A 54,337-nucleotide genomic window follows, 5' to 3' on the forward strand; every position below is an offset into this window, starting at 1 on the left:
CGGCTGCCACCGCCCCGCTGCCCGCAGCCAAGCTCGACCTCAGCCTGCCGAAGGATCTGGTGGATCAGTTGCAGCCGACCGAGGCAGCGGCCGACCTGCCTGACCAGCAGCTATTGCCGCAGATGTTCGTGGAAAAACCCGTCCCGGAAAGCCCGTTCCAGCTCAATGGCAAGCTGATCACCAATGAGCGGGAAGACGATTACTGGCGTTCGGTGGAAGGCGCCGAGCTGCAGTTCGAGTTCAAGCGCTGATCCGGTTGCGTGAGTAGGAGCGAGCTTGCTCGCGAAGAGGCCGGGCCCAAAGCATTCGCGAGCAAGCTCGCTCCTACATAGTCAGGAAGTCTGCGTCAGAAACGATATTCCCCGCGCTGGATGGCCTGATACAGGGCCCCATCCAGCGGGCGGAAGGCCGGGTCGCCGGGCAGTCGCGCGAAAAGCGGTTCACTCACTGCTGACGGGTCATAGGCCTGTTGCTTCAGGTCGGTCTTCTTGTACTTGAAGGTGCCTGTGGTCTCCACCTCACCCAGCAGGCGCACGAACAGCGGTGAGGCGTAGGCCGGCAGTTCGCGATCGAGGTGAACGGCCAGGGCCTCGCCGTCCAGATGCGCGCCACTGCCCAGACGCAGGGCGGCCATGCCGCAACGACCGTTGGTGCCAGGAATCTCCACGCCGTAGACCACCGCATCTTCCACGCCGGGGAAGGCGCCGAGGGCGTTCTCGACTTCCGTGGTGGAGACGTTTTCGCCTTTCCAGCGGAAGGTGTCGCCGAGGCGGTCGACGAACTGCGCGTGCTTGCAGCCGATGCCGCGCATCAGGTCGCCGGTGTTGAACCAGGCGTCACCCTTCTTGAACACATCCCGCAGGATCACCGCTTCGCTCTTGGCCGGGTCGGTGTAGCCGTCGAAGGGCCACTTGTCGCTGATTTCGCTGATCAGCAGGCCCGTTTCGCCCTTGCCGACTTCTTCCATCAGGCCCCGGTGGTCCCGTAGCGGGCGGTCGTTTTCCAGGTCATAGCGGACGATGGCGAAGGTGGCCGGCGAGAAGCCCACCGTATTGTCGAAGTTGAACACGTTGGTGAAGCCGATGTTGCCCTCGCTGGAGGCGTAGAACTCCATTACCCGTTCGATGCCGAAGCGCGTCTTGAACTCGGCCCAGATCGACGGGCGCAGGCCATTGCCGATCATGCAGGTCAGGCTGTTGCCCTGTTCCTCGGGGCAGGGCGGCTGGTTCAGCAGGTAGCGGCAGAGCTCGCCGATGTAGCCGAAGCAGGTGGCCTGATAGCGGGCCACGTCCTTCCAGAAGTTGCTGGCGGAGAACTTGCGGCGCAAGGCGATGGCGGCGCCGCCGGCCAGCACCGAGGCCCAGCTCACGGTGACCGCATTGTTGTGGTAGCAGGGCAGGGTCAGATAGAAGACGTCGTTCTCGCCGAGGCCCAGGCCCGAGTGGCCGAAACCACCGAAGGCCTTGATCCACTTGCCATGGCTGAGGATGGACGCCTTGGGCAGGCCGGTGGTGCCCGAGGTGTAGATGTAGAAGCAGGCGTCCTTGAGGCGGACCTGGCCGGTTTCCACCGGATTGTCGCTGGACTGACCCAAGGCCAGGCGCATCAGGTTCTGCCAGCCGGGTGGGGCGTCGCCGGGGGCGGTCAGGCAGTCACCATCGGCCACCCAGTAGCAGCGGCGGGCATCCTCCAGTTCAGCGCGGACTTCGTCGAAAGCGCCGCGCAGTTCCTCCCCCACCACAAAGTGCCGGGCCTTGACCAGGTTGAGGCTGTGGCTTAGCACCTTGCCGCGCTGGGTGGTGTTCACCAGGGCGGCGATGGCACCCAGCTTGGCCAGGGCACCAAGAACCGCCAGCACTTCGATGCGGTTCTCCAGCATCACTGCCACGACGCTGCCGTGTGCCACGCCTTCGGCTTTCAGGGCGTGCGCCAGGCGATTGCTCCAGGCGTTGAAGTCGGCATAGCTGATCCGGCGTTGTTCATCGATCACGGCCGGGCGCTCGGGGTACAGCCGCGCAGCGCGCTCCAGCGCCCAACCCAGGGACAACGCCTTTTCGCGGTTGCGGATGCCGGTGTAGTAGAGGCCCAGCACCATGCGCGGCAAGCGCGGAAGGTTGGCCGGCAGGCGGGCGATGAAGCTCATCGGAGAGATCAGATCGACTTGGCTCATGGTTCTCGCGTGTTGTCGTTGTTGTACGCAGATATGCCCCTGACTCTAGAGCGGTCGACCGGGCCCCGCCATGACCCTGGCGCGGCGGGGGAAGGGCAGATGGGCAAATGGTGGTGGTGAGGCTGTGGTGGCTCCTTGTGGGGGCGAATTCATTCGCGATGCAGGACGCAGTCCTGCCCTTCGGCCTCAAGGGGCTGCTACGCAGCCCATAGCGAATGAATTCGCCCCCACAAACGGACTCAGTCCAGGAACAGATCCGGCACCAGCGAGCCACCCTGCGGGTCGTAGCGGTACTGCTCAAATTCGGTCTGGCCCTGTTCGCGCAGGATTTCTTCGTCGATCAGCAGGCGGCCAGTGATGCTGCGGCCCTGGCTGGTGAGGATGGCGTAAGCAGCATCGGCCATGATGGCCGGGGTACGGGCGCGCTTGAAGGCGTCGCGGCTGCCCAGCTCGAACTCGATGGCGGCGGTGGCGATCATGGTTTGCGGCCAGAGCGAGTTGACGCTGATACCGTACTTCTTGAACTCCTCGCTCATGCCCAGCGTGAGCATGCTCATGCCGTACTTGGTGACGGTGTAGGGGCCGTGCTGGGCGAACCATTTGGGCGCGAGGTTGAGTGGTGGTGAAAGGTTGATGATGTGGCTGTTGGCGCTTTGCTTCAGAAAGGGCAATGCGGCCTGGCTGCAGACCATCACCGCGCGGGTGTTGATCTGATACATCAGGTCGAAGCGCTTGGGGTCCAGGCGTTCTACGCCCACCAGCTTGATGGCGCCGGCATTGTTGACCAGGGCATCGATGCCGCCGAAGTGTTCGGCGGCCTTGGCCATGGCATCGCGCACGGCGTTTTCGTCACGCACGTCCAGTTGCAGGGGCAGGGCCTTGCCGCCGGCGGCTTGCACTTCCTCGGCGACGCTGAAGATAGTGCCGGGGAGTTTCGGATGGGGCTCGGCGCTCTTGGCGGCGACGACGATATTGGCGCCATCGGCGGCGGCGCGCAGAGCGATCTCGCGGCCGATGCCACGGCTGGCGCCGGTGATGAACAGGGTTTTGCCGGAAAGGGACATCTGGTTCTCCTGGTTCTTGTTGTTGTCCGGGGCCGCGCGGCGGCCCTTGGCGAATGAATTCGCCCCCACAGAAAATCCTTCGTTAAGAGGCTTCTTCCACCTCGACCAGCAGTTGGCGGCTCTTCACCTGGTCGCCGCGGCTGACCTGGACGCGGCGGATCACGCCGTCCACGCCGGCCTTCAGCGGGTGCTCCATCTTCATGGCTTCCAGCACCACCAGCAGTTGGCCCTTGCCGACCCGATCACCCTCACTCACCAGCACGTCGACGATGGCGCCATCCATGGGCGCCTTCACCGTGCCGGAGGCGGCGCCGGCTTGTCCGCCGGCGGGCTCGTGGGTGATGTCCTGCAGTTCCAGGTTGCCGTTCTGGCCGAACAGCCAGAGCTGCGTGGACTGTTGGTGGTAGGCGACGCGGCGACGGATGCCGTCCAGTTCCATCACTGCCCAGCGGCCATCGGCGCTCACCAGGCGGACTGCAACTTCGGTGTCATTCACCCTTGCCAGCAGGCGCGGTTGTTGGCCGGTGTCTTGCACCGCCAGTTCCACGCCGTGCTTCTGCTCGCCCTGACGCAGAACCAGGCGCCAGGGCGCGCTGCCGGCGCTGCGCCAGCCGGCCAGGCCGCCCTGGTGGGCGCTGGCGGCGGCAGAGGCCTGGTAGAGCAGGGTGGCGGCCATCGCCAGCTCGGCCGGAGATGCCGCCTGTGGTGTCAGGCTCGGGTCGGCGCCGAAGGTTTCGCCGATGAAGGCGGTGGTGGCTTCCCCGGCGGCGAACTGCGGGTGGCGCAACAGATTGGCGAGGAAGCGCTGGTTGCCCTTCACGCCGAGGAGCACACAATCCTCCACGGCGCGAGCCAGCTTGCGCCGGGCTTCCTCGCGGGTAGCGCCCCAGGCGATGACCTTCGCCAGCATGGGGTCGTAGAAGGGCGTCACGGCCTGGCCCTCCACCAGGCCGTGGTCGATGCGGATTCCTTCCAGCTCGGCCGGCTCCCAGCGCAACACGTCGCCGGTCTGGGGCAGGAAGCCGGCGGACGGGTCTTCGGCGTAGAGGCGCACTTCCATGGCATGGCCGTTGAGGCGGATCTCGTCCTGCTTCAATGGCAGCGGTTGGCCCTCGGCCACGCGAATCTGCCAGGCGACCAGGTCCTGGCCGGTGATCAGCTCGGTCACCGGGTGCTCGACCTGCAGACGGGTGTTCATTTCCAGGAAGTAGAAGGCGCCGCTGGCATCCAGCAGGAATTCCACCGTGCCGGCGCCCACGTAGCGCACTGTGCGCGCGGCCTTCACCGCCGCTTCGCCCATGGCTTGGCGCAGTTCGGGCGTCATGACCGGGCAGGGGGCTTCTTCGATGACTTTCTGGTGGCGACGCTGCACGGAGCAGTCCCGCTCGCCCAGGTAGACGAGGTTGCCGTGCTGGTCGCCGAACACCTGGATTTCCACATGGCGCGGCCGGATCACGGCCTTTTCCAGGATCAGCTCGGCGCTGCCGAAGGCATTCAGCGCTTCCGAGCGGGCCGTGCGCAGTTGCGTCGTCAGCTCATCCGCGCCGTTCACCAGGCGCATGCCGCGTCCGCCGCCGCCGGCGCTGGCCTTGATCATCAGCGGGTAGCCGATGCGTGCGGCTTCGCGGGCCAGCGTGGCGTCGTCCTGCTCGGCCCCTTCGTAGCCGGGAATGCACGGCACACCAGCTTCGAGCATGGCCAGCTTGGACAGGCGCTTGCTGCCCATCAGGTGGATGGCATCCACAGTGGGGCCGATGAAGATGATGCCGGCCGCCTCGCAGGCGCGGGCGAATTCGGCGTTCTCGGAGAGGAAGCCATAGCCGGGGTGAACGGCGTCGGCGCCGGTCTTCCGGGCCGCTTCGAGGATGGCTGCGACCGACAGGTAGGATTGCCCCACGGGCGCCGGGCCAATGCACACCGCCTCGTCCGCCAGTTGTACATGGCGAGCGTCGGCGTCGGCTTCGCTGTAGACGGCAACGGTGCGATAGCCGAGCGCCTGGGCGGTGCGCATTACCCGGCAGGCGATCTCGCCACGGTTGGCAATCAGGATCTTGTTGAAGCTGGGCATATTCTCTGGCTCCTCGGATTCTATTCCCCGCTCCTCTTGGGAGAGGGGCCAGGGGTGAGGGAACCACCTGCGCGCGGCGGGATTCCCCTCACCCCAACCCTCTCCCGGAGGGAGAGGGCGTAAAGGCTCACTGCGCCCAGGTGGGCTTGCGCTTCTGCACGAAGGCCAGGGTGCCTTCGGTGCCTTCAGGGCCGGTGACGGCAGCGGCGAACTGCTCGGCGGCATGGTCCAGCAGGGCAGCCAGCGGCTCGTCTTCGGTGGCCAGCAGCAGGGCCTTGGTCCGGGCATTGGCACCAGGCGCGCAGCGCCGGATCTGTTCCAGGCTCTCGGCCAGGCGCTGCTCCACGCCGGCCGTATCGGCCTCGGCGAAGTGCACCAGGCCCAGGCGCAGGGCCTCGGCGCCATCGAAACGCGCCGCGGTGAGCGCCAGTTGGCGCGCCTGGGTCAGGCCGATGCGCTTGACCACGAAGGGTGCAATCTGCGCCGGCAGCACACCGAGACTGGTTTCCGGCAGGCCGAACTGGGCGCCGGCGTGGGCAATGGCGATGTCGGAGACGCAGGCCAGGCCGAATCCGCCGCCCAGCACTGCGCCTTCGAGCACCGCCACCAGCACCTGGGGTTGCGCCTGGGCTTCTTCCAGCAGGCTGCCGAAGGCACGGTTCAGGCTGCGGTAGGCATCGCTGCCGGTGGCTCGGGCGCTGGCCATGTCCTTGATGTCGCCACCGGCGCAGAAGTGCCCGCCGGCACCGCGCAGCACCAGGGCGCGCACGCTTGAGTCAGTGCGCACCGCGGCCAGGACCGCACGCAGTTCCTCGACCATCGTCAGGCTCATGGCGTTGCGACTGTCCGGCCGGTTCAGGGTGATGTGCAGCACGCCAGCGGCCTGTTCCAGCAGCAGGGTTTCGCAGTTCGGCAATTCATTCATGCCGGCATCCTCGTCAGGGTGTTGTAGGAGCCAGCTTGCTGGCGAAGCTTTCGCCAGCAAGCTGGCTCCTACGGTTCACGATCAACCTTTCTTCTTCCCAGGCAGGGTGCCCATCAGCTTGCAGATGATGCCCAGCATGATTTCGTCGGCGCCGCCGCCGATGGACACCAGGCGGGTATCGCGATAGGCGCGGGAGACGTGGTTGTCCCACATGAAGCCCATGCCCCCCCAGTACTGCAGGCAGGCGTCGGTGACTTCGCGGCCGAGGCGGCCGGCCTTGAGCTTGGCCATGGAGGCGAGGCGGGTGACGTCCTTGCCGGTGACGTACAACTCCACCGCCTGGTAGACCAGCGCGCGCAGGGCTTCGATCTCGGTCATCAGCTCGGCCAGGCGGAAGTGGATCACCTGGTTGTCGATCAGCGGGTTGCCGAAGGTCTTGCGTTCCTTGCAGTAGTCGATGGTGACGTCCACGCAGTGCTCCAGGCCCTTGATCATGTTGGCGGCGCCGAACATGCGTTCTTCCTGGAACTGCAGCATCTGCATCATGAAGCCCGCGCCTTCGTGGCCGATGCGGTAGCGCTGCGGCACCCGGACGTTGTCGAAGAACACCTGGGCGGTCTCGGAACTGCGCATGCCGAGTTTGTCGAGGTGGGCGCTGAGGGTGATGCCGGGGGTGTTCATCGGCACCATGATCAGCGACTTGTTGATGTGCGGCTTGTCGTCCGAGGTGTTGGCCAGCAGGCAGATGAAGTCGGCGCTGGGGGAGTTGGTGATCCACATCTTGCTGCCGTTGATCACGTAGTCGCTGCCGTCCTTGCGGGCGGTGGTCTTCATCCCGGCGACGTCCGAGCCGGCGCCCACTTCGGAGACGCCGATGCAGCCGACCATCTCGCCGGCGATGGCCGGGCGCAGAAACTCCTCGCGCAGCTCATCGGAACCGAAGCGCGCCAGGGCCGGGGTGCACATGTCGGTCTGTACGCCAATGGACATGGGAATGCCGCCGCAGTGGATGGTGCCGAACTCTTCGGCAGCGACGATCGAGTAGCTGTAGTCCAGGCCCATGCCGCCGAACTTCTCCGGCTTGGAAATGCCCAGCAGGCCGAGCTCACCGGCCTTCTTGAACACGTCGTGGATCGGGAAGCGGCCGGCTTTCTCCCATTCGTCGACGTAGGGGTTGATCTCCTTCTCGACGAAATTGCGCACCGTGCGGCGAAGTTCTTCGTGTTCCTGGGTGAAGATCATCTTTGTTGTTCTCCTTGTAGAGTGCGCCGTGCGCACCGTGATCTGGTGTGGTGCGCGCGGCGCACCCAGCGGTCAGAAACGTGCCACGCCGAAACTGTTGCCCTTCAGCGGTCGCACGTCCGCCTCCGCGCAGATATCCAGCAGATAGCCGAGCAAGCGGCGGCTGTCACGGGGGTCGATCAGGCCGTCGTCCCAGAGGTTGGCGGTGCCGTAGAGGGCAGTGGACTGGCTCTCGAGCTTCTGCGCGGTCACCTGCTCCAGCATGTCGAGCATCTTCGGGTCGGCCTCCTTGCCCTCTTTGGCGTGTTTTTCCTCGGTGACGATGCGCAGCACCTTGCCGGCCTGGGCGCCGCCCATCACCGCAGTGCGGCTGTTGGGCCAGGCGAAGATGAAGCGCGGGTCCAGGCCACGGCCGCACATGGCGTAGTTACCGGCACCGTAGGAGCCGCCCACCACCAGGGTGAGCTTGGGTACGCGGGCGTTGGCCACGGCCTGGATCATCTTCGAACCATGCTTGATCACGCCCAGTTGCTCGGACTCGGTGCCGACCATGAAGCCGGTGGTGTTGTGCAGGAACAGCAGCGGCACATTGGTCTGCTCGCAGAGCTGGATGAATTGCGCCGCCTTGGCTGCGCCCTGGGGCGTGATGGGGCCGTTGTTGCCAATCAGGCCGCACGGGCGCCCTTCGATGCGCAGGTGCCCGCAGACGGTCTGGCTGTCGAACTCGTTCTTGAAGTCGAGGAACTCCGAGCCATCGGCGATGCGGGCGATGATCTCGCGTACGTCGTAGGGCTTCTTCGGATCGGCCGGAACCACCCCCAGCAGCTCTTCGGCGCTGTACAGCGGCTCGCGCCATTCGGCGTGGGCTCGGACCGGCAATTGCGCGTTCCAGGGCAGCATCGCGAGGATCTCGCGGGCCAGGCGCAGGCCGTCGGCATCGTTCTCCGCCAGGTACTCGGCTGTGCCGGCCACTTGGGCGTGCATTTCGGCGCCGCCCAGCTCTTCGTCGCTCGCCACTTCACCGGTGGCGGCCTTCAGCAGAGGCGGGCCAGCGAGGAACATCTTGGCCTTGCCGCGAACCACGATCACGTAGTCCGACAGGCCCGGCTGATAGGCGCCGCCGGCGGTGCTCGAACCGTGCACCACAGTGACCTGGGGGATGCCCATGGCGGAAATCCGTGCCTGGTTGGCGAAGCCGCGCGCGCCCTCGACGAAGATTTCCGCCGCGTAGTTGAGGTTGGCGCCACCGCTTTCGGTGAGGGCCACCAGCGGCAGCTTGTTCTCCATGGCGATCTGCTGCAGGCGCAGGGTCTTCTTCAGCCCGGTGGGGGAGATGGTGCCGCCCTTGATCGCACTGTTGCTGGCGCTGATCAGGCAACGAATCCCGGAGATGTAGCCGATGCCGGCGATGATGCCGCCGCCGGCCTGGGTACCGTCCTTGTCGTCATGCAGCTTGTAGCCGGCCAGGGAGCAGAGTTCGAGGAAGGGGCTGCCCGGGTCCAGCAGCAGGTTCAGACGTTCGCGGGGCAGCAGCTGGCCGCGCTTTTCGAACTTCGGCCGGGCTTCGGCGGCCTTGTCCAGCACCTTCTGCTCTACCTCGCGGAAACTCGCGATGGCGCTGAGCATGGCTTCGCGGTTCTTCGCGAAGTCGTCGCCCTGGGCATCGAGTTGGGATTGGATCGCGGTCATTACTCTTGATCCTTCAGCACGTCGGGCAGGAATGCCCGGTGGAACCCGTTGTAGGCCTTGCTCTGGCCGGGCTTGGCCTTGGCCAGGGGGAAGGCACGGCTGCCCTGGCTGGCGGCGCCGTCGATGCGGATGGTGTTGCCGCTGATGAAGGCGGCGCCAGGGGAAAGGAGGAATACGATGGCGGCGGCCACTTCGGATTCGCTGCCGATGCGCTTGAGCGGCACGTGCTCGCGCAGGGTGGGGATGATGGCCTTGAAGGCGCCTTCGTAGGTGTCCATGCCGCTGGAGGCGATCCAGCCGGGTGCCACCGCGTTGACCCGTACTCCCGCGTAGCCCCACTCGATGGCTGCGGTCTTGGTGAAGTTCTCCATGCCGGCGCGGGCGGCGCCGGAGTGGCCCATGCCGGGCATGCCGCCCCACATGTCGGCGAGCATGTTGACGATGCTGCCGCCCGTCTTGCTCATCGACTGGTTGAATACTTCGCGGGCCACCAGGAAGCCGCCCACCAGGTTGGTGCGAACCACGGTCTCGAAGCCTTTCTGGCTGATCGAGGCCAGTGGCGCGGGGTACTGGCCGCCGGCGTTGTTGACGAGGTGATGGATCGGCCCGCGCTCGGCCAGCAGGGTGGCGACCATGGCTTTCACCGCCTCTTCGTCGCGGATATCGCAGGCCTGCCAGCTGGCGCTGCCGCCGTCCTCGCTGATTTCGCCGGCGGTCTTCTCCAGTTTTTCCGCCTTGCGGCCAACCAGCACCACATGGGCGCCCAGGGCTGCCAGCTCATGGGCGGTGCAACGGCCGATGCCGCTGCCGCCACCGGTGACCATGATTGTCTGGCCGCTGAACAGGCCGGGCTTGAATACCGAGTCGTATGCCATGGGTTGCGTCCTCAGAGGCTGTCGGCCAGGGCCTGGGGCACCGGCACCGGGAATTCCAGGAGCTGCTGGGCGAAGGCCTTGCCTTGCGGGTCGATGCGCAGGCTGGCCACGCCGCCGCCGCCCAGGGCGTTTTCCAGCAGGAAGTTCAGGCTGTGGCTGCCCGGCAGGTACCAGCGCGCCACACGACCGATCTGCGGGTCGAGTACGTGGCCCATCCAGTCGACCACGGCTTCCCGGGTCAGGGCTTCGGCGATCCAGGGCAGATACTCCGGTTTGCGCGCCATGACGCCGATATTGCTGTGGTTGCCCTTGTCGCCGGAGCGCGCAACCGCCAGTTTCACCAGGGGGACGCTGGCGCTGGCCTGGCCCTCGGCGGCTGGAGGCGCCAGGTCGTCGGCCAGGGCTGTGACGTCGAAGCCGTGCAATTGCGGCAGATCGCAGGGGCTGCGCTGGCCATCCATTTCCACTTCGAGGTGGCAGGCGGATTTGTCCGCCAGGAAGGAAAACAGCCGGATCACCGGGTAGACAGTGGGTCGGCCGCCGACGATGCCGGTCAGGCCCGGCGCCATACCGGTCGCTGCCTGGGCGATTTCGCGGGAGAACAGCACCAGGGCGTCCTTGCGGCTGTGGCTGACGGCGATCTTGATGACCACCTCGCGGCTGTCCTGGCGCTGGCCGTGGGGACCGTAGGTCGCTTCGCTGCCCAGCAGTTCGACGTTCACCTCGCGATAGCGGCCCCAGCCGCGTTCGGCGAAGAGTTCTTCAGTCTTGGCGATGATGGCGCGGCTGACCCGCTCGGCCTTCTTCACGGCGTCGATGCCGGCCAGCAGGCAACTGGCGGTGCAACGGAAACCGTCGGGGTAGGTGGCGCTGACCTTGTATTGCGGCGTCGGCGGCAGGCCACGGGCGCCGAGTACGCGCACCCGGTTGGTCCCGGCCTGTTCCAGGCGGACCTGGGTGAAGTCGCAGACCACGTCGGGGAGCAGGTAGGCGCGCGGGTCGCCGATCTCGTAGAGCATCTGCTCGCCGACTGAGAAAGGCGTAACCAGGCCGCCGGAACCATCCGGCTTGGTCACGCAGAAACTGCCGTCGGCTTCCGCCTCGATGATGGGGAATCCGATGTGTTCGTAGTCAGGCACCGATTCCCAGTCGGTGAAGTTGCCGCCGGTGCACTGGGCGCCGCATTCGATCAGGTGGCCGGCGAGGGCGGCCTGGGCGAGCTTGTCGTAGTCGCTCCAGGACCAGCCGAACTCGTGGACCAGGGCGGCGCTGACCACGGCGCTGTCCACTACCCGGCCGGTGATGACGATGTCCGCGCCCTGTTCCAGCGCGGCCACTATGCCCGGTGCGCCCAGGTAGGCGTTGATCGAGACGCACATGGGCGGCAGCGGGGCGTCGCTGAACATTTCGCGGATGCCGGCCTTGGCCAGTTCGCCCAGCCGGGGTTGCAGGTTGTCGCCGTGCAATACGGCGATCTTCAGCGTTACGCCGGCCTTTTCGCAGGCGGCGGCCAGGGCGCTGGCGCAGGCGACCGGGTTCACTCCGCCGGCATTGCTGATCACGCGGATCTTCTTCTGCGCGATGGTCGGCAGCAGGGGAGCCAGGACTTCGACGAAGTCGGTGGCGAAGCCGACATTCGGATCCTTCAGGCGAGCGCCGGCCATGATCGACATGGTGATCTCGGCCAGGTAATCGAAGACCAGGTAGTCCAGTGTGGCGCCATGCACCAACTGGGCAGCAGCGGTGGAGGTGTCGCCCCAGAAAGCGGAGGCGCAGCCGATGCGTACGGTTTTTGTCATTGGAGTATTCCGCAGCACTGTTGGGTGATGGATGGAACACTACCAAGCAAGCGCTTGGTTGAAAAGTGGGAGCTCAGTTCTTTTCACCCGAGCGCTTGCTTGGGCGGATCACCCGGCATAAATTTCGTTAATCAAGACAGAGACTTGCGGACCATTCTTAAGTTGGAGTGGCCGACTGCAGTGGGGATTCCAATGAGCCTTGACGACGAAAAAGCCCAAGCGGTGATGCAGGAACTGGTTGCCAGCGGCCAGATCACCGACCCTGAAAGCGCCCGCGGCAAGCTGCTGCAGACCGCCGCCCACCTGTTCCGCAGCAAGGGCTACGAGCGCACCACGGTGCGCGATCTCGCCAGCGCCGTCGGTATCCAGTCCGGCAGCATCTTCCATCACTTCAAGAGCAAGGATGAGATCCTCCGCTCGGTGATGGAGGAAACCGTCCTCTACAACACCGCGCTGATGCGTGCCTCCATGACGGACGCCGGCGACCTGCGCGAGCGGGTGCTGGCGCTGATCCGCTGCGAGCTGCAATCCATCATGGGCGGTACCGGCGAAGCCATGGCGGTGCTGGTGTACGAGTGGCGCTCGCTGTCCGAGGAAGGCCAGCACCATATCCTCCAGCTGCGTGAAGCCTATGAGCAACTCTGGCTGGATGTGCTGGGTGAAGCGCGTGCCGAAGGGTATTTCACTGCCGACCCGTTCATCCTGCGGCGTTTCCTCACCGGCGCGCTGAGCTGGACCACCACCTGGTTCCGCCCGGAGGGTCCGATGACGCTTGACCAACTCGCCGAGCAAGCGCTGTCGCTGGTGATCAAGGACGCCTGACGGCAAATGTGATGTCCGTCACGTCCCGTTCTGGAGAACGTGGGTAGTTGCAACGTTAATCACGTACTCTGCGGCGCAGTGCCGTAACTGCAGGGAGCAGCTGTAGAGATGGAAGTTTGCAGGGGGTTGTCCCTGAAGGCGTTGTGGGTTGCCGTAGTCCTGCTGATTTCAGCGCCTGTGGTGGCGTCGCAGACCGTCCAGGTCGCCGGCGCGCATTTCCCTCCCTATGTGGTCAAGCCTGAGTCGGCCGAGGCCAGCGGCTTGCTCCTGGACATGCTCGCGGCGCTCAACGCATTGCAGACGGACTACCGCTTCGTCGTGCGTCCTACCGCCATTCCCCGGCGCTTCCGGGATTTCCAGGAAGGGCGGATCGATCTGGCGGTGTTCGAGAATCCGGACTGGGGTTGGCAAGGCATCCCCGGTGCGCGCATCGACATGGGGCTGGCCGATGCGGAAATCTTCGTCGCCAAGGCCCAGCCCGGGCGCAGCCAGCATTACTTCGGCAAGCTGGCCGGCAAGCGCCTGGCACTTTACAACGGCTATCACTACGGCTTTGCCGGCTTCAATCCCGACCCCGAATTTCTCCAGCGCGAGTTCGACGCGAAGCTCACCTATTCCCACGACAGCAACTTGCGGATGCTGCTGCGCGAGCGTGCGGATATCGCCCTGGTGACCCGTTCCTATTTCAATGCCTACCTGGAGCGAAACCCGGAGCAGGCGGACAGTTTCCTCGCCAGCGACCGGATCGATCAGAGCTACCACCACTACGCCTTGCTGAGACCGGGAGCCCCCATCAGTGCCGAGCAGTTTTCCGCACTGCTGGAGCGGCTGCGCGCCGGAGGCCAGTTACAGCAGATCTTCGGGCGCTATGGCGTGGTGGTCAGGCCAGCCGCAGCGGGTAGCTCAGCAGCAACAGATGGCAGGAATTGACCGCCAGGTGCAGGGCCACCGCCATCGATAGCCGGCCGCTGTAGTGGAAAACCAGCCCGTAGCCCAGGCCGGCCAGCCCCGCGACTAAGGCGAACAGTGGGCTGAACGGCAGGTGGACGGCTCCGAAGATCGCCGCCGTGAGCAGCACGCCATTGCGTGCACCGAGCCGGGAGACCAGCGCCGGTTGCAGCAATCCGCGAAATACCAGTTCTTCCGCCAGCACGGTGACCAGCAGGTTTACCGCCAGCCACTCCCAGACCATCTCCGGCCATTTCGGCTGCCAGCCCACCAGCCCGATCGCAAGCGCCAGCAGTGGCACCAGCAGCAAGGTGGCGAGGGCGGCGAGCCAGGCGTTGCGCGGCGCAGGCGCAAACGCTCGCAGTGTCGGGCGGCCCAGCCACCAGGCGAGCAGGGTCATGCCCACCAGCAGCTTGTCCCAGGAAACACGCAATCCGTAGGGCGGCGCGTCGGGGCTCAGGCGCTGCGGTTCGCCCAGGGGAAATGGGCTGAAGCCCGGCACCAGGTGGGCGGCGAGGGCGACGGAAGAGAGCAGGGTGACCGGCAGCCAGAGCCGCGCCGGCAACTGCCGATCGGCGAAAACCCAGCCGGCATAGGAGACGCCTGCCAGCAGGGCGATCACCTGTACGCCGCCCAGCCCTTGGCCAAGGGCAAGGACGATCAGCGGGAACAGCAGTTGCAGGTGGAGCGGCATGACGCTTCTCAGCGACGCTGCCGCGCTTTGTTGCTCGGGGGAAGGCACGGGGTCAGCGGTCCTTGGCTTCCTTGGCATCCATTTCGGCATTGCGCTCGCGGATGCGTTTGAGCTGCTCTTCGGTCAGCGGCAGTTTCTTCGCCGTGTCGCGCAACAGCATCAGGCTACCGACTATGGAGCCGATGGCCAGGACCAGTATCAGCCAGGCATACCAGGGCATGATGTTCTCCTGCGAAAAGGGGCCACTACTCTATTCGATTGTGCGCGCCTTTCCACGTTCCCGGGAGCCTGCGATTCCCGTGCGGCTCAACGGGCGCTGCAATCGGCAGCGCGCTCGGCCCGGCCTTCCACCAGGCGGGCACGCAGGGTGTCGTAGGTCCAGTTGAACACCAGGGTGTAGGGCAGGAAGAACAGCAGCAGCCCGATATCCAGCACAAAGGCTTCCACCAGCACGATCGACAGCCACCAGGCCGCCAGCGGAACCAGCACCACGATCAGCCCCAGCTCGAACAGGACGGCGTGGGTGATGCGCACCGACAAGGTGCGCTGGAAGCCGAAGCGCTGCTGGGCGCGGTCGAACAGGCTGTTGAATGCCATGTTCCAGAGCATTGCCACGGTGGAGAACATCAGCGTGAGCGCGCCCATGTGCGCCAGCGACTTGCCCAGTACCAGCGACAGCACGGGCGCGGTCAGCAGCACGGCCAGGCCCTCGAAGGCCAGGGCATGAAAAACCCGCTCCTTGATGGATTTGTTCAGGGCGGCAGTGGTGGTCAGGGTCATGGTGCTCTCCTGGCTCCTGATGAAGACATGCCCTGTATTCTCATCGGTCGATGGGATAGGGTTAAGTGAGATGCCATCGGGAAAGCCGATATGAACTACTCCCCTGAATCCCTTGAAGCCTTCGCCCAGGCAGTCGCCCTCGGCTCCTTCAGTGCCGCCGCGCGCAAGCTGGGCAAGAGCCAGTCCACCGTCAGCGAAGCCATCGCCCGGCTGGAAATCGACCTTGGGCTGGAACTCTTCGACCGCAGCAGCCGACAGCCGCAGCTGACCGACGCCGGTCGGGCCCTGCTGGGGCGGGTCGATGAGATCCTCGCGGCATCCGACCGCTTGCAGCACGCTGCCGCGCAATTGGCTGGCGGGTTGGAGCCACGGGTCAGCCTGGCGCTGTCGGACGCCTACCAGTCGGCGCAGTACGAAGAGCGCCTGACGGAACTGGATCAGCGCTACCCCGACCTCGAGTTCGAATGCCTGATCGCCGAGCATCACGACGTGATCGAACTGGTCGTACAAGGGCGCGCCACCCTGGGCCTGCTGGCGGCACAGGGCAGCTACCCGCCGGAGGTGGGCTCGGCGACCGTGGCCGAGCGTGCGGACTTCGGCTTGTTCGCGGCCCGGGAGCACCCGCTCGCGCAGTTGGCCGATGTACGGGAGAGCGACCTCGCTGGCTGGCGGTTGCTGCGCCTGAATACCGTGGGCGACGCCATGGCCCTGGATGACGGGCTGCCGTTCAGTGGCGGCCGCTGCTGGTCGGCGCCGAGCTACCTGATGCTGCTGGATATGGCCAGCAACGGTTTCGGCTGGGCAGAGCTGCCGCGCTGGCTGGTCAGCGGCTACGCCAACGGACGCCTGAAGGAATTGCAGGTGCCCGGCTGGCCGCGCAGTCAGGCTGTGGATGTGGTCTGGTCCCGCCAGCGTCCGCTGGGGCCGGCGGCGAGTTGGTTGCTGGAGCGCCTGCTGGACCGTCCGGCGGCGCGCTGAGACCGTTCTGGTAGCCTTGGCCCCGGTAATTCAAGGAGGAAGGACATGCAGATTCCCGTCACCATCCAGGCCGGCCTCTGGGGCTGGCTGGCCGCCAGCAGCCTGCTGATCGGCGCCGCCATCGGCTTTTTGGTGAAGCTGCCGCAGAAGGTGGTGGCCTCGATCATGGCCTATGGCAGCGGCGTGCTGGTCGCCGCCCTCTGCTTCGGCCAGATTCCGGAAGCCGAACGCATCGGCGGTCTCTGGCCAACCCTGGCGGGCATGCTGGCCGGCGGTGCCGTGTTCGTCCTGGCCAGCCAGTACATCGATCGCCTGGAACGGCACCATCGCGGCAAGAGCAGCAACGGCGGCAGCGGCATGGTCGCGTTGCTGATCGCCGTCGGCGCCTTTCTCGACGGCATTCCCGAATCCCTCGGCCTGGGGTTGGGGCTGCTGGACGGTGGCGAGGTCAGCCTGCTGATGCTGGTGGCGATCTTCCTGGCCAACCTGCCCGAGGGCCTGGCCAGCGCGGCCGGGTTGCGCGAGGAGAAGCGCAGCGGCTGGGTGGTGTTCGCGCTCTGGGGTGTGATCGCGTTGCTGTCCGGACTAGCGGCCATGGCAGGTCCCGGGCTGTTCGCCGACCTTCAGCCCCATTGGCTGGCCTTCGCCCTGGGTTTCTCGGCGGGGGCGGTGCTCTGCATGCTGGTCGATACCCTGATTCCCGAAGCCTTCGAAAGCACTCACGCCTGGACCGGGCTGATCACACTGGCGGGGTTCATGACGGCGTTTGCCCTCGATCATCTCGTCTGAGAGCCTGCCTACACGCTGCTGCGCGTCTGAAATACTGCGTTGAAAACGGCTTCGAAATGCTCATTTACAGCTCGTAGACTCCGCTTTCTCAGCCGTTTTCGCCTTGTCTTTCCATAGCTCGCGAGCGCGTAAACAGGCTCCATGAGGCAGCGGCGCGCGCCGGCTTCCGCTACAATGCGCGCCGTTTCCGATTCGTATGAGATTTCCTCCATGTCCGCCTGTCAGACGCCGATCATTGTCGCCCTCGACTTTCCCACCCGCGAAGCTGCCCTGCGGCTGGCTGACCAGCTGGATCCCAAGCTGTGCCGGGTCAAGGTGGGCAAGGAGCTGTTCACCAGCTGCGCCGCCGAAATCGTCTCGACCCTGCGTGACCGGGGCTTCGAGGTCTTCCTCGACCTGAAATTCCACGACATCCCCAACACCACGGCGATGGCGGTGAAGGCTGCTGCCGAGATGGGTGTGTGGATGGTCAATGTGCACTGCTCCGGCGGTCTGCGCATGATGGCGGCCTGCCGCGAGACCCTGGACAAGTTCAACGGTCCCAAGCCGCTGCTGATCGGCGTGACCGTGCTGACCAGCATGGAGCGCGAAGACCTGGCCGGCATTGGCCTCGACATCGAGCCCAAGGAGCAGGTGCTGCGCTTGGCCGGTCTGGCCGACAAGGCCGGCATGGATGGCCTGGTGTGCTCGGCCCAGGAAGCCACCGACCTCAAGTCCGCCTATCCGCGCCTGCAACTGGTGACGCCGGGTATTCGCCCGGCCGGCAGCGCCCAGGACGACCAGCGCCGTATCCTCACCCCGCGCCAGGCCCTGGATGCCGGTTCCGACTACCTGGTGATCGGCCGCCCGATCAGCCAGGCCGCCGACCCGGCCAAGGCGCTGGCCGCAGTCGTCGCCGAACTGGCCTGACGCCGCTGGCGCGCTGCCCTGGGCAGCGCGCCGTTCGCGCCGATCAGCGCACCTTCAACACCAGCTTTCCGAAGTTCTCTCCGCTGAACAGCTTGCCCAGGGTTTCCGGGAAGCTTTCCAGCCCCGTTACCACATCTTCCTTGCTCTTCAATTCGCCACTGGCCAGCCAGCCGGCGATGTCCTTGACCGCCTCGCCGAAGCGCGGCGCGTAATCGAACACCACCATGCCTTCCATGCGCGCGCGGTTGACCAGCAGCGCCAGGTAATTGGCCGGACCTTTTACCGCTTCCTTGTTGTTGTACTGGCTGATGGCGCCGCAGATGACGATGCGCGCCTTGCGATTGATGCGGGTGAGCACGGCATCGAGGATGTCGCCGCCAACGTTGTCGAAGTAGACGTCCACGCCCTTCGGGCATTCGCGCTTGAGGGCGGCGTGGAGGTTCTCGGCCTTGTAGTCGATGGCGCCATCGAAGCCCAGTTCCTCCACCAGGTAGCGGCACTTGTCGGCACCGCCGGCGATGCCCACTACGCGGCAACCCTTGATCCGTGCGATCTGCCCGGCAACGCTGCCCACCGCGCCGGCGGCCCCGGAAATGACCACGGTTTCCCCGGCCTTTGGCTGGCCCACGTCGAGCAGGGCGAAGTAGGCGGTCATGCCGGTCATGCCCAGGGCAGAAAGATAGAGGGGCAGGGGAGCCTGGTTCGGGTTGACCTTGTGGAAGTCGCGCGGCTCGCCCAGGAAGTAGTCCTGCACGCCCAGCACGCCGCTGATGTGATCGCCCACCTTGAAGTCCGGATGCACGGAGGCCACTACCTTGCCGATGCCCAGCGCGCGCATCACTTCACCGATGGCCACCGGGGGGATGTAGGAGCGTGCGTCGTTCATCCAGCCGCGCATGGCCGGGTCCAGGGACAGATAGAGGTTCTCCACCAGCACCTGACCGGAGGCGGGCTCGCCGACCGGGGTTTCCACGTAGGAGAAGGTCTCCCGGGTGGCCGGGCCTACCGGACGCTGGGCAAGGAGGAACTGGCGATTGAGCGTGGACATGGCAGGAACTCCAGAAGGGAAAGTTCTGGTGATAGTCGGCCAGCGGGGGCGGGGCAAGTTCGGTGATCGGGCGGAATGTCCCGTCATGGATGGCAATGATCTGGTGGCGAGTGTTTCATCAGCGTTCTGGATGGTGTGTTCACCAGAGCCCTGATGATGCTGACGTTGCACACAGGCGACTGAATAGACTTCGCCCCAGTTTCCACTCCCGTCGAGGATGCACAGATGAGCATGAAGTTCTCCGGCCAGGTCGCCCTGGTAACCGGCGCCGCCAACGGTATCGGCCGCGCAACCGCCCAGGCGTTCGCTGCCGAGGGCCTGAAGGTGGTGGTATCCGATGTGGACGCTGCCGGGGGCGAAGGCACCGTGGAGCTGATCCGCGCCGCTGGCGGCGATGCCGTGTTCATCCGCTGCAACGTGACCCGTGACGCCGAGGTCAAGGCGCTGATGGAAGGCACCCTGGCCGCCTATGGCCGCCTCGACTATGCCTTCAACAACGCCGGCATCGAGATTGAAAAGGGCAAGCTGGCCGATGGCGACGAGGCGGAGTTCGACGCCATCATGGGCGTCAACGTGAAGGGCGTATGGCTGTGCATGAAGCACCAGATCCCGCTGATGCTGGCCCAGGGCGCTGGTGCCATCGTCAACACCGCTTCGGTGGCCGGCCTGGGCGCGGCGCCGAAGATGAGCATCTATGCCGCGTCCAAGCATGCGGTGATCGGACTGACCAAGTCCGCAGCCGTCGAGTACGCGAAGAAGAAGGTCCGGGTAAATGCCGTATGCCCGGCGGTGATCGACACCGATATGTTCCGCCGTGCTTATGAAGCCGACCCGAAGAAGGCCGAGTTCGTCGCCACCATGCACCCGGTGGGGCGCATCGGCAAGGTCGAGGAAATCGCTGCGGCGGTGCTCTACCTCTGCTGCGATGCGGCTGGCTTCACTACCGGTCATGCCCTGGCGGTGGACGGCGGAGCCACTGCTATCTGAAGAACGGTAGGAGCGAGCTTGCTCGCGAACGGTTCCGCCTTCGCGAGCAAGCTCGCTCCTACGAAGTCATGTGCTGTTGCGAATTCAAGGCGCCTTCCGGCGCCTTTTTCATTTGTCCTTGCCAGTGTCGACGTTGAGGATCAGCAGGGTCAGTACCCCGGCGATCAGGCCCCAGAAGGCCGAACCGATGGACAGCAGGGTCATGCCCGAAGCGGTAACCATGAAGGTGATCAGCGCCGCTTCACGCTCCTTGGGCTCCTGCATGGCGGCGGTCAGGCCGTTGCTGATGGAGCCGAACAACGCCAGGGCAGCGATGGACAGCACCAACTCCTTGGGCAGGGCGGCGAAGAGCGCCGCCAGGGTTGCGCCGAAAGTGCCGGCGATGCCGTAGAAAATCCCGCACCAGACGGCGGCGGTGTAGCGCTTGTTGCGGTCCTCGTGGGCATGGGGCCCGGTGCAGATGGCCGCGCTGATGGCCGCCAGGTTGATGCCGTGGGAGCCGAAGGGCGCCAGCAGCAGCGAGGCGATGCCGGTCACCGAGATCAGCGGCGAGGCGGGTACCTGATAGCCGTCGGCGCGCAGCACCGCGATACCGGGAATGTTCTGCGAGGCCATGGCCACCACGAACAGGGGGATGCCGATGCTGATTACCGCCGTGACGGAGAATTCAGGTGTGGTCCACACAGGTTCGGCCAGGGCGAACTCGAAGCCGTTGAAATCCAGCAGGCCCAGCGCCGCCGCCATCACGCAGCCCACTACGAGCGCCACCAGCACGGCGTAGCGTGGCTGCAGGCGCTTGAACAGTAAGTAGCTGAAGAACATCGCCAGGACCAGGGTGGTGCGATGCTGGGCGGCGATGAAGATTTCACTGCCGATCTTGAACAGGATGCCCGCCAGCAGGGCCGCCGCCAAGGACGCTGGAAGGCGGCGCATCAGGCGCTCGAAGCCCCCGGTCAGACCCACCAGCGCGAGCAGGGCGGCGCAGACGACGAAAGCGCCGATGGCCTCGCCGTAGCTCACACCCGGCAGGCTGGTGATCAGCAGGGCCGCGCCCGGCGTGGACCAGGCAACGACTATGGGCGTGCGGTAGCGCAGGGAGAGGCCGACGGTGGTCAGGGCCATGCCGATGGACAGCGCCCAGATCCAGGAGGAGATCTGCGCGCTGCTGAGCCCCGCGGCCTGGCCGGCCTGGAACATCAGCACCAGGGAACTGGTGTAGCCGGTGAGCATGGCGATGAACCCCGCCACCACGGCAGAAGGCGAAGAGTCGGCCAGGGGGCGCAGCCGTGCGGGGTTGGCCGGGGATTCGGACACTTGGGTCATCAGATCTTTCCGTTGACGTCGACCAGGATGGGGTAGAGCGAAGCCACCAGCAGCAGGGCCATGCCGATGTTGAACAGGCGCAGTATGCGCGGTTCGGACAGCCAGCGACGCATCAGGCTGCCAGCCACCGTCCAGAGGCCGACGCTGGGGCAGTTGACCAGGGCGAACAGCGCGGCGATCAGGACCACATTGACCACGAAGTTTTCCTGCGGCGTGTAGGTGGTGATGGCGCCGATGGCCATGACCCAGGCCTTGGGGTTGACCCACTGGAAGGCCGCGGCCTGGAGGAAGGTGAAGGGCTTCGGCCGTTTCTCGGAGTTGTTGGCGTCCGGTGCGCCTGAGCCGGCGATCTTCCAGGCGAGGTAGAGCAGGTAGGCGGCGCCGATGTAGCGCAGCGCGATGTAGAGTTCGGGGATCTGCCGGAACACCTGGGAAAGTCCCAGGCCCACGGCCATCACCAGCACCATGAAGCCGAGGCTGATGCCGAGCATGTGCGGCACGCTGCGGCGCACACCGAAGTTCACGCCGGAGGCGAGCAGCATCATGTTGTTGGGGCCGGGGGTCACCGAGGTGACGAAGGCGAAGAGGATGAAGGCGAAGATCAGTTCCAGGCTCATGGCGGTCACCTTGTCGTTGTGTCCGCAGACTAAAGCTTGGGAACTTGCAACGTCCCCGTACAGCAACACGCGCGTTGAGCGATACAGTCGATTGGCACCTGGGGGATCTGCGGCTACTGTGTTGGTTTTCCGCCTGGAGAGACGCACATGGACGAGAATCCCTACGCCGCGCCGCGGGTGGATCTGGTCGAGGATGCCGGTCCACGGCAGATGAACGGCTGGACCCCGGGAAACCTCAAGCTGCTGGGCTGGCTGAGCCTGGTCAGCGCGGTGGGCACCCTGGTCATTACCGGTTTCGCGGTGGCCGCCGGTGTCACCGAGGACCCACGGCTGGTCAGCGTTTCCGACTGGATTGGCGTGGCCCTGACCTTCCTCGGCTGCTACCTGCTGATCCGCTTCAAGCTGTTCGCCGAGGCGCGGTTCTCCGCCGAAGGGCTGGCGCCGCCAATCTGGGCGGTGATCGTCGTCAGCCTGGGAATCGAAGTACTGGACCTGCTGATGGGCGATGCCAGTACCGAACCCGGTTGGCCGATGCTGCTCTACTTCGGGGTGATTGCCTTGCTGGGAGCCCTGACCGCGTGGTTCGGGATACGTCTGCTGAAGGTGCAGAACGTCTATCCGGTGTTTCGTGTGATGGCCTGGCTGGACCTGGTCGGCGGGATCATGATGGCCACCATCGTGCTGATGATGCTGGGCCTGTTGCCGCTGATCGCCAGCAGCGTGGCGATGATGCTGGTGTTCTTCCGTGGCGCGCGGGAGCTGGAGCCTTCGCTCTAGCCTTCCGAGGCTTCTCCCTGGCGTGCGGTGCACAGCGCCTGGTTGACCTCCAGCCAGCCGCGCACCGCTTCCTCCCCGGCTTCGCCAAAGGCGCGTTGCAACAGGCGCGCCTGTTCCCGGCGCAGGGCCTGTTCCAGCTTCGCCCCTTCACTGGTGAAGCCGAGCATGCGCTTACGCTTGTCGTCGATCGCGGCCACGCTTTCCACCAGCTTCAACTCGACCAGTTGCCGTAGCGGCGTGTTCAGCGCCTGCTTGGTCACGCCCAGGTAGCCCAGCAACTCCTTGACGCTCAGCCCCGGGTACTTGGCGATGAAGAACAGGATGCGGTGATGCACCCGCGACAGGCCTCGGCGGGCGAGGATTTCGTCCGGCTTGCTGGTGAAGGCCTGGTAGCCGAAGAAGAAGGCTTCCATGGCGGCTTGCTGAATGGTGGGATTTTTCAGGTCAAGCATATTGACGTATCTGTCGCGGTCGTCGTAGTTTCGGTCAAGCAGTTTGACTTAATTTCCTCGCTTCCGCACCCGGTGACAATCCATGGCCTTCTCCGAACGCATCGCCCGCCTGAAAAGCTCCCTGATCCGCGAAATCCTTGCAGCCGCCCAGCGTCCGGAAGTGATGTCCTTCGCTGGAGGCCTGCCGGCCGAGCCGATGCTGCCGAAGGTGGATTGGGACGAGATGCCGGCCAGCATGGGCCAGTACGGCATGAGCGAAGGCGAGCCGGCGCTGCGTGAAGCCATTGCCGCCGAAGCGCGAGCCCTCGGCGTGCCCTGCGAAGCGAGCCAGGTGCTGATCGTCAGCGGCTCCCAGCAGACCCTGGACCTGGCCTCCAAGCTGTTCATCGATCCGGGCACCGAAGTACTGCTGGAGGCCCCGACCTACCTGGCGGCCCTGCAGGCGTTCCAGCTGTTCGGCGCCGATTGCATCGCCGTCCCCCAGGAAGCCGACGGCCCCGAGATCGCGGCTCTGCGCCAGCGCCTGCAGCAGCACAAGCCGTCCTTTGCCTACCTGATCCCGACTTTCCAGAATCCGTCCGGCACCCGCTACAGCGAGGCCAAGCGCGATGCGGTCGCCGCGTTGCTGGACGAGTTCGGCGTCACCCTGATTGAAGACGAGCCCTATCGCGAGCTGGTGTTCGATGAAGGCGCCGCCACTCCCATCGTCAGCCGTCTGAAGAAGGCCAGCTGGATCTACACCGGTACCGTGTCCAAGACCCTGCTGCCGGGCCTGCGCGTGGGCTTCCTGATCGCCACACCGGATCTCTTCCCGCACCTGCTGCGCCTGAAGCAGTCCGCCGACCTGCACACCAACCGCATCGGCCAGTGGCAGGCGCTGCAGTGGTTCGGTACCGAGCAGTACCGTCAGCACCTGGCCGAGCTGCGTGACTTTTACCGCGTGCGCCGTGATTCCATGCAGGCGGCGCTGGAAGAGCACTTCGGCGAGCTGGCCACCTGGGAAATCCCCCAGGGCGGGCTGTTCTTCTGGCTGACCCTGAAGCAGCCGCTGGACACCCGCACGCTGCTCAAGCCGGCGCTGGAGCAGAATGTCGCCTTCATGCCGGGCGAACCTTTCTTCATCGATCCGGACCAGCACCCGGGCCACCTGCGCCTGAACTTCAGCCACGTAGCACCCGAGCGGCTGGGCGAAGGCCTGAAGCGGCTCGCGGGTGTCATCCGTCAAGCCCAGGCAGCGGAAGCTGCCTGACCACCGGGGAGGGAGTAGCGATGTACAAGGTTTATGGCGACTACAAATCCGGCAACTGCTACAAGGTCAAGCTGATCCTCAACCTGCTCGGCCAGCCGTATCAGTGGATTCCGGTGGACATTCTCAAGGGTGAGACCCAGAGCGCCGAATTCCTGGAGAAGAACCCCAACGGCAAGATCCCGGTACTGGAGCTGGAAGATGGCACGACCCTGTGGGAGTCCAACGCCATCCTGAATTTCCTCGCCGAAGGCACCGACCTGCTGCCCGCCGAGCCGCGCCTGCGTACCCAGGTACTGCAGTGGCAGTTCTTCGAGCAGTACAGCCACGAGCCCTATGTCGCAGTGGCGCGATTCATCCAGCTGTACCAGGGCATGCCGGAAGATCGCCTGGAGGAGTACAAGGTCTGCCAGGTGCGTGGGAACAAGGCACTGAAGGTGATGGAGAAGCAGCTGCAGCGCACGCCGTACCTGGTGGGCGACCAGTACTCCATCGCTGATATCGCCCTCTACGCCTACACCCATGTGGCCCACGAAGGCGGATTCGACCTCTCCGGCTACCCGGCGATCCTCGCCTGGCTGGACCGAGTGGCCAGCCACCCGCGCCATGTGGGCATGTTCGGCTGAGGTTCTCTGATTCACGAAAAAAGCCGGCGCAAGCCGGCTTTTTCGTCTCTGGCAGACAGCGAGCGCCAGGCGGAAATCAGTTGCTCCGGGCTGTCCGGTGTTCAAGGTCCGGGAACCGCTCGCGGTGAGCCGCAATACTGTTCACGACCTGGCTGCAGGTTGTTCTCATCTTATTGATTGGAATCAAGATTTTCCCCGCTGTCAGCCACTAGCCTACCGGCCGTTTCGAAATTTCAGACAATGCCGGGCGGCGCGGTGAGGAGAGCAAGTGGCGTATCTCGAGTGGGAAAGTGATCTGGACACCGGCATCGAGGTCATCGATGGCCAGCACAAGCGCATCGTCGAGATGATCAACGACTTGCATGCCGCCCAGTTGCAGATGGACAAGGCGGCTGTCGCCCGGGTGATCGAGGAAGTAGTCGACTACACGTTGTCGCACTTCGCCTTCGAAGAAACCCTGCTGGAAGATGCCGGTTACCAGTTCAGCCGGGCCCACAAGAAGGTCCACGAACTGTTCATCCGGCGAGTGAACGTGTTCCGCACACGTCATCAGGCTGGTGATGATGTGGCCGACGAACTCAAGGATCTGCTCGGTCGCTGGCTGTTCAATCACATCCGCAACGACGACGCCAACTACGTCGAAGCGGTCAAGGCCAACATGCAGCAGTTGACTCGGGATGACAGCAGCGGCGGCTGGCTATCGCGCTCGATGAGACGCTTCTTCGCTTGAGTGCTTGTTGCGGCCTCTTTTCGGCATTCATGGCGGACCTACCGGCCCTGTACTAAGTTGGACGCTCCAGCCTGCCAACAGGCGTTTCCGGGAGTGTCGACCATGAAATATCGAGGCAGCTGCCACTGCGGGAAGATCGCCTTCGAAGTGGAAGGCACCCTGGAGCAGGTCATGGAGTGCAACTGCTCGTTGTGCAGCCGGCGCGGTTACCTGCTCTGGTTCGTCCCGCGCGAGCAGCTCAAGCTCGCCACGCCCGAGTCCGATCTTTCCACCTATCGCTTCAATCGCATGCATATCGCCCACCACTTCTGCGCCAATTGCGGCTGCGCGCCCTTCGGCGAGGCCACCGATCCGAAGGGAAAGGCCGTGGCCGCGGTGAACGTGCGCTGCCTGGAGGACGTGCCCCTGGACGGTCTCAAGGTGGTGAAGGTGGACGGGCGGAGTTTCTAGTCGGCGAAGCTCAGGCCGCTGACCAGGCCGCTGTCGAACAGCCTGCCGAGCGCCTCGCCGGCTTCGGCTTCGTGCCCTTGCCAGGGGCAGGCAGCCAGCACCCAAAGGCCGGCATCGGGCTGTTCCAGCTGGCCACCGAAGCGCGCGACCAGGAGGTGCAGATGCTGTTGCAGCTTTCTCGCGCTCCGGTGCTGTGCGTGGATCAGGATTGTGCAGGGCGTTGTGGTCGACATGGTCCATCTCCTTCCGAGAGGCGTGAGCCGGGGAATGTTTGGAGATGCCAGCTTGCGCGCGCCATCGTGACAATCCGATAGCCAATCGCCCGGAATACACCGGGGCCAATCCCGGATTGGCCTCTGCGCCGAGCGGAAACAAAAAAGCCGGCTTGCGCCGGCTTTTTCGGGGGTAGCGAAACTCAGTTGTTGATCAGGCTGAGGAATTCGCTACGGGTGGCGGCGTTTTCGCGGAATTCGCCGAGCATCACCGAAGTGACCATGGAGGAATTCTGCTTCTCCACGCCGCGCATCATCATGCACATGTGCTGGGCTTCGATGACCACTGCGACGCCCAGGGCGCCAGTGACCTGCTGGATGGCTTCAGCGATCTGGCGGCTGAGGTTTTCCTGAATCTGCAGGCGGCGGGCGTACATGTCGACGATGCGCGCCACCTTGGACAGGCCCAGCACCTTGCCGTTGGGGATGTAGGCCACGTGGGCCTTGCCGATGAACGGCAGCAGGTGGTGCTCGCAGAGCGAGTACAGCTCGATGTTCTTCACCAGCACCATTTCGCTGTTGTCGGAGCTGAACAGGGCGCCGTTGGTGACTTCTTCCAGCGTCTGCTGATAGCCGCGGCAGAGGTACTGCATCGCCTTGGCGGCACGCTTCGGAGTATCGAGCAGGCCTTCGCGGGAGACATCCTCGCCGAGCTGGCCGAGGATCGCGGTGTAATTCTGTTCCAGGGACATGGAAATTCCTGTGGGGGTTTACGCAAAGGCGCAGGGTAGGGCGCGAAGGGGCGGCTGGCAAGGGCGCCATGCGCCAGCGTGAGTCATTTTTCGGGCGCGGGCAGACGGCTGGCCCAATGCTCGGCCCATTCCGCCAGCGGCAGGCAGTGCAGCGCCAGTTCTTTGCCGTCCGCCGTCAGCTCATAGCCCGCCTCGCCGTTTTCCACCAGCAGCGCCTGACGTAATTCTCCCAGGCGGGTGTTGAGAACCGAGGGTGACAGGCCTTCGCAGCGCGCCTGCAAGTCGCGAAAGGTCGCCGGTCCCTGGTGCAGTTCCCAGAGGATACGCAGGCTCCAGCGTCGGCCGAGGAGGTCGAGCAGCGCCATGATCGGCCGCCCGCTGGTGGAACCGCGAACCGGTTGGCCGGGAAGGGGTGTGGTCATGGTCGTTCCTGTTGCTTCTAATTTAGTAGCAAGTCTTGATTCTGAGTGCTACGTTTTCGGTAGCGTATCAGTCCAACAGGAGTACCGCCATGAACGAACCTCGCATCCAGCCCGTCGAGGCCCCCTACGATCCGGACATCCAGGCCGCCTTCGACCGGGTGATGTCAGGCGCACCGCCCCTGCTGCTGTTCCGCTGCGTCGCGCGCAATCCGCGCGTGCTGCAGCGGATGATGGCCGGCGGGCTGCTGGATCGCGGAAGCATCAGCCTGCGTGAACGAGAACTGCTGATCCTGCGCAGCACCGCCCGTTGCGGCGCCGAGTACGAATGGGGCGTGCATGTGGCGGCGTTCAACGCCAAAGCGGGGTTCAGCCCGGCCCAACTGGCCGACACCTGCCGGGTGCCGGTGGATGCTGGGATTTGGGATGAGTCGGAGTTGGTATTGCTGGCCATGGCCGATGCCCTGCATGAGCAGGCGGATATCGACGACGACCTGTGGCAGCGCCTGCGCGGGTACTTCAGTGAGGAGCAACTGGTGGAGTGCGTGATGCTGGCGGGCTTCTATCACGCAGTGTCTTTCCTGGTGAAAGGCCTGCGGGTGGCACTGGAGAATTTTGCGCCGAGGTTCCCGCTAGTGGACCAGTGAGGATCGAGGATCTCGCGAGCTAGAGCGAGGCAAGGCAAAAACTGCCGAGGAAGCGGACTGGGCTCGCACACGAGTTTACGACTGTAAATGAGCATTCCGAGGCTGTTTTTAACGCAGCATCGCCGACGCGCAGCAGATCCTTGGTTACTCGTCGCGACCTTCGAGCATGGTCCGGCGCAGCATCACATAGACGGCGCCGGTGCCGCCGTGCTTCGGCATGCAGGAGGTGAAGCCGAGTACCTGCGGATGCTGGCGCAGCCAGGTGTTGACGTGGCTCTTGATCAGCGGACGCTTGCCGTCCAGGCGTGCCGCCTTACCGTGGGTGACACGCACGCAGCGCACTTCGAAGCGGGTGGCTTCGGCGATGAAGTCCCAAAGGGTTTCGCGGGCTTTTTCCACCGTCATGCCGTGCAGGTCGAGGCTGCCCTCGAAGCCGATCTGGCCCTGCTTGAGTTTGCGCATCTGGCCTTCCTGCACACCGTCGCGAGCCCAGTAGAGTTCGTCCTCCGCACCCACGTCGATGACGAACTGGTCGGACAGGCCATCCACCTTGATGTTCGTTTGCGTGACCGTGGCGTTCTGCCGACGGTTGGCGAGCTGGCGGTTGTCGATCCTGGGCTTGCCGGTGTCTGCGCGATCGTCATGGATACGCTTCACACCGCGCATCTGCTCGGTGAACAGGGAAAAATTTTCGTCGTTGTGGGCGTCGTCTTGCATACAGGCCTCCGCGAAGGGCGGCTAGTGTACCCAAATGCCCGGCGCCAGGCTCAGTCGCGTTTCTTCATCAGGTGCGGGGACATGCTGAGGCCGTTGCGGCGCCTGGAACGTCGTCGGCAGAGGCGCCAGCCGAGTACGCCGATCCAGAGAAAGAGCAGGCCGAAGAGCAGCAGCACGATGGCAGCGCCGGTGCTGTCGTTGAGGGGGCCGAGGGCAGGTGGGCGGCCCAGGAGGGTGGCGGCGCCGGCCATTGCCAGCAGCACGCCGAAGCCGGCGAGCAGTGCGGCCAGTGCCGCTGCGAAACGCCAGCGCCAGCTGCCCGGGCCTCGGGGGCGCAGGCGGCGGGCATCGAAACCATCGGATAACTTCATCCGCACGTCCTCTTGCTTGATCGGGGTATGACCGGCGCCTTCTGGCGGTGGTTCCGGCCAACCCCGTCGCGGATGTCGCGGGATGTACGGCGCGTCTTTAGATGAGCGCCTTGGCCTGCGGCACCACGCTGGCGAAGTTATCGGCCAGGGCGATCACCTCGACTCGGTGCATTTCTTCCGCGCTGATGACGCCGCCATCGACGGTCGGCAGGTCGCGGGTCGCGCAGGCAGCGCTCACCAGCGTGCAGCGATAACCATAGTCCTTGGCGGCGCGGACCGTGGTGCTGATGCTGGAATGGGTCATGAAGCCGCAGACGATCAGGTCCAGGTGGCCAATGGCTTGCAGGCGGTCATGCAGGTCTGTGCCGGCGAAGGCGTTGGGCAGGCGCTTCTCCACCACGATCTCGCCCGGCAGGGGCGCGGCTTCGGGCAGGTGCTCGCCGCGTTCGCCGCGGGGGTCGAAGATGCCGCCGGGGACGCCGAGGTGTTTCACGTGGACGATCGCGCTGCCCATGGCGCGGGCGGCAGCAAGGAGGCTGGCGATTTCGCCAAGGGCGGCATCGAGGCCGGGCAGGGCGAGAACACCGCTGCGGTACTCTTCCTGGGCGTCGACGATCACCAGGGTGGCATTGTTCAGATTGGCCGGCGGATAGCCGCGGCCACTGAGCTGGAACATGGATTTGGGAGCGGACATGCGAATCTCCAGGTACGACATGGCCACCATTGTCCGCCCTGCGACGGAATAAGTGAACCATGGACCAAGGTCCAGTTGCCTCGCGATTGTCGGTCTTCAGTTGTCATGCGGCTTGCTGGAGGGGATCGGGTGCAGCGTCGGGGAGGCCGTTCGTCGGCCGCTGCGGGCTGCCCCTGAGCGACAGGGGTGGTAGAATCTGCGGCCCGTTTTCTGAGGTAGCTGCCGTGTCCGAATCCCGCCTGCGCACCCTGCGTGACCACATCCGCTGGGCTGTCAGCCGTTTCCATGCCGAAAACCTGTTCTTCGGTCACGGCACCGATAACGCCTGGGATGAGGCCCGTCAGTTGGTGCTGGGCGCGCTGCACCTGCCCTATGAGATTGCCGACAGCTACCTGGATTGCCGTCTGGAAGAGGAAGAGTGCGCGCACCTGCGTGAACTGCTGCGCCGCCGCATCGAAGAACGTGTGCCGGTGGCCTACTTGCTGGGCGAGGCCTGGTTCTGTGGCATGCCCTTCGTGGTGGATGAGCGGGTGCTGGTGCCGCGTTCACCCATTTCCGAACTGATCCAGCAGCAGTTCTCCCCCTGGTTGCCCCAGGACCCGGCGCGGGTGCTCGACCTCTGCACCGGCTCGGGCTGCATCGGTATCGCCTGTGCCCACGTGTTCCCCGAAGCCGAGGTGGTGCTTGGCGACCTCTCCTTCGACGCCCTGGAAGTGGCCAACCTGAACATCGAGCGCCACGGCCTGGAAGACCGCGTCTACACGGTGCAGGGCGACGGCTTCGACGGCCTGCCGGGACAGCGCTTCGACCTCATCGTGTCCAACCCGCCCTACGTGGATGAGGAAGACTTCGCCGACATGCCGGTGGAGTACCACCACGAACCCGAACTGGGTCTGGCCTGCGGCAATGACGGCCTCGACCTGGTGCGGCGAATGCTGGCCGAAGCGGCGGACCATCTCACTGAGAAGGGCCTGCTGATCGTGGAAGTGGGGAACAGCCAGGTTCACGTGGAAGCGCTTTATCCGGAGGTGGATTTCCTCTGGCTGGACTTCGAGCATGGCGGCCACGGCGTGTTCATGCTCAGCGCCAACCAGTGCCGCCAGCACCAGGCGCTGTTCCGCTCGCGGCTGATTCCCTGACCCGTCGGATCAGCGGGTAGTAATCCAGATCAGTAGGCCGGCCTGGAATACCGCAAAGGCCACCAGGCAGGCGATGGTGAAGCGCAGGCCGCCGTCTTCGCGTTTGTAGATGGCGATGCGCTCTTCCAGTTTGCGAATCTCCACGTCCTGCCTCTGCAGGTTCTGGTCGGCCTGTTCGAGCATGGCGGCGACTTCCTGCAACCCGAGGATCTGCACCTTCTCGCGGTGCCAGTCACCGTGCAGTTCGCTGACCCGGCCGGCGCCGTAGGTGGCTTTCAGCTGAACGTTGTCCAGGTAGGTCACTTCGAAACCCTGTGCTTTGAGCACGTGGTCGCGGCGCAGGCGGGTTTCGTTGTCCAGGGCGTCCTTGGCGGGCAGGGCGCCACCTTCTACCCGATAGTGCGCCCAGCGTTGCCTGGCCCAGGCAATGCCCTGGGCCAGCAGGAAGCGACCCAGGCCGCGGTTCTGTGGTTCCAGGTTAAGACCGCTGTCCGGACCGAAGCGGACTTCCTTGTTGCGATGGTCGGCCCAGACCTCCAGCAGATTCTGTTCCTTGCGCACCTTTTGCCCGGGCAAACCGATGCTCAGGCGCAGCATGCTCTGCTCGCTGTTGTGGCGCTCCACGCGACCCAGTTCGACGAAACGCAGTGGCCGTGCCCCGGTATGGCGGTCAATGGGCAGGGGCGCGAGGCGCAGGAGGTCGAAGTGCTCGGCGACCAGCTCCGCCCATGGATGGGGCTGGGGCACGGCCTCTTCGGCGCTCTGCTGTTCGGCTGGGCTTTCGGTCATGGGGAAGTACCTTGTAGGAGCCTGTGACGACGTATCTGGTACGTCAGTCCAGATTCTGTACGCAATTGCCTACGCCAGGCCAGATTTCCTACAGAACCGTTCGTCTTATCGGCCGATTCCCGCATTTCTGGAGTCGGGCAGCCCCTTGATAAACGCCAGGATGTGCGTGCCCAGTTCCTGCGCCAGGGGCAGCTGCGGATTGCGATAGGACGCCAGCTGCTGCTCCATGTCCATGGGCACGATGCGCAGCATGTGGTTCATGCCTTCGACGATCACCAGTTCGGCGTCGGGGCGGGCGACCTTGAGCTGCTCGGCATCGCTCACACTGACCTGGATATCGCTGCTGCCCTGCAGGATCAGCGCCGGAATCCGCAGCCGGCCGAATGCCTGCGCCGGGTCCTGGCGGAACAGGGAGATCAGGTAGGGCTGCACGCTGGGGCGGAATAGCGCCTCTAGCGGCTGGGGCACTTCGGCCACCTGCTGGCCGGCACGCAGGCTGGCCAGCAGTGCTTCGCTCTGGGTCAGCAGGGGCGGTGTCAGACGGCTCTGCAACTGGTCGCGCAACAGTTGGTCGATGGGGCGGGCACTGCCGGAAATGCTGATCAACGCATCGGCGCCAGCCGCATCCGCCGCCAGGCTGGCGATCAGTGCACCCTCGCTGTGGCCAATCAGGATGAGCTTCGAGAAGCGCGGATCCTGCTTGAGGGACTGCCCCCAGGCCGCTGCGTCGCGGGTGTAAAGCTCGATGCTCAGCTGGCGTTCGTCGGTTCCGGCATCGCGACTGGCAGCAATGCCGCGCTTGTCGTAGCGCACGCTGGCAATGCCATTGCGTGCCAGCAGTTGGGCGAGTTTCTTCAGGCTGTCGTTGCGCCCGCCGATGGGGTTATTGCCGTCGCGGTCGGTGGGGCCGGAGCCGGCGATGATCAGCGCCACCGGCACGGGCTGGTCGGTCTTCGGCCGCAGCAGGGTGCCGCGCAGGATGCCGTTGCCGGTGTCCAGTTCGACCGGGCGTTGCAGCACGCTCTGGGGGGCAGCCTGGGCCAGGCCGGCGAGGAGGGGGAGTAGGAGGAGAAATAGTCGCAGCATCGGGACGGGGTCGGTGTCTGGAGTGGCGGGTTGGACGCGGGTGCTGGCACAAGGTTCGAGGGGTGAACTGGCCAGGCGCCGCGGGTATACTGCTCGACCTTCGAATCGAGGCCAATTTCTGCGGAGCACTGTGCATGTCCGGCAACACCTACGGCAAGCTGTTCACCGTCACCACCGCTGGCGAAAGCCATGGTCCGGCGCTGGTCGCCATAGTCGACGGCTGCCCGCCGGGGCTGGAACTGTCCCTTGAGGACCTGCAGCGTGACCTCGACCGCCGCAAACCGGGCACCAGCCGCCATACCACCCAGCGCCAGGAAGCCGACGAGGTGGAAATCCTCTCCGGCGTCTTCGAAGGCAAGACCACTGGTTGCGCCATCGGCCTGCTGATCCGCAACACCGACCAGAAGTCCAAGGACTACTCGGCGATCAAGGACCTGTTCCGCCCGGCCCACGCCGACTACACCTACCACCACAAGTACGGCATCCGCGACTACCGTGGCGGCGGCCGTTCTTCGGCGCGGGAAACCGCCATGCGCGTGGCCGCCGGCGCCATCGCCAAGAAATTCCTGGCCACCCAGGGCATCACCGTGCGTGGCTACATGAGCCAGCTCGGTCCCATCGAGATTCCCTTCAAGACCTGGGATTCGGTGGAGCAGAACGCTTTCTTCAGTCCTGATCCGGACAAGGTGCCCGAGCTGGAGGCCTACATGGACCAGCTGCGTCGCGACCAGGATTCGGTGGGCGCCAAGATCACCGTGGTTGCCGAAGGCGTGCCGCCGGGCCTGGGTGAGCCGATCTTCGACCGCCTGGACGCCGAACTGGCCCATGCGCTGATGAGCATCAACGCGGTGAAGGGCGTGGAAATCGGCGCCGGCTTCGACAGCGTCTCCCAGCGTGGCACCGAGCACCGCGACGAGCTGACGCCGGAAGGCTTCCTCAGCAACAACGCCGGCGGCATCCTCGGTGGCATCTCCTCGGGCCAGCCGATCGTCGCCAACCTGGCGCTCAAACCCACCTCCAGCATCACCACCCCCGGCCGTTCCATCGACATCAACGGCAACCCGGTGGAGGTGATCACCAAAGGCCGCCATGACCCTTGCGTGGGCATCCGCGCCACGCCGATTGCCGAAGCCATGATGGCCATCGTGCTGATGGACCACCTGCTGCGCCACCGCGCGCAGAATGCCGACGTGCGGGTGGAAACCCCGGTGCTCGGCCAGCTGTGACGGGCGGCGCGAACGCGCTGCCCTATTGGCGGCTGTCCAGTTTCTATCTCTTCTACTTTTCCCTGCTGGGCGCCACGGCGCCCTTCCTGGGCCTGTACTTCGCGAACCTGGGCTTCTCCAGTGCGCGCATCGGCGAACTGCTGGCCATCCCCATGCTGATGCGTTGCGTTGCACCCAATCTCTGGGGCTGGCTGGGCGATCGCAGTGGCCGGCGGCTGGACATCGTGCGCTTCGGCGCTTTCTGCACCCTGCTGACCTTCTCGTTGATTTTCGTCAGCCACAGCTATGCCTGGCTGGCGCTGATCATGGCGCTGCACGCCTTCTTCTGGCATGCGGTGCTGCCGCAGTTCGAGGTGATTACCCTGGCGCACCTGCGGGAGCAGGCGGCGCGCTATAGCCAGGTGCGGCTGTGGGGTTCCATCGGCTTCATCCTCACGGTGATCGGCCTGGGCAAGCTGTTCGAGCTGTTCAGCCTGGACCTCTATCCCTGGGCGCTGGTGTTCATCATGGGCGGCATCGTCCTCAGCAGCTTCTGGGTGCCCAACGCGACGCCCCAGGCCCGACCGGATGCGGCGGGGCAGGGTGGTTTCCTGGCCCAGTTGCGCCAGCCGGGCGTGCGGGCCTTCTATATATGTGTAGGGCTGATGCAGCTGTCCCATGGGCCCTACTACAGCTTCCAGACCATCTACCTGGAATCGCTCGGCTATTCGCGCAGCCTGATCGGCCAGCTCTGGGCCCTGGGCGTGGTGGCCGAGGTACTGCTGTTCATCGTGATGGCGCGCATCCTCGCGCGCTATTCGGTGCGAGTGGTGCTGCTGGCCAGCTTCCTGATCGCGGCACTGCGCTGGCTGCTGCTGGGTAATTTCGCCGACCAGCTGCCGGTCCTGCTGTTCGCCCAGGTGCTGCACGCCGCCACATTCGGCAGCTTTCACGCAGCCGCCATCCATTTCGTGCAACGTCGGTTCGGAGCACGCCAGCAAGGTCAGGGCCAGGCGCTCTACGCAGCCCTGGCCGGTACCGGCGGCGCTCTCGGCGCCCTTTACTCGGGCTACAGCTGGAGCAGCCTTGGGCCGCTCTGGACCTACGTCATCGCCAGTCTCGCGGCACTTGCCGCAGCCGTTATCATTGCCACCCGATTGCAGGAGGAGCGGGCATGAATCGCCAACAACTCGCCCAGGAAATCATCGACGCAGGCCGCTTCCTGTACGGCCGCGGCTGGTCGCCGGCCACCAGCAGCAACTATTCGACGCGGCTCTCCGCCAGTGAGGCGCTGCTGACCGTATCCGGCAAGCACAAGGGCCAACTCGGCCCGGACGACGTGCTGGCCACCGACATGGACGGCAACAGCCTGGAGCCGGGCAAGAAGCCTTCGGCGGAAACCCTGCTGCACACCCAGCTCTACCGCTGGAAGCCGGAGATCGGCGCGGTGCTGCATACGCACTCGGTGAACGCCACGGTGCTGTCGCGGCTGACCCTGGCCGACTCCCTGGTGTTCGCCGACTACGAACTGCAGAAGGCCTTCAGCGGCATCACTACCCATGAATCGCAGGTGCTGGTGCCGATCTTCGACAACGACCAGGACATCGCCCGTCTGGCCACCAAGGTGCAACCCTGGCTGGACGAGCATCCGGACTGCGTCGGATACCTGATCCGTGGTCACGGCCTCTATACTTGGGGGCCGCGCATGAGCGACGTCCTGCGCCAGGTCGAGGCCTTCGAATTCCTTTTCGAGTGCGAGCTGAAGACCCTCTCGATCACCCGACGCTGATGCTTCCTTCCCACGAAGGTGCCTGACTGACAACGGCGCCGTCCGACCCGCCCAAAGAGCCGGGAGGAGGCCCGCAAGGAGTACCCAGATGAGCAGCCTGACCGTCTACCACGAATCCAGCCCGGACCTGCCGAACAAGGTCCTGACCCACCTGGACGACATTGCCTCCACCCTGGCGTCCGTTGGTGTGCGCTTCGAGCGTTGGGAGGCTTCGGCCCCCATCGCCCCGGGTGCCAGCCAGGATGAGGTGATCACTGCCTACCGCCCACAGATCGACCGGCTGATGCGCGAGCAAGGCTATGTGACTGTCGACGTGGTCAGTCTGAACAGCGACCACCCGCAGAAGGCCGAACTGCGCGCCAAGTTCCTCGACGAGCACCGCCATGGCGAGGACGAAGTGCGCTTCTTCGTCGCCGGCCGTGGCCTGTTCACCCTGCATATCGACGACTACGTCTATGCGGTGCTCTGCGAGAAGAACGACTTGATCTCCGTGCCGGCTGGCACCCGTCACTGGTTCGACATGGGTGAGCACCCGCATTTCGTGGCCATTCGCCTGTTCAACAACCCGGAAGGCTGGGTCGCTAATTTCACCGGCGACGAGATCGCCAAGCGCTTCCCGCAACTGGAAGACTGATCCCGGCCTCGGTAGGAGCGAGCTTGCTCGCGAAACGTTGTGATTTCGCCAGCAAGCCGGCTCCTGCGACGGCAACATTCGATTCACCTGGAGTTTCCCAATGCCCATCAAGGCCATCCTCACCGACATCGAAGGCACCACCAGCGCGGTGAGCTTCGTCTTCGACGTCCTCTTCCCCTTCGCTGCGCGTCACCTGCCCGAGTTTGTCCTGACCCACGCCGATGAGCCGGCAGTGGTGCAGCAGATCGACGCGGTGCGCGCGGAAAGCGGCGAAGCCGGGGCCAGCCCTGAGCGGGTGGTGGAGATTCTCCTGGGCTGGATCGCCGAAGACCGCAAGGCTACGCCGCTGAAAGCACTCCAGGGGATGGTCTGGGAGCAGGGCTACCGCGCCGGCCAGCTCAAGGGCCATGTCTACCCGGATGCGGTGGAGGCGCTGCGCCGTTGGAAACAGGACGGCTACGACCTCTATGTCTACTCCTCCGGTTCGATCCAGGCACAGAAGCTGATTTTCGGCTGCTCCGAAGCGGGTGACCTGACTCCGCTGTTCTCCGGCTACTTCGATACCACTACCGGGCCCAAGCGCGAGGCGGCATCGTACCGGCAGATCGCCGCGGCCATTGGTCTGCCCGGCGAGCAGATCCTCTTCCTGTCCGATGTGGTCCAGGAGCTGGACGCTGCGCTCGAGGCGGGCATGCAGACCATCGGCCTGGCGCGCGAGGGCGGTGTGCTGGAAGGCCACGAGACTGTGGCCAGCTTCGCGGTGATCGATCTGGCGCGATTCTGACGCTGCCTGAAATCGTCTGACGGGACGCGAGGAAGGCCGCCGTCGGTCGATCTATCCTTGGGGTGACTGCATCCATCCGGGAGCGTCCCCCATGGGTTCCTGCCTCTGCGTCGCCGCGGCTTGTCCTGATCCGGACCTGTTCGGGATCGCCTGTGGCCGGGTTCCGCCATTGGCGACCTGGCCATGACCCGTTTCGTCATCCTGACGCTCATCGCGCTGCTGGCATTGCCGGTGGCCGCCGACCAGAAGTCGGCATGGCAGGCCCTGCGCGACGGCAAGGCCTTCCTCCTGCTGCGCCATACCACTGCCCCGGGCACCGGTGATCCGGAAGGATTCCGCCTGGGAGATTGCAGCACCCAGCGCAATCTCAGCGACCGGGGCCGTCAGGAAGCGCGGCGCTGGGGCAAGCTGCTGGTGCGACGCAAGGTGGATCAGCCACGCCTCTATACCAGCAACTGGTGCCGCGCCCAGGACACCGCTCAGGAGATGGGGTTGGGGGCCGTGGAAACCCTGTCGGCGCTGGATTCTTTCTTCCGCGATCCGGAAAGTCAGGCGGCGCAGATCGTGGAGCTGCGCAAGGCCATCGACAAGGTGCCCAAGGACCGGCCCGTGGTGATGGTCAGCCACCAGGTGAACATCAAGGCGCTGACCGGGGTGGAGCCTAAGAACGGGGAAGGGTTGATCATCGAGTTGCCGCTGGCGGAGCCGCCGAAGGTGCTGGCGCGCATCCGTCAGCCCTGAGTCAGATCAGCAGCAACTGATCCTGCTCCGGCTGCAGCTTCACGCCTTCCAGTTTCAGCAGTAGCGCCTTTCGCGCCAGGCCGCCGGCATAGCCCGTCAGGCTGCCGTCGCGGCCGATCACCCGATGGCAGGGAATGATGATGGAAATGGGGTTGGCGCCATTGGCCGTGCCCACCGCCCGCACCGACTTCGGATTGCCAATGCGTTCGGCCAGTTCGCTGTAGCTGGTGGTGTGCCCGTAGGGAATCTCCAGCAGGGCCTGCCAGACCTGCTGCTGGAAGGGCGTGCCGCGGGGCGCGAGAGACAGGTCGAAGCGCTTCAGGCGGCCTTCGAAGTAGCGGTCCAGTTGCCGGCAGGCTTCGTCGAACTGGCGGTCGGCCGGCTGCCAGTCGGCATTAGGGTATCCGCGTCGCTCGGTGTCCATGTAGAGCATCTGCAGGCCCGCATCGTCGCCCGCAAGCAGCAGGGAACCGGTGGGGCTGTCGTGAAAGCGGAAATACATGTCAGTTGTCCTCGGCATAGCTCTGCCAGAGATAGACGGCGGCATAGGCGCGCCACGGTCGCCACTGTTCGGCGCGGCTGGTCAGTTCCCGGGCGCTGATGCCCTCCGGTCCCCAGAGCGGCGACTTGAGCAGGCCGAGGTCAGCGGCGGGGAAGGCGTCCGGCTGGCCGAAGGCGCGCAGGGCGATGTATTCGGCGGTCCAGCGGCCGATGCCGCGCTGGGCGCAGAGACGTTCGATCAGGGCTTCGACGCCTGCCGTCAGGCTCAGTTCCAGGCTTCCGTCCGCGACCGCCTGGGCAAAGCGGCGCAAAGTGTCGACACGTTTGCCGGGCATGCCGATGCCGGGCAGCGGATCGTCGGCGATGGCCCGGGGTGTGGGGAATAGTCGTTGTGGACCGTCGCCTTCGGCATCTTCCAGCGGGTCGCCCAGTCGTTCCACCAGGCGTCCGGCAATGGTCACCGCGGCCTTTACCGTCACCTGCTGGCCGATGATGGTGCGCACCCCTTGTTCGAACGGGTCGAAGGCCACCGGCAGGCGCAGGCCCGGATAGCGCGCCAGCAGGCCCTGCAGCAACGGATCGCGTCCGAGGTGTCGCGCGATGGTGGCGGGGTCGCTGTCCAGGTCGAACATTTGCCGGATGCGTGGCGCCAGACGTGGGGCGAGATCTCTGGCTGCCGGGCTCAGTTCGAGTTCCAGGGCGCCTTGTGAAGGCCGCAGGCGAAACCAGCCAGTACGCTCGCCGAGGCGGAAGCTGCGGCAGTAGCTGTCGTCGGTCAGCTGCTCGACACCGGGCAGGCGGCGCAGGGCGAAATGTTGCTGGAACTGCTTCCAGCTCCAGGGCTCGAAGTATTCAAGGCGCATGGGCTCGATGGGCTCGCGGGAATCAGTCGAGGGAGCGTTTGTGGTCATGGTGCGACGATATTCTCCTGGCGCCGTGTCGTCTCTGCAAAACTGACTTTCAAATTCGCCCGCTGCGGTTCGACCTGTCATCGAAGCCATCGTAGAATGCGCGCCTTTTCATGGGGCGGTGCACCGTCCGCGAATACAGCCAGCAGGGGAGACAACCCATGAGCGATTACCAGGAAACTCTCTACGACGGATACGGCCAGCGCTTCCGCATGGACAAGCTGCTGCACGAAGTGCGCACCGAGCACCAGCACCTGGTGATCTTCGAGAACGCGCGTATGGGGCGTGTGATGGCGCTGGACGGCGTGATCCAGACCACCGAGGCGGACGAGTTCATCTATCACGAGATGCTGACCCACGTTCCGATCCTCGCCCACGGCGCGGTGAAGAGCGTGCTAATCATCGGCGGTGGCGATGGCGGCATGCTGCGTGAAGTGCGCAAGCATCGTGATATCGAGCGCATCACCATGGTCGAAATCGATGGCACTGTCGTCGAGATGTGCAAGGAATTCCTGCCGAACCACTCCAAGGGTGCTTACGAAGACCCGCGCCTGAACCTGGTGATCGACGACGGCATGCGCTTCGTCGCCACCACCGAGGAGAAGTTCGACGTGATCATCTCCGACTCCACCGACCCGATCGGTCCGGGCGAGGTGCTGTTCTCCGAGAACTTCTACCAGGCCTGCCGCCGCTGCCTGAATGATGGCGGCGTGCTGGTGACCCAGAACGGCACGCCCTTCATGCAGCTCGGTGAAGTGCAGACCACGGCCGGTCGCATGGACAGCCTGTTCGCCGACTGGCACTTCTACCAGGCAGCCGTGCCGACCTACATCGGCGGCTCCATGACCTTCGCCTGGGGCGCCACCGATCCGGAAATGCGCAAGCTGCCGCTGGAAACCCTGCGCCAGCGCTACGCCGGTACCGGCATCGTGACTCGTTACTACAACCCGGAAATCCACGTTGGCGCCTTCGCTCTGCCGCAGTACGTGCTGCACGCCATCAACAAGCCCAGCAACGATTGAGATTGCACGGGTAAATGAAGAAGGGGCCGAAAGGCCCCTTTTTTTGCACTTGTAGGAGCGAGCTTGCTCGCGAACAGCCCGTGCACGATCCTTTCGCGAGCAAGCTCGCTCCTACAGGAAGGTCGGTTTCATAGGCGGAGCCGGTGGCCCAGGCTCAAACGAAAAAGCCCGGCAATTAGCCGGGCTTTTCTTTTGGAGCGGTGGATCAGATCTCCGTCGGCCGCACATGGCCGAAGAGCTCCTGGGAGAAGCGCACGCGTTCTTCCGGGGTTTCCTGGATACCCTTGGCCTTCAGCTCTTCGAGGCGGGCCTCGACGGCGTGGGCGCGGTGGGTCAGGCCGCAGTCGTTGGCGATCTGGATGTTCAGGCCGGGTCGGGCGTTGAGCTCGAGGATCAACGGGCCCTTGTCCTGGTCCAGCACCATGTCGACACCGATGTAGCCCAGGCCGCACAGCTCGTAGCAACCGGCCGCCAGCTTCATGAAGCCGTCCCAGTTCGGCAGCTGCACGCCGTCCACCGCGTTGGTGGTGTCCGGGTGCTTGGCGATCTTGTTGTTCAGCCAGGTACCGCGCAGGGTGACGCCGGTGGCCAGGTCCACGCCGACGCCGATAGCGCCCTGGTGGAGGTTGGCCTTGCCGTTGGACTGCCGGGTCGGCAGGCGCAGCATGGCCATCACCGGGTAGCCCATCAGCACGATGATGCGGATGTCCGGCACGCCTTCGTAGCTGATGCTCTTGAAGATCTGGTCCGGGGTCACGCGGTACTCGATCAGCGCGCGGTCGCGGTGCCCGCCGAGGGAGTAGAGGCCGGTGAGGATCGAGGAAATCTGGTGCTCGATTTCGTCGTGGCTGATGATCTTGCCGGATACCGTCTTGTAGCGGCCTTCGAAGCGGTCGGCGATCACGAGGATGCCGTCGCCACCGGCGCCCTGCGCCGGCTTGATCACGAAGTCGTTACGCTCGCCGATGATGTCGTTGAGCTTCTCGATTTCCTTCTCGGTGGAAATGATCCCGTACATCTCGGGTACGTGGATTCCCGCCTCGATGGCGCGCTGCTTGGTGATGATCTTGTCGTCGACGATCGGGTACAGGTGCCGTTTGTTGTACTTCAGCACGTAGTCCGCGTTTCGCCGATTGATGCCCATGATGCCTTTGGCTTCGAGGGCTTTCCACGTCTTGAGCAGGCCGAACATGGCTCAGTCCTTCAGGAAGGCTTTGAAGCGGAAGAGCTCGGTCAGGCGGTAGCCGCGGTAGCGACCCATCGCCAGCATGAAGCCCACCATGATCAGCAGTACTGCCGGGAAGGTGAAGATGAAGTAGGTCAGCTCCGGCACGGTCATCAGCAGGTGCGCCAGGGTGGCCGCGACCAGGGTGCCAATGGCTACCTTGAAGGCATGGCCACCGCCGCGCTCTTCCCAGGTGATGGACAGGCGTTCGATGGTCATGGTCAGGATCACCATCGGGAACAGGGCCACGGACAGGCCGCGCTCCAGGCCGAGCTTGTGGCTCAGCAGGCTGATGACCGCAATCAGCACCACCACGAAGGTCAGCACCACCGAGAGCCTTGGCAACATCTGTAGCTTCAAGTGCTCAAGGTACGACCGTAGCGACAGGCCGAGCGCCGTGATGATGGTGAACAGCACGATGCCGAAGCCCAGCTGGGTTTCGCGGAAGGCGAGGGCGATCAGCACTGGGGTGAAGGTACCCAGGGTCTGCAGGCCGCCGAGGTTACGCAGGATCAGAATCACCAGCACACCGATCGGGATCATGATCATAATCTGGTAGGTCTGTTGGGTCTGCAGCGGCAGGCCGTAGAGCGAGTACTCGAGGAAGTCGGCGTCGGTGTTCTCGTCGGTCAGCTTGGCCAGGCGAATGGCGTTCATTTCGCTGTTGTTCATGCTGAAGGTCACCTGGACCTTCTTGCCGCCGTCGACATTGATCAGGTTGTCGTCACCGGTCCACCAGATCAGACGGTCGCTGGGCAGGCCCTGCTCGCCGTTGTCCGGGTTGAAGTACAGCCAGTTTTCGCCGTTGAAGCTGCGCAGCCAGAGCTCGGGGTTCTGGGCCTGCTCGCTCATCAGGCGAATGGTGTGCACGCGTTCCATCGGCACGTGGGCGATGGACAGCAGCAGCTCGATGGCCTTGGCCTTGTTCGGGGTGCTGGTGTCGCCGGCCAGCAGCAGCTTGACGTTGTCATCGTTCAGGTTGTTGACCCGTTTGATGGTCTCGCTGATGAAGGTCTCGACGTCGGCCGAGTGCTGGCGGATGGGGGCCAGCAGGGCTTCGGCGGCGATCTTCTCGGGGCCTTCCACCGGGATGCTGTCGCGGAAGATCGGACCCTTGTCCTTGGGCTTCTCGCCGCTATAGCGCTTGGTCAGCACCAGGCGGTAATAGAGGGTCTGGTTGCCACTGGCGCGACGCGCGGACCAGGTCACCTTGCGGTTGCCATCCACGCGATTGATGCTCACGCCGTAGTTGTTGGAGATGAAGCTCTCGTTGAGGCTGACGTAGTCCCGGTTCAGCGGCGGAACGAACATCTGGACCTTGACCGGGTCGCGTGGATTCGCCTGGAACTCGACTTTGGCGTCGATGTTCCAGAGGTCGTCGGTCGCATCCTCGGTGATCGGGATGCCCTGGATGAAGATCTGGTAGGCCGTTATCAGAACGCCCAGGCTCACCAACAGGGTGATCAGGACTTTCAGATGCAGGGTAAGAGAGCGCATGTGGGTTACTCGTCAGAGTTTGCGTCGGTGGCACAGCCGGGTTTGCCGGCAGCGTATTTAAGGCTCGGGTCGACCAGTGCATCGAAGCGCTTGAGCGCCTCGGAACCGATCAGAAGCGGGTATTGGAAAGCACTGCGGTCGGTGAGGTTCACTTCGATCTGCCGCAGGGCCTTGCCCATGCACACCTCCAGTTCGATGACCGGGCGTGCGGTGTAGGTCTTGCCTTCATCGGGGTTGTAGTCCCCGGCGCGGCGTTTGATCTTGCTGATCCGCGCCAGCGGGCGCTCGATCGGATGTTCGTGAGCATCGTCGATGGCGAGATAGAAACGCACCCAGGCTTCGCCATCCTTCTTGAAGCGCTTGATGTCGCGGGCACTGAGGGAAGCGGTCTTGGCGCCGGTGTCGAGTTTGGCTGCGACTTCCAGGTCGAGGCCTTTCAGCTTGGCGTATTCGTTAAGGCCGTAGACGGTCTTCTCGGTAGCGAAGCCAAGGCCGGGGAGGGCGAGCAGGCAGGCAATCGGGGCGAAGGGCTTGAGTGTCATAAGTCCTTTGAGCGTAACGCGGTCATCGGTCCAGGAGCCCGGCCCACGGCCATCTTGGCTGCGGCGCCTGGTCTGGGAGTCTAGCAGGCAAGTCATTGGCGCCCAGACTGGCGCTGGCGGCGCGCATTCTAACACGCGGATTTTCCGGCGCGACAGACGCTTATGACGCAGGTGACCGGAGCGTGACGCTGTAGATGAATTTTTTGGAATTAGACGGATTGTCGACAATTAGTCGAATGGTGTTTGACAGGCTTGCTTGTATGGCAGTAGTTTTGCGCCACCAAACAAGAATGTGTCGACAATCATGCTGGACACCCCCGAAAGCACCGTCACCGAACAGCTGGACTCGGAAACCCTGGCCGAAAGCGTCTTCCGCCGCATCCAGACGGCCATCGTGCGTGGCGACATCGCCCCCGGCAGCAAGATTTCCGAGCCCGAGCTGGCGCGCACCTACGGCATCAGCCGTGGCCCGCTGCGCGAGGCTATCCATCGCCTGGAAGGGCAGCGGCTGCTGGTGCGCGTCCCCCACGTCGGCGCGCGGGTCGTATCCCTCAACCATGCCGAGCTGATCGAGCTCTACGAAATTCGCGAATCCCTCGAGGGCATGGCCTGCCGCCTGGCCGCCGAGCGCATGAGCCAGGCCGAGATCGACGAATTGCGCCTGGTGCTGGATACCCACGAGCGCGACGAGGCCTTCCAGGCCGGTCGTGGCTACTACCAGCAGGAAGGCGACTTCGACTTTCACTACCGGATCATCCAGGGCAGCGGCAACCAGACCCTGACCAAGATGCTCTGCGGCGAGCTGTACCAGCTGGTGCGCATGTACCGCCTGCAGTTCTCCACCGTTCCGAATCGGCCGCGCCAGGCCTTCAACGAACACCACCGGATTCTCGATGCCATCGCCGACCGAGACGGCGAACTGGCCGAGTTGCTGATGCGCCGTCACATCGGTGCCTCCAAGCGCAATATCGAGCGCCACTACCAGGAAGCGCTCGCCAACCCGTCCAAAACACGAGGTGAGTCATGACTCAGAAAACTGCCGGCCAGCGCTTCCGCGACGCCATTGCCGAGGAAAGTCCGCTGCAGGTCATCGGCGCGATCAACGCCAACCACGCGCTGCTGGCCAAGCGTGCCGGTTTCAAGGCCATCTACCTGTCCGGTGGCGGTGTCGCCGCCGGCTCGCTGGGCCTGCCGGACCTGGGCATCAACACTCTGGACGACGTGCTCACCGACGTACGCCGTATCACCGACGTGTGCGACCTGCCGCTGCTGGTGGACATCGACACCGGTTTCGGTCCGAGCGCCTTCAACATCGAGCGCACCGTCAAGAACCTGATCAAGGCCGGCGCCGCTGCCGCCCACATCGAAGACCAGGTCGGCGCCAAGCGCTGCGGCCATCGTCCGGGCAAGGAAATCGTCTCCACCGAAGAGATGGCTGACCGCGTCAAGGCCGCTGCCGATGCCAAGACCGATCCGAACTTCTTCCTGATCGCCCGTACCGACGCCATCCAGGCTGAAGGTGTGGACGCTGCCATCGAGCGCTGCCAGCGCTACGTCGAAGCCGGCGCCGACGCCATCTTCGCCGAAGCTGCCTACGACCTGCCGACCTACAAGCGCTTCGTCGACGCGCTGAACGTGCCGATCCTGGCCAACATCACCGAATTCGGCGCCACCCCGCTGTTCTCCCGCGACGAGCTGGCTTCGGTCGGCGTAGCCATCCAGCTGTACCCGCTGTCGGCCTTCCGCGCCGCCAACAAGGCTGCTGAGGCTGTCTACACCGCCGTTCGCCGCGATGGCCACCAGAAAGAAGTCATCGATCTGATGCAGACCCGCGCGGAACTGTACGACCGCATCGGCTACCACGCCTTCGAACAGAAGCTCGACGCCCTGTTCGCCGCCAAGAAATGACCGGACGCAGGCCGCTCTGCAGAAGGGCGGCCTGCGTAAAAACAAGACCGAAGCAACCGGATTGAAATGAGGAGAATCACGCGATGAGCGCTACCGAAAACACCACCGCCTTCAAACCGAAGAAGTCCGTGGCCCTGAGTGGCACCGCCGCCGGCAACACCGCCCTGTGCACCGTTGGCCGCACCGGTAACGACCTGCACTACCGCGGCTATGACATTCTCGACTTCGCCACCTCCTGCGAATTCGAGGAAATCGCCCACCTGCTGGTGCATGGCAAGCTGCCGAACGTCGCCGAACTGGCCGGCTACAAGGCCAAGCTGAAGGCCCTGCGTGGCCTGCCGGCCGGCGTCAAGGCTGCCCTGGAACAACTGCCGCCGTCCGCCCACCCGATGGACGTGATGCGTACCGCCGTTTCCGTGCTGGGCTGCCTGTCCCCGGAGAAGGATGACCACAACCATCCGGGCGCCCGCGACATCGCTGACAAGCTGATGGCTTCCCTCGGCTCCGCGCTGCTCTACTGGTACCACTTCAGCCACAACGGCAAGCGCATCGACGTCGAGACCGACGACGATTCCATTGGCGGTCACTTCCTGCACCTGCTGCACGGCGAGAAGCCGCGTGACTCCTGGGTCCGCGCCATGCACACCTCGCTGATCCTCTACGCCGAGCACGAATTCAACGCGTCGACCTTCACCTCCCGCGTGATCGCCGGCACCGGTTCCGACATGTACTCCTGCATCACCGGCGCCATCGGCGCGCTGCGTGGGCCGAAGCATGGCGGCGCCAACGAAGTCGCCTTCGAGATCCAGAAGCGCTACGACAATCCGAACGAGGCGGAAGCGGACATCCGCGCCCGCGTCGAGAAGAAGGAAGTGGTGATCGGCTTCGGCCACCCGGTCTACACCGTGTCCGACCCGCGTAACAAGGTGATCAAGGAAGTGGCTCGCGAGCTCTCCGACGAGCAGAAGAACACCAAGATGTTCGACATCGCCGAGCGCCTTGAATCGACCATGTGGGAAATCAAGAAGATGTTCCCCAACCTCGATTGGTTCAGCGCCGTGAGCTACCACATGATGGGCGTGCCCACCGCCATGTTCACCCCGCTGTTCGTGATCGCCCGTACCTCCGGCTGGTCCTCCCACGTCATCGAGCAGCGCATCGACGGCAAGATCATTCGCCCGAGCGCCAACTACGTCGGCCCGGAAGACCTCAAGTTCGTGCCCCTGAAGGATCGCGCCTAATCATGAACAGCCAATACCGCAAGAGCCTGCCGGGCACGGTGCTCGACTACTTCGATACCCGCGAGGCGGTGGATGCCATCGCCCCCGGCGCCTACGCCAAGCTGCCGTACACCTCCCGCGTGCTGGCCGAGCAGCTGGTGCGCCGTTGCGATCCGGCCATGCTGACCGATTCGCTCAAGCAGCTGATCGAGCGCAAGCGTGACCTGGACTTCCCCTGGTACCCGGCCCGCGTGGTCTGCCACGACATCCTCGGCCAGACCGCGCTGGTGGACCTGGCCGGTCTGCGCGACGCCATTGCCGATCAGGGCGGTGACCCGTCCAAGGTCAACCCGGTGGTGCCGACCCAACTGATCGTCGACCACTCCCTGGCCGTCGAATTTGGTGGTTTCGACCCGGACGCGTTCGAGAAGAACCGTGCTGTCGAAGAGCGCCGCAACGAGGACCGCTTCCACTTCATCGAGTGGACCAAGACTGCGTTCAAGAACGTCGACGTGATCCCGGCCGGCAACGGCATCATGCACCAGATCAACCTGGAGAAAATGAGCCCGGTGATCCAGGCGCGTGGGGGCGTGGCCTTCCCCGACACCTGCGTCGGCACTGACAGCCACACTCCGCACGTGGACGCCCTGGGCGTGATCGCCATCGGTGTTGGCGGTCTGGAAGCTGAAACCGTAATGCTCGGCCGCGCTTCGATGATGCGCCTGCCCGACATCGTCGGCGTCAAGCTGACCGGTAAGCGTCAGCCCGGCATCACCGCGACCGATATCGTCCTGGCGCTGACCGAGTTCCTGCGCAAGGAGAAGGTGGTGGGTGCCTATGTCGAGTTCTTCGGCGAAGGTGCTGACAGCCTGTCCATCGGCGACCGCGCCACTATCTCCAACATGTGCCCGGAATACGGCGCGACTGCGGCGATGTTCTACATCGACCAGCAGACGATCGAGTACCTCACGCTCACCGGTCGCGAGCCGGAGCAGGTGGCACTGGTCGAGAACTACGCCCGGACCACCGGTCTGTGGGGCGACGCGCTGGTTACCGCCGAGTACGAGCGAGTGCTGCAGTTCGACCTGTCCACCGTGGCACGCAACATGGCTGGCCCGTCCAACCCGCATCGTCGCCTGCCGACTTCGGCGCTGGCCGAGCGCGGCATCGCCGACGAAGCCAAGCTCGAAGCGGGCAAGGCTGAGGAAGCCGACGGCCTGATGCCGGATGGCGCGGTGATCATCGCCGCCATCACCAGCTGCACCAACACCTCCAACCCGCGCAACGTCGTGGCTGCCGGTCTGGTGGCGAAGAAGGCCAACGAACTGGGTCTGGTACGCAAGCCCTGGGTGAAGACCTCCTTCGCGCCGGGCTCGAAGGTCGCCAAGCTGTACCTGGAAGAAGCCGGCCTGCTGCCGGAACTGGAGAAGCTTGGCTTCGGCATCGTCGCCTACGCGTGCACCACCTGTAACGGCATGTCCGGCGCGCTCGATCCTGTGATCCAGCAGGAAATCATCGACCGTGACCTCTACGCCACTGCCGTGCTGTCGGGTAACCGCAACTTCGACGGTCGTATCCACCCCTACGCCAAGCAGGCTTTCCTCGCCTCACCGCCGCTGGTGGTGGCCTACGCCATCGCCGGTACCGTGCGCTTCGACATCGAGCAGGACGTGCTGGGCCATGACCAGGCGGGCAACCCCATCACCCTGAAGGACCTGTGGCCGAGCGACGAGGAGATCGACGCCATCGTCGCCGCCTCGGTGAAGCCCGAGCAGTTCAAGCAGATCTACATCCCGATGTTCGACCTCGGCACCGTGAAGGAAGCCGAGAGCCCGCTCTACGACTGGCGTCCGATGTCCACCTACATCCGTCGTCCGCCGTACTGGGAAGGCGCCCTGGCCGGCGAGCGTACCCTCAAGGGCATGCGTCCGCTGGCGGTGCTGCCGGACAACATCACCACCGACCACCTGTCGCCGTCCAACGCGATCATGGCGAACTCGGCGGCTGGCGAATACCTGGCGAAAATGGGCCTGCCGGAGGAGGACTTCAACTCCTACGCGACCCACCGCGGCGATCACCTGACCGCCCAGCGCGCCACCTTCGCCAACCCGCAACTGGTGAACGAAATGGCCGTGGTCGACGGCGAGGTGAAGAAGGGTTCCCTGACCCGTGTCGAGCCGGAAGGCAAGGTGATGCGCATGTGGGAAGCCATCGAGACCTACATGGATCGCAAGCAGCCGCTGATCATCATCGCCGGTGCCGACTACGGTCAGGGTTCGTCCCGTGACTGGGCGGCCAAGGGCGTGCGCCTGGCGGGTGTCGAGTCCATCGTCGCCGAGGGCTTCGAGCGTATCCACCGCACCAACCTGATCGGCATGGGCGTGCTGCCGCTGGAGTTCAAGCCGGGTACCACCCGCAAGACCCTCGGCATCGACGGCACCGAGACCTTCGACGTGATCGGCGAGCGCAAGCCGCGCGCTGACCTGACCCTGGTGATCCGCCGTACCAACGGCGAAGCCATCAAGGTTCCGGTGACCTGCCGCCTGGATACCGCCGAAGAGGTGTCCATCTACGAGGCCGGCGGCGTGCTGCAGCGCTTCGCCCAGGACTTCCTGGAAGCCTCGTCGGAAAAAGCTGTCGGCTAGCCCAGCTGTAGGAGCGAGCTTGCTCGCGAATGGCTCCCGGTGCGGGGGCGATTCGCGGGCAAGCCCGCTCTTACCTACCTACAGGACATGAGAATGGCCCACGTACCCCAAGTGAAAATCCCCGCCACCTACATCCGTGGTGGTACCAGCAAGGGCGTGTTCTTCCGCCTGCAAGACCTGCCCGAGCGCTGCCAGGTGCCCGGCGCGGCGCGCGACAAGCTGTTCATGCGCGTGATCGGCAGTCCCGACCCGTACTCCGCGCATATCGACGGCATGGGCGGCGCCACGTCCAGCACCAGCAAGTGCGTGATCCTGTCGAAGAGCCGCCAGCCCGGCCACGACGTGGATTACCTCTACGGCCAGATTTCCATCGACAAGGCCTTCGTCGACTGGAGCGGCAACTGCGGCAACCTGTCCACCGCAGCCGGCTCCTTCGCCCTGCACGCAGGACTGGTCGATCCGGAGCGCATTCCGGAGAACGGTACCTGCGTGGTGCGTATCTGGCAGGCCAATATCCAGAAAACCATCATTGCCCACGTACCGGTCACCAACGGCCAGGTACAGGAAACCGGCGACTTCGAGCTCGACGGCGTGACCTTCCCGGCCGCGGAAATCGTGCTGGAGTTCATCGATCCGTCCGACGACGGGGAGGAGGGGGGCTCGATGTTCCCCACCGGCAACCTCGTGGACGACCTGGAAGTGCCCGGTGTAGGCACCTTCAAGGCGACCATGATCAGCGCCGGCATCCCGACAGTGTTCGTCAACGCCGAGGACATCGGCTACACCGGTGCCGAGCTGCGTGAAGCCATCAACGGCGATCCGGAGCAACTGGCGCGTTTCGAAAAGATCCGCGTCGCCGGCGCCCTGCGCATGGGCTTGATCAAGAGCCCTGAGGAAGCGGCGACCCGCCAGCACACGCCGAAGATCGCCTTCGTCGCCCCGGCAAAGAACTATCGCACCTCCAGCGGCAAGGAAGTGCAGGCCGGGGAAATCGACCTGCTGGTTCGCGCTCTGTCCATGGGCAAGCTGCACCACGCCATGATGGGCACCGCTGCAGTGGCCATCGGCACCGCCGCGGCTGTTCCGGGCACCCTGGTGAACCTTGCCGCCGGTGGTGGCGAGCGCAGCGCCGTACGTTTCGGTCATCCCTCCGGCACCCTGCGCGTGGGCGCAGAGGCGAAGCAGGTGGACGGCGAGTGGACGGTCACCAAGGCCATCATGAGCCGCAGCTCCCGCGTGCTGATGGAGGGCTGGGTACGGGTGCCGGGCGATGCCTTCTAGGTTATGTACGAAAACTGCCTGCGCTCGGTGATGCTTCGTTAAAAATCGGTTCGGAATGCTCATTAACAGTCGTTAACTCCGCTTCCTCACCAATTTTTGCCTCGCCTGACCTTCGCTCGACGACTTCTCGTACAAAACCTAGGTCGCTGGTTCCCAGGCATGAAAAAGCCCGCCGAGGCGGGCTTTTTCTTTGGGTGTCCGACTTACTTGAGCCGGCGCTCGACGCCTTTTTCCACCAGGATCTTGGCGGAGATTTCCTCCACCGAGAAATGGGTGGAGTTGATGAAATTGATGTTCTCGCGACGGAACAGGGTTTCCACCTCGCGCACTTCGAACTCGCACTGGGCGAAGCTCGCGTAACGGCTGTTGGGCTTGCGCTCGTTGCGGATGGCGGTGAGGCGATCGGGGTCGATGGTCAGGCCGAACAGCTTGTCCTTGTACTTCTTGAGGGCAGCGGGAAGCTGCAGTCGCTCCATGTCTTCCTCGGTCAAGGGATAATTTGCGGCACGAATTCCGTATTGCATTGCCATATACAGGCAGGTCGGCGTTTTGCCGCAGCGGGACACGCCCACCAGGATCAGGTCGGCCTTGTCGTAGTAGTGGGTGCGGGCGCCGTCGTCGTTGTCGAGGGCGAAGTTGACCGCCTCGATCCGCTCCATGTAGTTGGTGTGGTGGCCGATGGAGTGGGATTTGCCGACGGAGTAGGAAGAGTGCGAAGTAAGTTCCTGTTCCAGCGGGGAGAGGAATGTGGAGAAGATGTCGATCATGAAGCCATTGGACGTGGCCAGGATGTCGCGGATCTCCTGGTTCACAATGGTGTCGAAGATGATCGGCCGGACGCCGTCCGTCTCCGCAGCCTTGTTGATTTGCTGTACCATGGCGCGCGCTTTCTCGACGCTGTCTATATAGGGGCGCGTGAGCTTGTTGAAGGTAATGGTTTCAAACTGCGCCAGGAGGCTCTGGCCAAGGGTTTCCGCAGTGATACCGGTACCATCGGAGATGAAGAAAGCGGTTCGTTTCATTTGCGCCAAAGGCCTTAAGTCAGGAACGATTCTTGGCTATGATAGGCCGCGTTTTTCGCCAGGCCCGAGCCGGTCGGCATTGTGACGTATTTTTCTGGACCAAAGCCAGAATGCTGCGGAGTGGTTCCGCATGAGCTTTTCCAACAAATAGTGGAGAGATCACCTTGGTAGAGTACGTAGTTTCCCTCGATAAGCTCGGCGTCCATGATGTTGAGCATGTGGGGGGCAAGAACGCATCCCTGGGCGAGATGATCAGCAATCTGGCTGGCGCCGGTGTTTCCGTTCCCGGTGGTTTCGCCACTACCGCCCAGGCCTACCGTGACTTCCTCGAGCAGAGCGGCCTGAACGAACGTATCCATGCCGCCCTCGACAGGCTCGATGTGGATGACGTCAACGCCCTCGCCAAGACCGGCGCCGAAATCCGCCAGTGGGTGATGGATGCCGAGTTCCCCGCCCGCCTGGACGCCGAAATTCGTACCGCTTTCACCGCTATGGCCGCCGGTAACGACAACATGGCCGTGGCCGTGCGTTCCTCCGCCACCGCCGAAGACCTGCCCGACGCTTCCTTCGCCGGTCAGCAGGAAACCTTCCTGAACATCCGTGGCGTGGACAACGTGATCCGCGCTGCCAAGGAGGTTTTCGCCTCCCTGTTCAACGACCGCGCCATCGCCTACCGCGTGCACCAGGGCTTCGACCACAAGCTGGTCGCCCTGTCCGCCGGTGTGCAGCGCATGGTCCGTTCGGAAACCGGCACCGCCGGCGTGATGTTCACCCTGGATACCGAATCCGGCTTCCGTGACGTGGTGTTCATCACCGCCGCCTACGGCCTCGGCGAAACCGTCGTGCAGGGCGCCGTGAACCCCGACGAGTTCTACGTACACAAGGCAACCCTGGAAGCCGGTCGCCCCGCCATCCTGCGCCGCAACCTGGGCAGCAAGGCGATCAAGATGATCTACGGCGAGGAAGCCAAGGCCGGCAAGTCGGTGAAGACCGTCGACGTGGACCGCGCCGACCGCGCCCGCTTCGCCCTCTCCGACGCTGAAGTGACCGAACTGGCCAAGCAGGCGCTGATCATCGAGAAACACTACGGCCGCCCGATGGACATCGAGTGGGCCAAAGACGGTGACGACGGCAAGCTGTACATCGTGCAGGCCCGTCCGGAAACCGTTAAGAGCCGCGCCAGCGCGACCGTGATGGAGCGCTACCTGCTGAAGGAAAAGGGCAAGGTCCTGGTGGAAGGCCGTGCCATCGGCCAGCGCATTGGCGCCGGCCCGGTTCGCGTGATCCACGACGTATCCGAGATGGACAAGGTCCAGCCGGGCGACGTACTGGTCTCCGACATGACCGACCCGGACTGGGAGCCCGTGATGAAGCGCGCCAGCGCCATCGTCACCAACCGCGGCGGCCGTACCTGCCACGCGGCGATCATCGCCCGTGAACTGGGCATTCCGGCAGTCGTGGGTTGCGGCAATGCCACCCAGGTGCTGCAGGATGGTCAGGGCGTGACCGTTTCCTGCGCCGAAGGCGACACCGGCTTCATCTTCGAAGGCCAACTGGGCTTCGATATCCGCACCAACTCGGTCGACGCGATGCCTGACCTGCCGTTCAAGATCATGATGAACGTCGGCAACCCGGATCGCGCCTTCGACTTCGCCCAGCTGCCCAACGAGGGCGTGGGCCTGGCGCGCCTGGAATTCATCATCAACCGCATGATCGGCGTACACCCGAAGGCGCTGCTGAACTTCGCCAGCCTGCCGGTGGAGATCAAGGAAAGCGTCGAGAAGCGCATCGCCGGTTACGACGATCCGGTCGGCTTCTATGTCGAGAAGCTGGTGGAAGGCATCAGCACCCTGGCTGCGGCTTTCTGGCCGAAGAAAGTCATCGTGCGCCTGTCGGACTTCAAGTCCAACGAATACGCCAACCTGATCGGCGGCAAGCTCTACGAACCGGAAGAAGAGAACCCGATGCTCGGCTTCCGTGGCGCTTCCCGCTACATCAGCGAGTCCTTCCGTGACTGCTTCGAGCTGGAATGCCGTGCGCTGAAGAAAGTGCGCAACGAGATGGGTCTGACCAACGTCGAGATCATGGTTCCCTTCGTGCGTACTCTCGGCGAAGCGAGCCAAGTGGTCGAGCTGCTGGCCAGCAACGGCCTGAAGCGCGGCGAAAACGGCCTGAAAGTCATCATGATGTGCGAACTGCCGTCCAACGCCCTGCTGGCCGAGGAGTTCCTGGAGTTCTTCGATGGCTTCTCCATCGGCTCCAACGACCTCACCCAGCTGACCCTGGGCCTGGACCGCGACTCCGGCATCGTCGCCCACCTGTTCGACGAGCGTAATCCGGCGGTCAAGAAGCTGCTGGCCAATGCCATTGCCGCCTGCAACAAGGCTGGCAAGTACATCGGCATCTGCGGCCAGGGCCCGTCCGACCACCCGGATCTGGCCAAGTGGCTGATGGAGCAGGGCATCGAGAGTGTCTCGCTGAACCCCGACTCCGTACTGGACACCTGGTTCTTCCTGGCGGAAGGTCAGGCCTGATCCTTCGTTAGCCAAAACGAAAAGGGCGGGTTCCAGAACCCGCCC

At 64.5% G+C, this 54,337-nt stretch carries 55 protein-coding genes and 1 pseudogene; 27 read left to right on the forward strand and 29 right to left on the reverse strand.

Annotated features, from left to right (window positions below; translation table 11 throughout):
- Positions 1-251, forward strand: a pseudogene (locus E8F06_RS02045) (hypothetical protein); the annotation flags it as partial.
- Positions 252-346: 95 nt separating this feature from the next.
- On the opposite strand, the gene E8F06_RS02050 reads toward E8F06_RS02045, so the two are convergent.
- The 8 genes from E8F06_RS02050 to E8F06_RS02085 form a co-directional block, all read right to left on the reverse strand.
- Positions 347-2,170 (reverse strand): long-chain-acyl-CoA synthetase, encoded by a 1,824-nt coding sequence (locus tag E8F06_RS02050; protein ID WP_280363673.1) that lies wholly within the window; start codon positions 2,168-2,170, stop codon positions 347-349.
- 239 nt (positions 2,171-2,409) lie between these two features.
- Positions 2,410-3,234 (reverse strand): NAD(P)-dependent oxidoreductase, encoded by an 825-nt coding sequence (locus E8F06_RS02055; RefSeq protein WP_280363828.1) that lies wholly within the window; start codon positions 3,232-3,234, stop codon positions 2,410-2,412.
- 82 nt (positions 3,235-3,316) lie between these two features.
- Positions 3,317-5,302 carry a geranyl-CoA carboxylase subunit apha gene (atuF, locus tag E8F06_RS02060; protein WP_280363675.1) on the reverse strand — a complete coding sequence of 662 codons (1,986 nt, stop codon included), beginning with the start codon at positions 5,300-5,302 and terminating at the stop codon, positions 3,317-3,319.
- A 127-nt stretch (positions 5,303-5,429) separates the two neighbouring features.
- Positions 5,430-6,227 (reverse strand): isohexenylglutaconyl-CoA hydratase, encoded by a 798-nt coding sequence (gene atuE / locus E8F06_RS02065; RefSeq protein WP_280363677.1) that lies wholly within the window; start codon positions 6,225-6,227, stop codon positions 5,430-5,432.
- An 81-nt stretch (positions 6,228-6,308) separates the two neighbouring features.
- Entirely contained in the window at positions 6,309-7,469 is a 1,161-nt protein-coding gene (gene atuD / locus E8F06_RS02070) for a citronellyl-CoA dehydrogenase (RefSeq protein ID WP_280363679.1), read from the reverse strand.
- A 72-nt stretch (positions 7,470-7,541) separates the two neighbouring features.
- Positions 7,542-9,158 carry a geranyl-CoA carboxylase subunit beta gene (gene atuC, locus E8F06_RS02075; RefSeq protein ID WP_280363681.1) on the reverse strand — a complete coding sequence of 539 codons (1,617 nt, stop codon included), beginning with the start codon at positions 9,156-9,158 and terminating at the stop codon, positions 7,542-7,544.
- Positions 9,158-10,033, reverse strand: a complete 876-nt coding sequence (locus E8F06_RS02080) for an SDR family oxidoreductase (RefSeq protein ID WP_280363683.1) — start codon at positions 10,031-10,033, stop codon at positions 9,158-9,160. Before E8F06_RS02080 ends, atuC begins: the two co-directional genes overlap by 1 nt.
- 11 nt (positions 10,034-10,044) lie before the next feature.
- Positions 10,045-11,832 carry a DUF1446 domain-containing protein gene (locus tag E8F06_RS02085; protein ID WP_280363685.1) on the reverse strand — a complete coding sequence of 596 codons (1,788 nt, stop codon included), beginning with the start codon at positions 11,830-11,832 and terminating at the stop codon, positions 10,045-10,047.
- A 192-nt stretch (positions 11,833-12,024) separates the two neighbouring features.
- Here E8F06_RS02085 and E8F06_RS02090 point away from each other — a divergent pair, with 192 nt between their 5' ends.
- The gene (locus tag E8F06_RS02090; RefSeq protein WP_280363688.1) at positions 12,025-12,654 is read left to right on the forward strand and encodes a TetR/AcrR family transcriptional regulator; all 630 of its coding nucleotides are present in this window, start codon (positions 12,025-12,027) and stop codon (positions 12,652-12,654) included.
- Positions 12,655-12,762: 108 nt separating this feature from the next.
- Positions 12,763-13,584, forward strand: coding sequence for a transporter substrate-binding domain-containing protein (locus E8F06_RS02095; protein ID WP_280363691.1), 822 nt, complete (start codon positions 12,763-12,765; stop codon positions 13,582-13,584).
- On the opposite strand, the gene E8F06_RS02100 is transcribed toward E8F06_RS02095, so the two are convergent.
- The 3 genes from E8F06_RS02100 to E8F06_RS02110 form a co-directional block, all read right to left on the reverse strand.
- Positions 13,535-14,296 (reverse strand): CPBP family intramembrane metalloprotease, encoded by a 762-nt coding sequence (locus E8F06_RS02100; protein WP_280363692.1) that lies wholly within the window; start codon positions 14,294-14,296, stop codon positions 13,535-13,537. The genes E8F06_RS02095 and E8F06_RS02100 overlap by 50 nt on opposite strands.
- 52 nt (positions 14,297-14,348) lie before the next feature.
- On the reverse strand, positions 14,349-14,516 hold the full coding sequence (locus E8F06_RS02105) for a DUF2897 family protein (protein ID WP_151135083.1): 168 nt from the start codon (positions 14,514-14,516) through the stop codon (positions 14,349-14,351).
- Between the two features lie 86 nt (positions 14,517-14,602).
- The gene (locus E8F06_RS02110) at positions 14,603-15,076 is read right to left on the reverse strand and encodes a multidrug/biocide efflux PACE transporter (RefSeq protein ID WP_280363693.1); all 474 of its coding nucleotides are present in this window, start codon (positions 15,074-15,076) and stop codon (positions 14,603-14,605) included.
- Positions 15,077-15,166: 90 nt separating this feature from the next.
- Here E8F06_RS02110 and E8F06_RS02115 point away from each other — a divergent pair, with 90 nt between their 5' ends.
- The 3 genes from E8F06_RS02115 to pyrF all read left to right on the forward strand — a co-directional run bounded on the left by E8F06_RS02115 (position 15,167) and on the right by pyrF (position 17,752).
- The gene (locus tag E8F06_RS02115) at positions 15,167-16,054 is read left to right on the forward strand and encodes a LysR family transcriptional regulator (protein WP_280363695.1); all 888 of its coding nucleotides are present in this window, start codon (positions 15,167-15,169) and stop codon (positions 16,052-16,054) included.
- Positions 16,055-16,099: 45 nt separating this feature from the next.
- Positions 16,100-16,843 carry a hypothetical protein gene (locus tag E8F06_RS02120; RefSeq protein ID WP_280363698.1) on the forward strand — a complete coding sequence of 248 codons (744 nt, stop codon included), beginning with the start codon at positions 16,100-16,102 and terminating at the stop codon, positions 16,841-16,843.
- 210 nt (positions 16,844-17,053) lie between these two features.
- Entirely contained in the window at positions 17,054-17,752 is a 699-nt protein-coding gene (pyrF, locus tag E8F06_RS02125; protein WP_179062067.1) for an orotidine-5'-phosphate decarboxylase, read from the forward strand.
- 43 nt (positions 17,753-17,795) lie between these two features.
- Here pyrF and E8F06_RS02130 read toward each other — a convergent pair whose 3' ends face one another.
- The gene (locus tag E8F06_RS02130) at positions 17,796-18,800 is read right to left on the reverse strand and encodes an NADP-dependent oxidoreductase (protein WP_280363700.1); all 1,005 of its coding nucleotides are present in this window, start codon (positions 18,798-18,800) and stop codon (positions 17,796-17,798) included.
- Positions 18,801-19,025: 225 nt separating this feature from the next.
- Between E8F06_RS02130 and E8F06_RS02135 the strand changes: the two genes are divergently transcribed.
- Positions 19,026-19,787, forward strand: coding sequence for an SDR family oxidoreductase (locus tag E8F06_RS02135; RefSeq protein WP_280363702.1), 762 nt, complete (start codon positions 19,026-19,028; stop codon positions 19,785-19,787).
- A 108-nt stretch (positions 19,788-19,895) separates the two neighbouring features.
- Here E8F06_RS02135 and E8F06_RS02140 read toward each other — a convergent pair whose 3' ends face one another.
- Both E8F06_RS02140 and E8F06_RS02145 read right to left on the reverse strand, forming a co-directional pair.
- Positions 19,896-21,110 (reverse strand): benzoate/H(+) symporter BenE family transporter, encoded by a 1,215-nt coding sequence (locus E8F06_RS02140; protein ID WP_280363704.1) that lies wholly within the window; start codon positions 21,108-21,110, stop codon positions 19,896-19,898.
- Positions 21,110-21,727: a LysE family translocator gene (locus tag E8F06_RS02145; protein WP_280363706.1), complete on the reverse strand. Its 618-nt coding sequence runs from the start codon at positions 21,725-21,727 to the stop codon at positions 21,110-21,112. Before E8F06_RS02145 ends, E8F06_RS02140 begins: the two co-directional genes overlap by 1 nt.
- A 147-nt stretch (positions 21,728-21,874) precedes the next feature.
- Between E8F06_RS02145 and E8F06_RS02150 the strand changes: the two genes are divergently transcribed.
- Complete coding sequence (locus tag E8F06_RS02150; protein WP_280363708.1) at positions 21,875-22,504, forward strand: hypothetical protein; 630 nt, start codon at positions 21,875-21,877, stop codon at positions 22,502-22,504.
- Here E8F06_RS02150 and E8F06_RS02155 read toward each other — a convergent pair.
- The gene (locus tag E8F06_RS02155; protein WP_280363710.1) at positions 22,501-22,956 is read right to left on the reverse strand and encodes a MarR family transcriptional regulator; all 456 of its coding nucleotides are present in this window, start codon (positions 22,954-22,956) and stop codon (positions 22,501-22,503) included. The genes E8F06_RS02150 and E8F06_RS02155 overlap by 4 nt on opposite strands.
- An 82-nt stretch (positions 22,957-23,038) precedes the next feature.
- Between E8F06_RS02155 and E8F06_RS02160 the strand changes: the two genes are divergently transcribed.
- From E8F06_RS02160 to E8F06_RS02175, 4 genes are all read left to right on the forward strand, one after another.
- Positions 23,039-24,205: a PLP-dependent aminotransferase family protein gene (locus tag E8F06_RS02160; protein WP_280363712.1), complete on the forward strand. Its 1,167-nt coding sequence runs from the start codon at positions 23,039-23,041 to the stop codon at positions 24,203-24,205.
- Between the two features lie 20 nt (positions 24,206-24,225).
- Positions 24,226-24,828: a glutathione S-transferase family protein gene (locus E8F06_RS02165; RefSeq protein WP_190829756.1), complete on the forward strand. Its 603-nt coding sequence runs from the start codon at positions 24,226-24,228 to the stop codon at positions 24,826-24,828.
- A gap of 268 nt (positions 24,829-25,096) precedes the next feature.
- Positions 25,097-25,558, forward strand: coding sequence for a bacteriohemerythrin (locus tag E8F06_RS02170; protein ID WP_280363717.1), 462 nt, complete (start codon positions 25,097-25,099; stop codon positions 25,556-25,558).
- A gap of 102 nt (positions 25,559-25,660) precedes the next feature.
- Entirely contained in the window at positions 25,661-26,008 is a 348-nt protein-coding gene (locus tag E8F06_RS02175) for a GFA family protein (protein WP_280363719.1), read from the forward strand.
- Here the strand turns inward: E8F06_RS02175 and E8F06_RS02180 are convergent.
- The 3 genes from E8F06_RS02180 to E8F06_RS02190 form a co-directional block, all read right to left on the reverse strand.
- Positions 26,005-26,241 carry a hypothetical protein gene (locus E8F06_RS02180; protein WP_280363721.1) on the reverse strand — a complete coding sequence of 79 codons (237 nt, stop codon included), beginning with the start codon at positions 26,239-26,241 and terminating at the stop codon, positions 26,005-26,007. The two genes, E8F06_RS02175 and E8F06_RS02180, sit on opposite strands and share 4 nt — an antisense overlap.
- A gap of 182 nt (positions 26,242-26,423) precedes the next feature.
- Positions 26,424-26,972 (reverse strand): GTP cyclohydrolase I FolE, encoded by a 549-nt coding sequence (gene folE / locus E8F06_RS02185; RefSeq protein ID WP_280363724.1) that lies wholly within the window; start codon positions 26,970-26,972, stop codon positions 26,424-26,426.
- Between the two features lie 83 nt (positions 26,973-27,055).
- Positions 27,056-27,394: a helix-turn-helix domain-containing protein gene (locus tag E8F06_RS02190; protein ID WP_280363727.1), complete on the reverse strand. Its 339-nt coding sequence runs from the start codon at positions 27,392-27,394 to the stop codon at positions 27,056-27,058.
- Positions 27,395-27,483: 89 nt separating this feature from the next.
- On the opposite strand from E8F06_RS02190, the gene E8F06_RS02195 reads away from it, so the two are divergent.
- A complete protein-coding gene (locus E8F06_RS02195) occupies positions 27,484-28,038 on the forward strand; it encodes a carboxymuconolactone decarboxylase family protein (protein ID WP_280363730.1) in 555 nt (184 codons plus the stop codon).
- A gap of 144 nt (positions 28,039-28,182) precedes the next feature.
- Here E8F06_RS02195 and E8F06_RS02200 read toward each other — a convergent pair whose 3' ends face one another.
- From E8F06_RS02200 to E8F06_RS02210, 3 genes are all read right to left on the reverse strand, one after another.
- Complete coding sequence (locus E8F06_RS02200; RefSeq protein WP_280363733.1) at positions 28,183-28,755, reverse strand: Smr/MutS family protein; 573 nt, start codon at positions 28,753-28,755, stop codon at positions 28,183-28,185.
- 50 nt (positions 28,756-28,805) lie between these two features.
- On the reverse strand, positions 28,806-29,126 hold the full coding sequence (locus E8F06_RS02205) for a hypothetical protein (protein WP_280363735.1): 321 nt from the start codon (positions 29,124-29,126) through the stop codon (positions 28,806-28,808).
- Between the two features lie 97 nt (positions 29,127-29,223).
- Positions 29,224-29,820: a cysteine hydrolase family protein gene (locus E8F06_RS02210; protein WP_151135041.1), complete on the reverse strand. Its 597-nt coding sequence runs from the start codon at positions 29,818-29,820 to the stop codon at positions 29,224-29,226.
- Positions 29,821-30,044: 224 nt separating this feature from the next.
- Here E8F06_RS02210 and prmB point away from each other — a divergent pair, with 224 nt between their 5' ends.
- Positions 30,045-30,959, forward strand: a complete 915-nt coding sequence (prmB, locus tag E8F06_RS02215; RefSeq protein ID WP_280363736.1) for a 50S ribosomal protein L3 N(5)-glutamine methyltransferase — start codon at positions 30,045-30,047, stop codon at positions 30,957-30,959.
- Between the two features lie 9 nt (positions 30,960-30,968).
- Here prmB and E8F06_RS02220 read toward each other — a convergent pair whose 3' ends face one another.
- Positions 30,969-31,748 carry a hypothetical protein gene (locus E8F06_RS02220; RefSeq protein ID WP_280363738.1) on the reverse strand — a complete coding sequence of 260 codons (780 nt, stop codon included), beginning with the start codon at positions 31,746-31,748 and terminating at the stop codon, positions 30,969-30,971.
- A gap of 105 nt (positions 31,749-31,853) precedes the next feature.
- Positions 31,854-32,834, reverse strand: coding sequence for an alpha/beta fold hydrolase (locus tag E8F06_RS02225; RefSeq protein WP_280363740.1), 981 nt, complete (start codon positions 32,832-32,834; stop codon positions 31,854-31,856).
- A gap of 134 nt (positions 32,835-32,968) precedes the next feature.
- Between E8F06_RS02225 and aroC the strand changes: the two genes are divergently transcribed.
- The 6 genes from aroC to E8F06_RS02255 all read left to right on the forward strand — a co-directional run bounded on the left by aroC (position 32,969) and on the right by E8F06_RS02255 (position 37,987).
- Entirely contained in the window at positions 32,969-34,060 is a 1,092-nt protein-coding gene (gene aroC, locus E8F06_RS02230; RefSeq protein ID WP_280363742.1) for a chorismate synthase, read from the forward strand.
- Positions 34,057-35,217, forward strand: coding sequence for an MFS transporter (locus tag E8F06_RS02235; protein ID WP_280363745.1), 1,161 nt, complete (start codon positions 34,057-34,059; stop codon positions 35,215-35,217). The genes aroC and E8F06_RS02235 overlap by 4 nt, the downstream gene beginning before the upstream one ends.
- Positions 35,214-35,828 (forward strand): methylthioribulose 1-phosphate dehydratase, encoded by a 615-nt coding sequence (locus E8F06_RS02240; protein WP_280363748.1) that lies wholly within the window; start codon positions 35,214-35,216, stop codon positions 35,826-35,828. Before E8F06_RS02235 ends, E8F06_RS02240 begins: the two co-directional genes overlap by 4 nt.
- Before the next feature lie 88 nt (positions 35,829-35,916).
- Positions 35,917-36,462 (forward strand): acireductone dioxygenase, encoded by a 546-nt coding sequence (locus E8F06_RS02245; protein ID WP_190832545.1) that lies wholly within the window; start codon positions 35,917-35,919, stop codon positions 36,460-36,462.
- Positions 36,463-36,562: 100 nt separating this feature from the next.
- Positions 36,563-37,246 carry an acireductone synthase gene (gene mtnC / locus E8F06_RS02250; RefSeq protein ID WP_280363755.1) on the forward strand — a complete coding sequence of 228 codons (684 nt, stop codon included), beginning with the start codon at positions 36,563-36,565 and terminating at the stop codon, positions 37,244-37,246.
- 183 nt (positions 37,247-37,429) lie between these two features.
- On the forward strand, positions 37,430-37,987 hold the full coding sequence (locus tag E8F06_RS02255) for a histidine phosphatase family protein (RefSeq protein WP_280363757.1): 558 nt from the start codon (positions 37,430-37,432) through the stop codon (positions 37,985-37,987).
- Position 37,988: 1 nt separating this feature from the next.
- Here E8F06_RS02255 and E8F06_RS02260 read toward each other — a convergent pair whose 3' ends face one another.
- Positions 37,989-38,489: a methylated-DNA--[protein]-cysteine S-methyltransferase gene (locus E8F06_RS02260; RefSeq protein ID WP_280363759.1), complete on the reverse strand. Its 501-nt coding sequence runs from the start codon at positions 38,487-38,489 to the stop codon at positions 37,989-37,991.
- Position 38,490: 1 nt separating this feature from the next.
- Positions 38,491-39,351 (reverse strand): DNA-3-methyladenine glycosylase, encoded by an 861-nt coding sequence (locus E8F06_RS02265; protein ID WP_280363829.1) that lies wholly within the window; start codon positions 39,349-39,351, stop codon positions 38,491-38,493.
- Positions 39,352-39,557: 206 nt separating this feature from the next.
- Between E8F06_RS02265 and speE the strand changes: the two genes are divergently transcribed.
- Complete coding sequence (gene speE / locus E8F06_RS02270) at positions 39,558-40,418, forward strand: polyamine aminopropyltransferase (protein WP_280363761.1); 861 nt, start codon at positions 39,558-39,560, stop codon at positions 40,416-40,418.
- 205 nt (positions 40,419-40,623) lie between these two features.
- Here the strand turns inward: speE and E8F06_RS02275 are convergent, their stop codons facing one another.
- The 3 genes from E8F06_RS02275 to E8F06_RS02285 are packed head-to-tail and all read right to left on the reverse strand — an operon-like array spanning position 40,624 to position 43,682.
- Positions 40,624-41,610, reverse strand: coding sequence for an alpha-L-glutamate ligase-like protein (locus E8F06_RS02275; protein WP_280363762.1), 987 nt, complete (start codon positions 41,608-41,610; stop codon positions 40,624-40,626).
- A gap of 3 nt (positions 41,611-41,613) precedes the next feature.
- The gene (locus E8F06_RS02280) at positions 41,614-43,140 is read right to left on the reverse strand and encodes an inactive transglutaminase family protein (RefSeq protein ID WP_280363765.1); all 1,527 of its coding nucleotides are present in this window, start codon (positions 43,138-43,140) and stop codon (positions 41,614-41,616) included.
- Positions 43,141-43,145: 5 nt separating this feature from the next.
- Positions 43,146-43,682 carry an ATP-dependent zinc protease gene (locus E8F06_RS02285; protein ID WP_280363767.1) on the reverse strand — a complete coding sequence of 179 codons (537 nt, stop codon included), beginning with the start codon at positions 43,680-43,682 and terminating at the stop codon, positions 43,146-43,148.
- Positions 43,683-43,986: 304 nt separating this feature from the next.
- On the opposite strand from E8F06_RS02285, the gene E8F06_RS02290 reads away from it, so the two are divergent.
- The 5 genes from E8F06_RS02290 to prpF all read left to right on the forward strand — a co-directional run bounded on the left by E8F06_RS02290 (position 43,987) and on the right by prpF (position 50,736).
- On the forward strand, positions 43,987-44,709 hold the full coding sequence (locus E8F06_RS02290) for a GntR family transcriptional regulator (RefSeq protein ID WP_280363770.1): 723 nt from the start codon (positions 43,987-43,989) through the stop codon (positions 44,707-44,709).
- The gene (gene prpB, locus E8F06_RS02295) at positions 44,706-45,590 is read left to right on the forward strand and encodes a methylisocitrate lyase (RefSeq protein WP_280363772.1); all 885 of its coding nucleotides are present in this window, start codon (positions 44,706-44,708) and stop codon (positions 45,588-45,590) included. Before E8F06_RS02290 ends, prpB begins: the two co-directional genes overlap by 4 nt.
- Positions 45,591-45,673: 83 nt before the next feature.
- Entirely contained in the window at positions 45,674-46,831 is a 1,158-nt protein-coding gene (gene prpC / locus E8F06_RS02300) for a 2-methylcitrate synthase (RefSeq protein ID WP_280363774.1), read from the forward strand.
- Between the two features lie 2 nt (positions 46,832-46,833).
- A complete protein-coding gene (gene acnD, locus E8F06_RS02305; RefSeq protein WP_280363779.1) occupies positions 46,834-49,455 on the forward strand; it encodes a Fe/S-dependent 2-methylisocitrate dehydratase AcnD in 2,622 nt (873 codons plus the stop codon).
- A gap of 93 nt (positions 49,456-49,548) precedes the next feature.
- Entirely contained in the window at positions 49,549-50,736 is a 1,188-nt protein-coding gene (gene prpF, locus E8F06_RS02310; protein WP_280363782.1) for a 2-methylaconitate cis-trans isomerase PrpF, read from the forward strand.
- Between the two features lie 203 nt (positions 50,737-50,939).
- Here prpF and E8F06_RS02315 read toward each other — a convergent pair whose 3' ends face one another.
- Positions 50,940-51,758: a pyruvate, water dikinase regulatory protein gene (locus tag E8F06_RS02315; protein WP_280363784.1), complete on the reverse strand. Its 819-nt coding sequence runs from the start codon at positions 51,756-51,758 to the stop codon at positions 50,940-50,942.
- Positions 51,759-51,922: 164 nt separating this feature from the next.
- Here E8F06_RS02315 and ppsA point away from each other — a divergent pair, with 164 nt between their 5' ends.
- Positions 51,923-54,292: a phosphoenolpyruvate synthase gene (gene ppsA / locus E8F06_RS02320; RefSeq protein ID WP_280363786.1), complete on the forward strand. Its 2,370-nt coding sequence runs from the start codon at positions 51,923-51,925 to the stop codon at positions 54,290-54,292.
- Positions 54,293-54,337 lie beyond the last annotated feature (45 nt).

Source organism: Pseudomonas sp. BN411 (assembly GCF_029871235.1).
GTDB lineage: Bacteria > Pseudomonadota > Gammaproteobacteria > Pseudomonadales > Pseudomonadaceae > Metapseudomonas.

What these genes read in the sequence shown, in the direction of transcription:
- E8F06_RS02180 (WP_280363721.1), bottom strand. Translation starts at nt 26,241, where the DNA reads ATGTCGACCACAACGCCCTGCACAATCCTGATCCACGCACAGCACCGG.
- E8F06_RS02120 (WP_280363698.1), top strand. Translation starts at nt 16,100, where the DNA reads ATGCAGATTCCCGTCACCATCCAGGCCGGCCTCTGGGGCTGGCTGGCC.
- E8F06_RS02260 (WP_280363759.1), bottom strand. Translation starts at nt 38,489, where the DNA reads ATGTATTTCCGCTTTCACGACAGCCCCACCGGTTCCCTGCTGCTTGCG.
- E8F06_RS02220 (WP_280363738.1), bottom strand. Translation starts at nt 31,748, where the DNA reads ATGACCGAAAGCCCAGCCGAACAGCAGAGCGCCGAAGAGGCCGTGCCC.
- atuF (WP_280363675.1), bottom strand. Translation starts at nt 5,302, where the DNA reads ATGCCCAGCTTCAACAAGATCCTGATTGCCAACCGTGGCGAGATCGCC.
- E8F06_RS02095 (WP_280363691.1), top strand. Translation starts at nt 12,763, where the DNA reads ATGGAAGTTTGCAGGGGGTTGTCCCTGAAGGCGTTGTGGGTTGCCGTA.
- aroC (WP_280363742.1), top strand. Translation starts at nt 32,969, where the DNA reads ATGTCCGGCAACACCTACGGCAAGCTGTTCACCGTCACCACCGCTGGC.
- E8F06_RS02155 (WP_280363710.1), bottom strand. Translation starts at nt 22,956, where the DNA reads ATGCTTGACCTGAAAAATCCCACCATTCAGCAAGCCGCCATGGAAGCC.
- E8F06_RS02145 (WP_280363706.1), bottom strand. Translation starts at nt 21,727, where the DNA reads ATGAGCCTGGAACTGATCTTCGCCTTCATCCTCTTCGCCTTCGTCACC.
- E8F06_RS02255 (WP_280363757.1), top strand. Translation starts at nt 37,430, where the DNA reads ATGACCCGTTTCGTCATCCTGACGCTCATCGCGCTGCTGGCATTGCCG.
- E8F06_RS02285 (WP_280363767.1), bottom strand. Translation starts at nt 43,682, where the DNA reads ATGACACTCAAGCCCTTCGCCCCGATTGCCTGCCTGCTCGCCCTCCCC.
- E8F06_RS02100 (WP_280363692.1), bottom strand. Translation starts at nt 14,296, where the DNA reads ATGCCGCTCCACCTGCAACTGCTGTTCCCGCTGATCGTCCTTGCCCTT.
- E8F06_RS02175 (WP_280363719.1), top strand. Translation starts at nt 25,661, where the DNA reads ATGAAATATCGAGGCAGCTGCCACTGCGGGAAGATCGCCTTCGAAGTG.
- acnD (WP_280363779.1), top strand. Translation starts at nt 46,834, where the DNA reads ATGAACAGCCAATACCGCAAGAGCCTGCCGGGCACGGTGCTCGACTAC.
- E8F06_RS02140 (WP_280363704.1), bottom strand. Translation starts at nt 21,110, where the DNA reads ATGACCCAAGTGTCCGAATCCCCGGCCAACCCCGCACGGCTGCGCCCC.
- E8F06_RS02135 (WP_280363702.1), top strand. Translation starts at nt 19,026, where the DNA reads ATGAGCATGAAGTTCTCCGGCCAGGTCGCCCTGGTAACCGGCGCCGCC.
- folE (WP_280363724.1), bottom strand. Translation starts at nt 26,972, where the DNA reads ATGTCCCTGGAACAGAATTACACCGCGATCCTCGGCCAGCTCGGCGAG.
- E8F06_RS02080 (WP_280363683.1), bottom strand. Translation starts at nt 10,033, where the DNA reads ATGGCATACGACTCGGTATTCAAGCCCGGCCTGTTCAGCGGCCAGACA.
- E8F06_RS02280 (WP_280363765.1), bottom strand. Translation starts at nt 43,140, where the DNA reads ATGCGCTCTCTTACCCTGCATCTGAAAGTCCTGATCACCCTGTTGGTG.
- E8F06_RS02315 (WP_280363784.1), bottom strand. Translation starts at nt 51,758, where the DNA reads ATGAAACGAACCGCTTTCTTCATCTCCGATGGTACCGGTATCACTGCG.
- E8F06_RS02210 (WP_151135041.1), bottom strand. Translation starts at nt 29,820, where the DNA reads ATGTCCGCTCCCAAATCCATGTTCCAGCTCAGTGGCCGCGGCTATCCG.
- E8F06_RS02290 (WP_280363770.1), top strand. Translation starts at nt 43,987, where the DNA reads ATGCTGGACACCCCCGAAAGCACCGTCACCGAACAGCTGGACTCGGAA.
- E8F06_RS02130 (WP_280363700.1), bottom strand. Translation starts at nt 18,800, where the DNA reads ATGTCCACGCTCAATCGCCAGTTCCTCCTTGCCCAGCGTCCGGTAGGC.
- prpB (WP_280363772.1), top strand. Translation starts at nt 44,706, where the DNA reads ATGACTCAGAAAACTGCCGGCCAGCGCTTCCGCGACGCCATTGCCGAG.
- E8F06_RS02225 (WP_280363740.1), bottom strand. Translation starts at nt 32,834, where the DNA reads ATGCTGCGACTATTTCTCCTCCTACTCCCCCTCCTCGCCGGCCTGGCC.
- E8F06_RS02105 (WP_151135083.1), bottom strand. Translation starts at nt 14,516, where the DNA reads ATGCCCTGGTATGCCTGGCTGATACTGGTCCTGGCCATCGGCTCCATA.
- E8F06_RS02165 (WP_190829756.1), top strand. Translation starts at nt 24,226, where the DNA reads ATGTACAAGGTTTATGGCGACTACAAATCCGGCAACTGCTACAAGGTC.
- E8F06_RS02200 (WP_280363733.1), bottom strand. Translation starts at nt 28,755, where the DNA reads ATGCAAGACGACGCCCACAACGACGAAAATTTTTCCCTGTTCACCGAG.
- E8F06_RS02160 (WP_280363712.1), top strand. Translation starts at nt 23,039, where the DNA reads ATGGCCTTCTCCGAACGCATCGCCCGCCTGAAAAGCTCCCTGATCCGC.
- E8F06_RS02190 (WP_280363727.1), bottom strand. Translation starts at nt 27,394, where the DNA reads ATGACCACACCCCTTCCCGGCCAACCGGTTCGCGGTTCCACCAGCGGG.
- prpC (WP_280363774.1), top strand. Translation starts at nt 45,674, where the DNA reads ATGAGCGCTACCGAAAACACCACCGCCTTCAAACCGAAGAAGTCCGTG.
- E8F06_RS02050 (WP_280363673.1), bottom strand. Translation starts at nt 2,170, where the DNA reads ATGAGCCAAGTCGATCTGATCTCTCCGATGAGCTTCATCGCCCGCCTG.
- E8F06_RS02090 (WP_280363688.1), top strand. Translation starts at nt 12,025, where the DNA reads ATGAGCCTTGACGACGAAAAAGCCCAAGCGGTGATGCAGGAACTGGTT.
- prpF (WP_280363782.1), top strand. Translation starts at nt 49,549, where the DNA reads ATGGCCCACGTACCCCAAGTGAAAATCCCCGCCACCTACATCCGTGGT.
- E8F06_RS02085 (WP_280363685.1), bottom strand. Translation starts at nt 11,832, where the DNA reads ATGACAAAAACCGTACGCATCGGCTGCGCCTCCGCTTTCTGGGGCGAC.
- E8F06_RS02240 (WP_280363748.1), top strand. Translation starts at nt 35,214, where the DNA reads ATGAATCGCCAACAACTCGCCCAGGAAATCATCGACGCAGGCCGCTTC.
- E8F06_RS02195 (WP_280363730.1), top strand. Translation starts at nt 27,484, where the DNA reads ATGAACGAACCTCGCATCCAGCCCGTCGAGGCCCCCTACGATCCGGAC.
- E8F06_RS02115 (WP_280363695.1), top strand. Translation starts at nt 15,167, where the DNA reads ATGAACTACTCCCCTGAATCCCTTGAAGCCTTCGCCCAGGCAGTCGCC.
- E8F06_RS02055 (WP_280363828.1), bottom strand. Translation starts at nt 3,234, where the DNA reads ATGTCCCTTTCCGGCAAAACCCTGTTCATCACCGGCGCCAGCCGTGGC.
- E8F06_RS02265 (WP_280363829.1), bottom strand. Translation starts at nt 39,351, where the DNA reads ATGCGCCTTGAATACTTCGAGCCCTGGAGCTGGAAGCAGTTCCAGCAA.
- pyrF (WP_179062067.1), top strand. Translation starts at nt 17,054, where the DNA reads ATGTCCGCCTGTCAGACGCCGATCATTGTCGCCCTCGACTTTCCCACC.
- speE (WP_280363761.1), top strand. Translation starts at nt 39,558, where the DNA reads ATGAGCGATTACCAGGAAACTCTCTACGACGGATACGGCCAGCGCTTC.
- E8F06_RS02205 (WP_280363735.1), bottom strand. Translation starts at nt 29,126, where the DNA reads ATGAAGTTATCCGATGGTTTCGATGCCCGCCGCCTGCGCCCCCGAGGC.
- E8F06_RS02150 (WP_280363708.1), top strand. Translation starts at nt 21,875, where the DNA reads ATGGACGAGAATCCCTACGCCGCGCCGCGGGTGGATCTGGTCGAGGAT.
- E8F06_RS02110 (WP_280363693.1), bottom strand. Translation starts at nt 15,076, where the DNA reads ATGACCCTGACCACCACTGCCGCCCTGAACAAATCCATCAAGGAGCGG.
- E8F06_RS02275 (WP_280363762.1), bottom strand. Translation starts at nt 41,610, where the DNA reads ATGTTCGGCCTGCTCAAGACGTGGAAAGCCCTCGAAGCCAAAGGCATC.
- atuD (WP_280363679.1), bottom strand. Translation starts at nt 7,469, where the DNA reads ATGATCTTCACCCAGGAACACGAAGAACTTCGCCGCACGGTGCGCAAT.
- atuC (WP_280363681.1), bottom strand. Translation starts at nt 9,158, where the DNA reads ATGACCGCGATCCAATCCCAACTCGATGCCCAGGGCGACGACTTCGCG.
- E8F06_RS02245 (WP_190832545.1), top strand. Translation starts at nt 35,917, where the DNA reads ATGAGCAGCCTGACCGTCTACCACGAATCCAGCCCGGACCTGCCGAAC.
- mtnC (WP_280363755.1), top strand. Translation starts at nt 36,563, where the DNA reads ATGCCCATCAAGGCCATCCTCACCGACATCGAAGGCACCACCAGCGCG.
- atuE (WP_280363677.1), bottom strand. Translation starts at nt 6,227, where the DNA reads ATGAATGAATTGCCGAACTGCGAAACCCTGCTGCTGGAACAGGCCGCT.